The organism is Pseudoduganella umbonata (assembly GCF_014192225.1).
GTDB classification, from domain to species: Bacteria; Pseudomonadota; Gammaproteobacteria; order Burkholderiales; family Burkholderiaceae_D; genus Rugamonas; species Rugamonas umbonata.
The window spans coordinates 1-56,907 of record NZ_JACHXS010000010.1 but is presented as its reverse complement, the minus strand read 5'-3'; the positions used below and the strand labels follow the sequence as shown (position 1 = coordinate 56,907).

At 65.1% G+C, this 56,907-nt stretch carries 51 protein-coding genes, 3 tRNA genes and 1 riboswitch (1 of these 55 only partly in view); of the genes, 35 read left to right on the top strand and 19 right to left on the bottom strand.

The genetic code is table 11. From position 1 onward, the window contains the following. A protein-coding gene (locus FHS02_RS22725) for a rhodanese-like domain-containing protein (RefSeq protein WP_137315656.1) crosses the window boundary here: on the bottom strand, nt 1-392 show its 5' portion. It extends 10 nt beyond the left edge of the window; the window shows 392 of its 402 coding nt (coding positions 1-392); the start codon lies at nt 390-392; its stop codon lies beyond the left edge, outside the window. A 103-nt stretch (nt 393-495) separates the two neighbouring features. On the opposite strand from FHS02_RS22725, the gene gpmA reads away from it, so the two are divergent. From gpmA to FHS02_RS22645, 16 genes are all read left to right on the top strand, one after another. Then, on the top strand, nt 496-1,242 hold the full coding sequence (gpmA, locus tag FHS02_RS22720) for a 2,3-diphosphoglycerate-dependent phosphoglycerate mutase (RefSeq protein ID WP_137315657.1): 747 nt from the start codon (nt 496-498) through the stop codon (nt 1,240-1,242). Between the two features lie 6 nt (nt 1,243-1,248). Next, nucleotides 1,249-2,748: a peptidoglycan DD-metalloendopeptidase family protein gene (locus tag FHS02_RS22715; protein ID WP_371861428.1), complete on the top strand. Its 1,500-nt coding sequence runs from the start codon at nt 1,249-1,251 to the stop codon at nt 2,746-2,748. Between the two features lie 99 nt (nt 2,749-2,847). Then, a complete protein-coding gene (locus tag FHS02_RS22710) occupies nt 2,848-4,335 on the top strand; it encodes a S41 family peptidase (RefSeq protein WP_137315658.1) in 1,488 nt (495 codons plus the stop codon). Nucleotides 4,336-4,339: 4 nt separating this feature from the next. Then, a complete protein-coding gene (locus FHS02_RS22705; RefSeq protein ID WP_137315659.1) occupies nt 4,340-5,086 on the top strand; it encodes a HesA/MoeB/ThiF family protein in 747 nt (248 codons plus the stop codon). Nucleotides 5,087-5,323: 237 nt separating this feature from the next. Continuing rightward, entirely contained in the window at nt 5,324-5,767 is a 444-nt protein-coding gene (gene gspG, locus FHS02_RS22700; protein ID WP_130186645.1) for a type II secretion system major pseudopilin GspG, read from the top strand. A gap of 15 nt (nt 5,768-5,782) precedes the next feature. Beyond that, nucleotides 5,783-6,241 carry a type II secretion system minor pseudopilin GspH gene (gspH, locus tag FHS02_RS22695; RefSeq protein ID WP_137315660.1) on the top strand — a complete coding sequence of 153 codons (459 nt, stop codon included), beginning with the start codon at nt 5,783-5,785 and terminating at the stop codon, nt 6,239-6,241. Between the two features lies 1 nt (nt 6,242). Next, on the top strand, nt 6,243-6,620 hold the full coding sequence (gene gspI, locus FHS02_RS22690) for a type II secretion system minor pseudopilin GspI (protein WP_137315661.1): 378 nt from the start codon (nt 6,243-6,245) through the stop codon (nt 6,618-6,620). Further along, nucleotides 6,617-7,258, top strand: coding sequence for a PulJ/GspJ family protein (locus tag FHS02_RS22685; protein ID WP_137315662.1), 642 nt, complete (start codon nt 6,617-6,619; stop codon nt 7,256-7,258). Before gspI ends, FHS02_RS22685 begins: the two co-directional genes overlap by 4 nt. After that, nucleotides 7,255-8,181: a type II secretion system minor pseudopilin GspK gene (gspK, locus tag FHS02_RS22680; RefSeq protein WP_137315663.1), complete on the top strand. Its 927-nt coding sequence runs from the start codon at nt 7,255-7,257 to the stop codon at nt 8,179-8,181. The genes FHS02_RS22685 and gspK overlap by 4 nt, the downstream gene beginning before the upstream one ends. A gap of 14 nt (nt 8,182-8,195) precedes the next feature. Continuing rightward, nucleotides 8,196-9,425 (top strand): type II secretion system protein GspL, encoded by a 1,230-nt coding sequence (gene gspL / locus FHS02_RS22675; protein WP_137315664.1) that lies wholly within the window; start codon nt 8,196-8,198, stop codon nt 9,423-9,425. Further along, nucleotides 9,422-9,967 carry a type II secretion system protein M gene (locus FHS02_RS22670; RefSeq protein ID WP_229422306.1) on the top strand — a complete coding sequence of 182 codons (546 nt, stop codon included), beginning with the start codon at nt 9,422-9,424 and terminating at the stop codon, nt 9,965-9,967. Before gspL ends, FHS02_RS22670 begins: the two co-directional genes overlap by 4 nt. Continuing rightward, entirely contained in the window at nt 9,964-10,737 is a 774-nt protein-coding gene (gspN, locus tag FHS02_RS22665) for a type II secretion system protein N (protein ID WP_137315665.1), read from the top strand. Before FHS02_RS22670 ends, gspN begins: the two co-directional genes overlap by 4 nt. Beyond that, nucleotides 10,737-12,938, top strand: coding sequence for a type II secretion system secretin GspD (gene gspD, locus FHS02_RS22660; protein ID WP_137315666.1), 2,202 nt, complete (start codon nt 10,737-10,739; stop codon nt 12,936-12,938). The genes gspN and gspD overlap by 1 nt, the downstream gene beginning before the upstream one ends. A 27-nt stretch (nt 12,939-12,965) precedes the next feature. Then, nucleotides 12,966-14,384 carry a type II secretion system ATPase GspE gene (gspE, locus tag FHS02_RS22655; RefSeq protein ID WP_137315667.1) on the top strand — a complete coding sequence of 473 codons (1,419 nt, stop codon included), beginning with the start codon at nt 12,966-12,968 and terminating at the stop codon, nt 14,382-14,384. A gap of 17 nt (nt 14,385-14,401) precedes the next feature. Then, nucleotides 14,402-15,622: a type II secretion system inner membrane protein GspF gene (gene gspF / locus FHS02_RS22650; protein WP_137315668.1), complete on the top strand. Its 1,221-nt coding sequence runs from the start codon at nt 14,402-14,404 to the stop codon at nt 15,620-15,622. Nucleotides 15,623-15,653: 31 nt separating this feature from the next. Continuing rightward, nucleotides 15,654-16,256, top strand: a complete 603-nt coding sequence (locus tag FHS02_RS22645) for a type II secretion system protein N (RefSeq protein ID WP_137315669.1) — start codon at nt 15,654-15,656, stop codon at nt 16,254-16,256. A 120-nt stretch (nt 16,257-16,376) separates the two neighbouring features. On the opposite strand, the gene FHS02_RS22640 is transcribed toward FHS02_RS22645, so the two are convergent. The 9 genes from FHS02_RS22640 to FHS02_RS22600 form a co-directional block, all read right to left on the bottom strand. After that, entirely contained in the window at nt 16,377-16,580 is a 204-nt protein-coding gene (locus FHS02_RS22640; RefSeq protein ID WP_137315670.1) for a hypothetical protein, read from the bottom strand. Between the two features lie 17 nt (nt 16,581-16,597). Continuing rightward, nucleotides 16,598-17,935 (bottom strand): ATP-dependent protease ATPase subunit HslU, encoded by a 1,338-nt coding sequence (gene hslU, locus FHS02_RS22635; RefSeq protein WP_137315671.1) that lies wholly within the window; start codon nt 17,933-17,935, stop codon nt 16,598-16,600. Nucleotides 17,936-17,987: 52 nt separating this feature from the next. Beyond that, nucleotides 17,988-18,524 (bottom strand): ATP-dependent protease subunit HslV, encoded by a 537-nt coding sequence (hslV, locus tag FHS02_RS22630; RefSeq protein WP_137315672.1) that lies wholly within the window; start codon nt 18,522-18,524, stop codon nt 17,988-17,990. A gap of 74 nt (nt 18,525-18,598) precedes the next feature. Continuing rightward, on the bottom strand, nt 18,599-19,909 hold the full coding sequence (locus tag FHS02_RS22625; protein WP_137315673.1) for an STAS domain-containing protein: 1,311 nt from the start codon (nt 19,907-19,909) through the stop codon (nt 18,599-18,601). A 93-nt stretch (nt 19,910-20,002) separates the two neighbouring features. Continuing rightward, nucleotides 20,003-20,443 (bottom strand): RNA polymerase-binding protein DksA, encoded by a 441-nt coding sequence (gene dksA, locus FHS02_RS22620; protein WP_137315674.1) that lies wholly within the window; start codon nt 20,441-20,443, stop codon nt 20,003-20,005. Nucleotides 20,444-20,538: 95 nt separating this feature from the next. Next, nucleotides 20,539-21,594, bottom strand: coding sequence for a CobW family GTP-binding protein (locus FHS02_RS22615; RefSeq protein ID WP_137315675.1), 1,056 nt, complete (start codon nt 21,592-21,594; stop codon nt 20,539-20,541). A gap of 89 nt (nt 21,595-21,683) precedes the next feature. Next, a complete protein-coding gene (gene xerC / locus FHS02_RS22610; RefSeq protein ID WP_137315676.1) occupies nt 21,684-22,652 on the bottom strand; it encodes a tyrosine recombinase XerC in 969 nt (322 codons plus the stop codon). 2 nt (nt 22,653-22,654) lie between these two features. Beyond that, on the bottom strand, nt 22,655-23,326 hold the full coding sequence (locus tag FHS02_RS22605; protein ID WP_137315677.1) for a DUF484 family protein: 672 nt from the start codon (nt 23,324-23,326) through the stop codon (nt 22,655-22,657). Between the two features lie 120 nt (nt 23,327-23,446). After that, nucleotides 23,447-24,502 (bottom strand): porin, encoded by a 1,056-nt coding sequence (locus FHS02_RS22600; RefSeq protein WP_137315678.1) that lies wholly within the window; start codon nt 24,500-24,502, stop codon nt 23,447-23,449. A 516-nt stretch (nt 24,503-25,018) separates the two neighbouring features. On the opposite strand from FHS02_RS22600, the gene FHS02_RS22595 reads away from it, so the two are divergent. Then, the gene (locus tag FHS02_RS22595) at nt 25,019-26,419 is read left to right on the top strand and encodes an SEL1-like repeat protein (protein WP_307722164.1); all 1,401 of its coding nucleotides are present in this window, start codon (nt 25,019-25,021) and stop codon (nt 26,417-26,419) included. Between the two features lie 62 nt (nt 26,420-26,481). Here the strand turns inward: FHS02_RS22595 and dapF are convergent, their stop codons facing one another. Genes dapF through FHS02_RS22580 form a run of 3 tightly spaced genes read right to left on the bottom strand, consistent with a single transcriptional unit; the run spans nt 26,482 to nt 29,089 of the window. Continuing rightward, nucleotides 26,482-27,345 carry a diaminopimelate epimerase gene (gene dapF, locus FHS02_RS22590; protein WP_137315680.1) on the bottom strand — a complete coding sequence of 288 codons (864 nt, stop codon included), beginning with the start codon at nt 27,343-27,345 and terminating at the stop codon, nt 26,482-26,484. Next, a complete protein-coding gene (locus FHS02_RS22585; RefSeq protein ID WP_137315681.1) occupies nt 27,342-28,238 on the bottom strand; it encodes an LpxL/LpxP family acyltransferase in 897 nt (298 codons plus the stop codon). Before FHS02_RS22585 ends, dapF begins: the two co-directional genes overlap by 4 nt. After that, nucleotides 28,235-29,089, bottom strand: coding sequence for a lysophospholipid acyltransferase family protein (locus FHS02_RS22580; RefSeq protein WP_137315682.1), 855 nt, complete (start codon nt 29,087-29,089; stop codon nt 28,235-28,237). Before FHS02_RS22580 ends, FHS02_RS22585 begins: the two co-directional genes overlap by 4 nt. 221 nt (nt 29,090-29,310) lie before the next feature. Between FHS02_RS22580 and metK the strand changes: the two genes are divergently transcribed. The 4 genes from metK to metF all read left to right on the top strand — a co-directional run bounded on the left by metK (nt 29,311) and on the right by metF (nt 33,380). Beyond that, entirely contained in the window at nt 29,311-30,480 is a 1,170-nt protein-coding gene (metK, locus tag FHS02_RS22575) for a methionine adenosyltransferase (RefSeq protein ID WP_137315683.1), read from the top strand. Nucleotides 30,481-30,605: 125 nt separating this feature from the next. Continuing rightward, nucleotides 30,606-30,679: riboswitch (S-adenosyl-L-homocysteine riboswitch) on the top strand. A gap of 26 nt (nt 30,680-30,705) precedes the next feature. Continuing rightward, the gene (gene ahcY, locus FHS02_RS22570; RefSeq protein WP_137315684.1) at nt 30,706-32,121 is read left to right on the top strand and encodes an adenosylhomocysteinase; all 1,416 of its coding nucleotides are present in this window, start codon (nt 30,706-30,708) and stop codon (nt 32,119-32,121) included. Nucleotides 32,122-32,206: 85 nt separating this feature from the next. Next, a complete protein-coding gene (locus FHS02_RS22565; RefSeq protein ID WP_137315685.1) occupies nt 32,207-32,557 on the top strand; it encodes a phage holin family protein in 351 nt (116 codons plus the stop codon). Further along, nucleotides 32,550-33,380, top strand: coding sequence for a methylenetetrahydrofolate reductase [NAD(P)H] (gene metF / locus FHS02_RS22560; protein WP_137315686.1), 831 nt, complete (start codon nt 32,550-32,552; stop codon nt 33,378-33,380). The genes FHS02_RS22565 and metF overlap by 8 nt, the downstream gene beginning before the upstream one ends. 95 nt (nt 33,381-33,475) lie before the next feature. Here the strand turns inward: metF and FHS02_RS22555 are convergent, their stop codons facing one another. After that, the gene (locus FHS02_RS22555) at nt 33,476-34,081 is read right to left on the bottom strand and encodes a 5-formyltetrahydrofolate cyclo-ligase (RefSeq protein WP_137315687.1); all 606 of its coding nucleotides are present in this window, start codon (nt 34,079-34,081) and stop codon (nt 33,476-33,478) included. Nucleotides 34,082-34,103: 22 nt separating this feature from the next. Between FHS02_RS22555 and FHS02_RS22550 the strand changes: the two genes are divergently transcribed. The 4 genes from FHS02_RS22550 to FHS02_RS22535 are packed head-to-tail and all read left to right on the top strand — an operon-like array spanning nt 34,104 to nt 38,842. Next, the gene (locus tag FHS02_RS22550; RefSeq protein ID WP_229422308.1) at nt 34,104-36,107 is read left to right on the top strand and encodes a lytic transglycosylase domain-containing protein; all 2,004 of its coding nucleotides are present in this window, start codon (nt 34,104-34,106) and stop codon (nt 36,105-36,107) included. 40 nt (nt 36,108-36,147) lie between these two features. Beyond that, a complete protein-coding gene (locus tag FHS02_RS22545; protein WP_137315689.1) occupies nt 36,148-36,861 on the top strand; it encodes a glutathione S-transferase family protein in 714 nt (237 codons plus the stop codon). Continuing rightward, nucleotides 36,861-38,162, top strand: coding sequence for a multifunctional CCA addition/repair protein (locus FHS02_RS22540; RefSeq protein WP_137315690.1), 1,302 nt, complete (start codon nt 36,861-36,863; stop codon nt 38,160-38,162). The genes FHS02_RS22545 and FHS02_RS22540 overlap by 1 nt, the downstream gene beginning before the upstream one ends. Next, nucleotides 38,162-38,842 (top strand): GNAT family N-acetyltransferase, encoded by a 681-nt coding sequence (locus FHS02_RS22535; protein ID WP_137315691.1) that lies wholly within the window; start codon nt 38,162-38,164, stop codon nt 38,840-38,842. Before FHS02_RS22540 ends, FHS02_RS22535 begins: the two co-directional genes overlap by 1 nt. A 113-nt stretch (nt 38,843-38,955) precedes the next feature. On the opposite strand, the gene FHS02_RS22530 is transcribed toward FHS02_RS22535, so the two are convergent. Beyond that, entirely contained in the window at nt 38,956-39,483 is a 528-nt protein-coding gene (locus FHS02_RS22530; RefSeq protein WP_137315692.1) for an Lrp/AsnC family transcriptional regulator, read from the bottom strand. Nucleotides 39,484-39,608: 125 nt separating this feature from the next. Here FHS02_RS22530 and hppD point away from each other — a divergent pair, with 125 nt between their 5' ends. The 3 genes from hppD to FHS02_RS22515 all read left to right on the top strand — a co-directional run bounded on the left by hppD (nt 39,609) and on the right by FHS02_RS22515 (nt 46,510). Further along, the gene (hppD, locus tag FHS02_RS22525) at nt 39,609-40,751 is read left to right on the top strand and encodes a 4-hydroxyphenylpyruvate dioxygenase (protein ID WP_137315693.1); all 1,143 of its coding nucleotides are present in this window, start codon (nt 39,609-39,611) and stop codon (nt 40,749-40,751) included. Nucleotides 40,752-40,880: 129 nt separating this feature from the next. Beyond that, the gene (locus tag FHS02_RS22520; RefSeq protein ID WP_137315694.1) at nt 40,881-44,444 is read left to right on the top strand and encodes an indolepyruvate ferredoxin oxidoreductase family protein; all 3,564 of its coding nucleotides are present in this window, start codon (nt 40,881-40,883) and stop codon (nt 44,442-44,444) included. Between the two features lie 308 nt (nt 44,445-44,752). Continuing rightward, the gene (locus FHS02_RS22515) at nt 44,753-46,510 is read left to right on the top strand and encodes a M14 family metallopeptidase (RefSeq protein WP_137315695.1); all 1,758 of its coding nucleotides are present in this window, start codon (nt 44,753-44,755) and stop codon (nt 46,508-46,510) included. Between the two features lie 47 nt (nt 46,511-46,557). On the opposite strand, the gene ttcA is transcribed toward FHS02_RS22515, so the two are convergent. Genes ttcA through FHS02_RS22500 form a run of 3 tightly spaced genes read right to left on the bottom strand, consistent with a single transcriptional unit; the run spans nt 46,558 to nt 48,717 of the window. Next, on the bottom strand, nt 46,558-47,460 hold the full coding sequence (gene ttcA / locus FHS02_RS22510; RefSeq protein ID WP_137315696.1) for a tRNA 2-thiocytidine(32) synthetase TtcA: 903 nt from the start codon (nt 47,458-47,460) through the stop codon (nt 46,558-46,560). After that, the gene (locus FHS02_RS22505) at nt 47,457-47,855 is read right to left on the bottom strand and encodes a dihydroneopterin aldolase (RefSeq protein ID WP_137315697.1); all 399 of its coding nucleotides are present in this window, start codon (nt 47,853-47,855) and stop codon (nt 47,457-47,459) included. The genes ttcA and FHS02_RS22505 overlap by 4 nt, the downstream gene beginning before the upstream one ends. 28 nt (nt 47,856-47,883) lie before the next feature. Then, nucleotides 47,884-48,717: an SDR family oxidoreductase gene (locus FHS02_RS22500; RefSeq protein ID WP_137315698.1), complete on the bottom strand. Its 834-nt coding sequence runs from the start codon at nt 48,715-48,717 to the stop codon at nt 47,884-47,886. Nucleotides 48,718-48,766: 49 nt separating this feature from the next. Between FHS02_RS22500 and FHS02_RS22495 the strand changes: the two genes are divergently transcribed. From FHS02_RS22495 to FHS02_RS22485, 3 genes are all read left to right on the top strand, one after another. After that, nucleotides 48,767-49,915 carry a class I SAM-dependent methyltransferase gene (locus FHS02_RS22495; protein WP_137315699.1) on the top strand — a complete coding sequence of 383 codons (1,149 nt, stop codon included), beginning with the start codon at nt 48,767-48,769 and terminating at the stop codon, nt 49,913-49,915. Nucleotides 49,916-50,036: 121 nt separating this feature from the next. After that, nucleotides 50,037-50,990 (top strand): J domain-containing protein, encoded by a 954-nt coding sequence (locus FHS02_RS22490; RefSeq protein WP_137315700.1) that lies wholly within the window; start codon nt 50,037-50,039, stop codon nt 50,988-50,990. Between the two features lie 144 nt (nt 50,991-51,134). Continuing rightward, complete coding sequence (locus FHS02_RS22485; RefSeq protein WP_137315701.1) at nt 51,135-52,784, top strand: tetratricopeptide repeat-containing response regulator; 1,650 nt, start codon at nt 51,135-51,137, stop codon at nt 52,782-52,784. Between the two features lie 36 nt (nt 52,785-52,820). Here the strand turns inward: FHS02_RS22485 and FHS02_RS22480 are convergent, their stop codons facing one another. Continuing rightward, a complete protein-coding gene (locus FHS02_RS22480; RefSeq protein ID WP_229422309.1) occupies nt 52,821-56,051 on the bottom strand; it encodes an EAL domain-containing protein in 3,231 nt (1,076 codons plus the stop codon). Nucleotides 56,052-56,256: 205 nt separating this feature from the next. Here FHS02_RS22480 and FHS02_RS22475 point away from each other — a divergent pair. The 4 genes from FHS02_RS22475 to FHS02_RS22460 form a co-directional block, all read left to right on the top strand. Beyond that, nucleotides 56,257-56,342: transfer RNA gene (locus FHS02_RS22475), tRNA-Tyr, on the top strand. A 45-nt stretch (nt 56,343-56,387) separates the two neighbouring features. Then, a tRNA-Gly gene (locus tag FHS02_RS22470) sits at nt 56,388-56,461 on the top strand. 26 nt (nt 56,462-56,487) lie between these two features. Further along, a tRNA-Thr gene (locus FHS02_RS22465) sits at nt 56,488-56,562 on the top strand. A gap of 112 nt (nt 56,563-56,674) precedes the next feature. Continuing rightward, nucleotides 56,675-56,907: GTP-binding protein (locus FHS02_RS22460; protein WP_229430128.1), on the top strand; the 233-nt coding region annotated here is incomplete at its 3' end.

Below are 56,907 nucleotides of genomic sequence, written 5' to 3'. Positions count from 1 at the left end.
ATCGGCAACCCCTGGGTTTTCCACGCATCGATGCCGCCGTCAAGAACGACCACATCGGCGAATCCCGCCTTTTCCAGAATCTTTGCGGCGCCATAGGCGCGCGTCCCTTTTTGGCAGACGACCACGGCCGTCCTGTTCTTCAGCTTGTCCAGCTCGCCACTGCGCTTGGCTAGTTCGCCCAGCGGAATATTCCTCGCGTCCGGCAGGTGGCCTTCACCGAAAGCGGCAGCGTCGCGTACGTCCACAATGGTGGCTTTGGCCCGGTTTATCAACAGCGTCACCTGCTGCGGGCTGGCCTTTTTGCCCCGTTGTGTCAGCGCTGGCCACAGCAGCGCGCCGCCGGACAGCACGGCAATGCCAACGAGAAAGATATGGTCGATGATGAATTTCACTTAGCTTCCATTGGTTGAAGTCAATCCGCGCATTATAAAATAGAAGACGAACAACGGCCCCGGCCGACGATTTCCCATCCTACCCTCCTGAGAAGATTGCTCTATGTACAAAATTGTTTTCATGCGTCATGGCGAGTCCACGTGGAATCTCGAGAACCGCTTTACTGGCTGGACCGATGTGGACCTGACCGAAAAGGGCGTAAAGGAAGCGAAGGCCGCCGGTGAAGTGCTCAAGCGCGAAGGCTACACGTTCGACCTGTGCTACACCTCGGTGCTCAAGCGCGCGATCCGCACGCTGTGGCTGACGCTCGATGAAATGGACCTGATGTACCTGCCGGTGAAAAACGACTGGCGCCTGAACGAGCGTCATTACGGCGCGCTGCAGGGCCTGGACAAGGGCGAGACCGCCGCCAAGTTCGGCGACAAGCAGGTGCTGGTCTGGCGCCGCAGCTACGATATCCCGCCGCCGTCGCTGGAAGAGGGCGATGACCGCGCCTCGTTCAACGATCCGCGCTATGCCGGCCTGCCGAAAGAGCAGATTCCGCTGACCGAGTGCCTGAAGGATACGGTGGCCCGCGTGCTGCCCGCATGGAACGAGGAAATCGCGCCGCAGATCAAGGCCGGCAAGCAGATCCTGATCTCGGCCCACGGCAACAGCCTGCGCGCCCTGATCAAGATGCTGGACAATATCAGCGACGAGGAAATCGTCGGCCTGAACATCCCGAACGGCCAGCCGCTCGTGTATGAGCTCGATGCCGACCTGAAGCCCATCCGCCATTACTACCTGGGCGATGCGGACGCGATCGCCGCCGCGCAGGCCGCGGTGGCCAACCAGGGCAAGGCCAAGTAACGCTCGATGCCAGTCAACCGTTCGCGGCGCGCCGGCGCCTGGCTTGCCACGCTGGGCATGGCCGCGGCGCTGGCATTCGGCGGGGGCGATGCCCTCGCCGCAGCCAAACAAACCAACCGCAGCAAGCAGAAGGCCGCCGCCGAAGCCGAGCGTGCAGCGCTGCAGCAGAAACTCAATGCCCTGAAGCGCGACATCGGCCAGACCGAAAGCGCGCGCGAGGACGCGGCCGACACGCTGGCCGAATCCGAACAGGCAATCTCGAACGCCAATCGCCAGTTGCGCGAGCTGGCCGACGAAACCGCCACCACCACGGCGAAGATCACCGAGCTGTCCGCCGAGCGCGAGCGGCTGGCCGCCACCATCGCCAGCCAGAAGGGGCAGCTGGCGAAGCTGCTGCGCGAGCAGTACGTGGCCGGTAACGAAGACCGCATCAAGCTGCTGCTTTCCGGCGACAACCCGAACCGCATCAACCGCGACCTGCAACTGATGTCCTACGTGTCCCAGGCGCAGGCGCGCCTGATCGAGTCGCTGCGCACCAACCTGGCAGCCGTGGAAACCAACCAGGCCGAAGCGCAGAACGCGCGCGACGAGCTGGTTGAAATCGCCGAAGAAGAAAGCCAGCAGAAAGCCTTGCTGGAACAGCAGAAGGCAAGGCACGCGGCACTGGTGGCGAACCTGTCGCAAAAGCTCGATACGCAGCGCAAGGAAGTCGGCCGCATCGAGCGCGACGAGCAGCGCATGGGCGCGCTGGTGGTCCGCCTCAACAAGCTGATCGAGGAACAGGCACGCGCCGCCGCTGCCGAAAAGGCCCGCCAGGAACGGCTGGCCGCGCAACGCGCCGCGAAGGCCAAGGCGGAAGCCGAAGCGCGGGCGCTGGCGGCGGCCAAGGCGAAGGCCGAACGCGAGCGGCTGGCACGCGAGCGCCGGGAACAGAAATCCACGGAGAAGCCGGAACCGAGGATCGCCCAGAAGCCCGAACCCAAGCCCGACACCAGGCCCGAGGCGAAACCGGAACCGAAGATCGTCCAGCGTGAACCGGCGAAACCGGAGCCGCGCGAGGAACCTCCGGCCCGGCCGGCCGACGTGGCGCTGGCCCCGGCCGCGCCCGCCGGCGCGTTCGCCAGCCTGAAAGGGCAGATGCGTGCGCCGGTGTCCGGCCGCGTGGCTGCGCGCTTCGGCAGCAAGCGCGGCGACGGCCCTAGCTGGAAAGGCGTCTTCATCCTGGCCGGAGAGGGAACCGAAATCCGCAGCGTGGCCCAGGGTCGCGTCGTGTTCGCCGACTGGCTGCGCGGCTTCGGCAACCTGATCATCGTCGACCATGGCGGCCAGTACATGAGCATCTATGGCAACAACCAGTCGCTGCTCAAGCGCGTCGGCGACGTGGTGAAGGGAGGCGATGTCATCGCCGCGGCCGGCAACAGCGGTGGCAACGAGGAATCAGGTTTATACTTCGAGCTGCGTCATCAGGGCCGGGCGTTCGATCCCGCCGGGTGGGTGAAGTTCTGACGACATGACCGGTGCCTGGCATCTTTCGGGGATAACGCCCGGGAATGTGCCCGGCACCAGCGCCTCTCCGCAACTCTGTAGTACCTCAGTGGAACATCAATGGGCAACAAACTCAAGAGTATCGGCCTGATCGGCCTGGGCATGGTGGCCGGCATGGCCGCCACCATGAATTTTTCCGCGCTCGCGCAGCGGATCGATGCCCCGCTGCCACTGGAAGAATTGCGCCAGCTGTCGGACGTATTCGGCCTGATCAAGAGTGACTACGTCGAGAATGTGGACGACAAGAAACTGCTGCAGGAAGCGATCGCCGGCATGGTGTCGTCGCTCGATCCGCACTCGGTGTACCTGGACGAGAAGGCGTTTCGCGAAATGCGCGAATCGGTGCAGGGCAAGTTCGTCGGCATCGGCATCGAAGTGTCCACCGAGGATGGCTACGTGAAGGTGGTCTCGCCGATCGAGGATACGCCGGCCTTCAAGGCCGGCATCCGTTCCGGCGACCTGATCACCCGCATCGACAACGTGCCGCTGAAAGGCCTGTCGCTGGACGAGTCGATCAAGAAGATGCGCGGCGAGCCCCGCACCAAGGTCGTGCTGACGATTTCCCGCAAGGGCGAGGACAAGCCCTTGATCGTACCGGTCGTGCGCGAGGAAATCCGCGTGCAGAGCGTCAAGGCGAAGCTGGTGGAACCCGGCTACGTATGGCTGCGCATCTCGCAGTTCCAGGAGCCCACCGTCGAGGAGATGGTCAAGAAGCTGGGCGCGCTGTACGAGAAAAATCCCGATATCAAGGGCATCGTGCTGGACCTGCGCAACGACCCGGGCGGCGTGGTCCCCGGCGCGATCGGCGTGTCGGCGGCCTTCCTGCCGAAGGATTCGGTGGTTGTTTCCACCAATGGCCAGCTGGCCGATTCGAAGCAGACTTTCTATGCGCGGCCCGAATACTATGCCGGCCGGCATCCGGGCGACCCGCTGGCGAAGCTGCCGGCGGCCGTGAAGACCGTGCCGATAGTGGTGCTCGTCAATGCCGGTTCCGCATCGGCCTCCGAAATCGTGGCCGGCGCGCTGCAGGACTACAAGCGCGCCACCGTGATGGGCAGCACCACGTTCGGCAAGGGCTCGGTGCAGACCTTGCGCCAGCTGACGGCCGACACGGCCGTCAAGCTGACGACCGCGCGCTACTACACGCCGAAAGGCCGGGCGATCCAGGCCAAGGGCATCGAGCCGGACGTGCACGTCGACGAAACGGCCGAAGGCGATGGCCTGAACAGCCTGCGGCTGCGCGAGGCGGACCTGCAGAAGCACCTGTCCGGCGACGACAAGGACACCCGCCCCGTGCGCCACGACGAGCTGGAAGAAGAGCAGCGCATCCTGGCGCTGGCGAAAAAGCAGAAGCCGGTCGAATTCGGCAGCAAGGAAGATTTCCAGCTGGCCCAGGCGCTGAACCATTTCAAGGGCTTGCCGGTGCAACTGGCCAAGGCCGACACGGCGGAAGAAAAGGGAGCCAAGGAAATCCTGGTCAAACCCGAGACAAAGACGGACGTCGTCAAGCCGGAAGACAAGAAAGCGCCGCCATCGCAGGTGAAGTAAATCCATGAATGACGAACAGCTGCTGCGTTACTCGCGGCATATCCTCCTCGACGAGATCGGCATCGAGGGGCAGCAAAAGCTGCTTGCCGCGCGCGTGCTGGTCATAGGCGCCGGGGGGCTCGGTTCGCCCGCCGCGCTGTACCTCGCATCGGCCGGAGTCGGGCACCTGACGATCGTCGACGACGACGATGTCGACCTGACCAACCTGCAACGCCAGATCGCCCACACCACGGCCCGCATCGGCCAGCCCAAGGCCCTGTCGGCGCAGGAGGCGATCGGCGCGATCAATCCGGACGTGCGGGTGACGGCGCTGATCGAGCGCGTGGACGAGGCACGCCTCGCCGAACTGGCCGCCGCCAGCGACGTCGTCCTCGACTGCACCGACAACTTCAGGACGCGCCATGCCGTCAACCGCGCCTGCGTGGCGGCGCGCGTGCCGCTCGTGTCCGGTGCCGTCATCCGCTTCGACGGCCAGGTCAGCGTGTTCGATCCGCGCAGTGCGGATGCGCCATGCTATTCGTGCCTGTTCCCGCAGGACCAGGCGTTCGAGGACGTGGCCTGTTCGACGATGGGCGTGTTCGCGCCGCTGGTCGGGGTGGTCGGCGCCACGCAGGCGGCCGAGGCGCTGAAGATCGTGATGGGTATCGGCACCTCGCTGGCCGGGCGGCTGCTGATGCTCGACGGCCTGCGCATGGAGTGGACCAGCATCGGCGTGGGCCGTGCCGCCGGCTGCCCGGTCTGCAGCCTCTAACACACGGCGTGCGCGCCGCGCACGGCGCGCACGGCGCTGAAAACCGGTGACAGGCTCCCGTTCTTTTGAAACATTTCCTGGAAATGGGAGCCTGTCACCGGTTTCCAGAAAATCAGCGCCTGTCACCGGTTTTCGGCTGGCTTCCGGTAACTTCTCTTTACCTCCTTTTTCACCGTCGTGTAGCAATTCGGGCTTATACTTCAGCACTTTCGCTTTTTCACCATGTCCTGAAGCTTCATGAAAAAAGGTCTCCATCTCACGCGCCGCGCGCGTGGTTTCACCCTGATTGAAATCATGGTCGTCGTCGTCATCATGGGCGTGCTGGCTGCGCTCGTGGTGCCGAAACTGCTGTCGCGCACCGGCGAATCCAAGGTCGCGGCGGCCAAGGTCGACATCGCCACCATCATGCAGTCGCTGAAGTTGTACAAGCTCGACAATACTCGCTATCCGACCACCGAACAGGGCCTGCAGGCACTGCTGGTGAAGCCCACGTCCGGCCCGGCCGCCAATGGCTGGAAGGAAGGCGGCTACCTGGAAAAGATGCCGAAGGATCCGTGGGGCTTCCAGTACCAGTACCTGTCGCCGGGCATCAAGGGCGAGGTGGATGTGTTCTCGACCGGCGCCGACGGCCAGCCGGGCGGTACCGGCGAGGATGCCGACATCGGCTCCTGGGAAAACTGAGCCTGATCCCATAGCATGCGCCAGCGCGGCTTCACCCTGATCGAGCTGCTGGTGGTGCTGGTCATCATCGGCCTGACGCTGGGGCTGGTGATGGCGAACATGGCGCCCAGCGGGCGCCAGGCCATGCAGCAGGAAGCGCAGCGCGTGGCCCTGCTGCTGCAACTGGCGCGCGACGAAGCGATCGTGCGCAACCGGCCGATCGCGTTCGAGGCGAGCGCCCAGGGCTACCGCTTCCTGGTGCGCGAAGGCCGCGAATGGAAGACGCTGCCACAAGACGACATGCTGCGCGAACGCGCCTTCAAGAGCACGCCGATGACCCTGCTGCTCGATCCCCCGACCAATCTCCCCGGCGCGCCGATGCGCATCGTGTTCGGCCGCGAACCGGTCGACAAGCCGTTCGTGCTGACGCTGGCCTATGGCGACGTGCGCACCGCGGTGCGGGCCGACGGCATCGGCCACTTCACGGTGGAATGACATGAAGCGAACGGTGGAAGGAACGCAGGCGGGCTTCACGCTGCTCGAGGTGCTGGTGGCGCTGTTCATCGTCGGCACCGCGCTGGTCGCGGCATTGCAGGCGATCGGCAGCCTGACCCGCAACAGCGAAGGCTTGCGCACGACGATGATGGCCACCTGGTCGGCCGAGAACCGCCTGGTGCAGATCCGCCTGGCGGGAGCTTTTCCATCGGTGGGCAAGACGTCGTTCGCCTGCCCGCAGGGCAACCTGCAACTGCAGTGCGAGGAAGAGGTGATCATGTCGCCCAACCCGCTGCTGCGGCGCGTCGAGGTCTCCGTGTACGACACCGCCAATCCGCAGCGCCGCATCATCAAGCTGGTGCAGCTGGTGCTGAAATGATGCGGCGCGCGCGCCGTGCCGGCGGCTTTACGCTGATCGAACTGCTGGTGGCGATCACCGTGCTGGCGATCGTGGCCGTGCTGGGCTGGCGCGGGCTGGACAGCATCCTGCGCTCGCGCGTGGTGCTGACGCAGCAGATGGAACACACGCGCGGCATCCAGCTCGCCTTCGCGCAGTTGCAGAACGACCTGGAACAGCTGGCCAAGAGCGATGTGATCGGGCAGCGGCAGAACCTGGTGGCGGACAACCTGCGCCTCATCTTCGTGCGCACCCATGCGCCGGACCACGGGGCCACGCAGCTGGTGGTGGTCAGCTACCGCCTGCGCGACGGCGTGCTGGCGCGGCGCGAATCGGCCGCCACGCGCGACCTCGTGCAGCTCGACGCGCTGTGGCAGGCCGCGGTATCCGATGCCGACCCGGTGCCCGGCGTGGGCCTGCATGCGGGCGTGGCGGGCATGGGCGTGCGCCTGTGGACCAACGGCGCCTGGACACAGCCGCAGAATAACGCCGGGGCCACGACGGCTACCGGCACGACGGCGACGCCCGGGGCGATCGCGCCGACCGGCCTGGAAATGTCGCTGCAACTGATCAACGAACCGAATCCGATGGTGAAGGTCTTGCTGCTGGGGGCGACATGATGCATCTGCCGCGAACCCTGCGTCGCCAGCGCGGCGTCGCCGTCGTCACCGCGCTGCTGCTGACGACCTTGGCGGTGACGATCGTCGCCAGCCTGTTCTGGCAGCAGCAGGTGCAGGTGCGCTCGGTGGAAAACCAGCGGCTGCACCTGCAGACGCGCTGGATCCTGCGCGGTGCGCTGGACTGGGCGCGGCTGATCCTGCGGCAGGACGGCATCGACAGCCGGGGGGGCGCCACGCGCGCCGATGGCGTGTGGGCCACGCCGCTGGCCGAAACGCGACTGGACCAGTACGTGGAGCGCGAGCGGGTCGAAGGCGAGGACTACGATGCGACCTTGCAGGGCCGGATTTATGATGCACAGTCGCGTTACAATCTGACGAATCTGGCCGACGCCACTGCCACCAGCGGCGAAGTCAGGGCATTCGCCCAGTTGTTGACGCTATTGCAGCTCGATGCCGGCCTGGCGCAGTCCGCGGCGCAGTATGCGGCGAAGGCACAGGCGGCGGCGGGGCAAGCCGGTACAGGCAGTGCGCCCATGGCATTCCAGCGTGTGGAAGACCTGCTGGCGGTCGGCTTCCCGCAGGCGGCCGTTGAACGCTTGCGCGACTATGTGGTGGTTCTACCGGAAGCAACCGCGGTGAACGTGAATACGGCACCGGCCGAGGTGCTGGCGGCGACTGTGGAAGGCATGCCGCTGTCGGAGGCGCAGTCGCTGGTGGCGTCGCGCAAGCGGACAGCGTTGAAGGTCGAGGATGTCAAGAACGGTCGGAACCCTTTGACGAAGCTCGACGAGCGCAGCGACTACTTCCTCGTGCTGAGCCAGGTACGCCTGGACCGCGCAGCACTGGAATCATGGTCCCTGATTCACCGCATGGGCCAGTCCCGGGCTTATCAGACCTCTGTCATGTGGATTCGGGAAATCTAAGGAAACAATTCGTTTTGACGACTCTCTACATAAATTATCCGGCCCGCGCAGCGGCGGCCGACACCGGCGCCGCGTGCACCTACGCGCAGGTGGGCGATGGCGGCAATCTGATGCAGCAGGGAGCCGGCGCGCTGGCCAGGCTGGGCGACCTGGTGGCGGCCAGCGGCAAGGTCGTGCTGCTGCTGGCGGCCGCCGACGTGACGCTGCTGCGCGTGGCGGTGCCGCCGCTGTCCGGCAGCCGCCTGAAGGCCGCCATCCCGAACCTCGTCGAGGAGCAATTGCTGGGCGACCCGGACGACTGCGTGTTCGCCCTCGGACCCACGCAGCCGGGCAGCAGCGAACGCACGGTGGCCGTGGTGCAGCGCGCCTGGCTGGACGTGCTGGTCAAGGCACTGGTGCAGCAGGGCGCGCGCGCGGTGTCCGCATTGCCCGCGCAACTGTGCCTGCCGCTGGCGCCCGGCGGCGTGTCGGCATCGCTGGCCAGCGACGAAGGCGGTATCGAACTGACGTTGCGCACCGGCCCGTACGAAGGCCTTGGCCTGGCATTGCCGGCGCAGCCGGACGGCGCGCTGCAGGTGCTGCGCGCACTGGCCGGCGAAGCGCCCGTCACGCTGTACGTACCGGCAGCCCAGCGCGCGCATTATGAAGCGCTGCTGGCGTCGGTGTCCGGTATTACTCTGGAAGAGGATCACTGGGCACACCGGATCGCCGCCGGAAAGGCCGTGCAGCTGGACCTGGCGGCCGGCCTCGGCGCGGCAAGCGGCGCCCGCGCGCAGGCATGGAAGCGCTGGCGCTGGCCGCTGCGGCTGGCGCTGCTGGCGCTGCTGGTCAATATCGTCGGCCTGAACGTCGAGTGGCTGCGCATGAAGCGCGAGGCCGAAGCGCTGCGCCTGTCGATGGTGCAGATCTTCCGCGGCGCCTACCCGAATGAAAAGGTGGTGCTGGATCCGGCCGCGCAACTGCGCGCCAACCTTGCCCGGGCCAAGGCCGGCGGCGGCGAAACGGCCAGGGACGATTTCACGGCGCTGGCCGCCGCCTTCGGCGAGGCGCTGGGAGCGCTGCCACGGCGCGACGTCGTGGCCGGTCTGGAGTATCGCGAGCGCGCGCTGGTCGTGCGCCTGAAGCCGAACAGCGTCGATGGCGCGGCCCTGGCAAAGGTGCAGGCGCAACTGGCGCCACGGGGGCTGGCGTTGACGGAAACGGGCGCGGGCACCTGGGAATTGCGCACGGGAGGCAAATCATGAGCGAAACAATGAATGGGAAGGCAGGCAACCGGCTCGCCGGCCTGCGCGCATCGGCCGACGGCTTCTGGAGCGCGCGCACCGAACAGGAGCGCCGCTTCCTGGCGGTGGGCGGCATCGTCGTCGGCCTGGCGCTGGCCTACGCGGTGCTGGTCGATCCGGCACTGACGGGCCGCGAACAGCTGGCCAAGGCATTGCCGCAACTGCGCCAGGAAACGGCGGAGATGCAGGCGCTGGCCGCGCAGGCGGCGCAGCTGGGCACGCAGCCCGCCGCGCAGGTGCAGCCGCTGTCGCGCGATATGCTGAACGCGGCACTGGCCGCCCGCGGCCTGAACCCGCAGAACCTGGCCGTGACGGGCGACTACGTGAAAGTGGATTTCAAGGGCGTGCCGTTCGCCGGCCTCGTCACGTGGCTCGACGCCGCGCGGCGCGACGAGCGGCTGGCGGTGCAGGAAGCGAAGATCGGCACGCAGGGCGGCAAGGAGGATAGCGCCGGCCTGGTCGACGCCACGCTGACCTTGCGCCAGGAAGCGGGCAGCCGATGAAGCGTTTCATCTTGTGGCTGCTGGCAATCGCCGTCACGGCCGTGCTGACGCTGCTCGTGTTCTTCCCCGCCACGTGGGTGGCCGTGCTGGTGGAACGGCAGACCGGCGGGCGCCTGACGCTGGGCGACGCGCAAGGCACGCTATGGCGCGGCTCCGCCTTCGTCGGCGGTGCCGCCAGCGGCAACAGCGCCGTCACGCCGCTGCTGCCGGGGCGCTTTGCCTGGAAGCTGTCGCCGCTGTCGCTGCTGGGCAGCGTGCGCATGGAACTGGAAAATCCGGAAGCGCTGACGCAACCCGTCACCTTCACGGGCAGCTGGCGCGCCTGGCAACTGAGCCCGGCGGCGCTGATGCTGCCGGCGGACGGCCTGTCCGGCCTGGGCGCGCCGCTGAACACGCTGGCGCTGTCGGGCCGGCTGCAACTGGCGTGGACCTCGCTGGCGCTCGCGCTGGAGAACAAGAATATCCTGGTCAATGGCGTGACCACGCTGCAGATGCAGGACGTGTCGTCGCGCCTGGCGCCGATCCGGCCGCTGGGCAGCTACCAGCTGGCGCTGGACTGGAAAGGCCAGCAGGCGGCCGTCGGGCTGACCTCCACGAAAGGGCCGCTGCTGCTGTCCGGCACCGGCCAGCTGCGCAACGGCCGGCTGCAATTCTCCGGCCAGGCCGAAGCGGCCGCCGGCTACGAAGACACCCTTGGCAACCTGCTCAACCTGCTGGGCCAACGCCGCAACATCGGCGGTAAAAACATCATCGCACTCGAGTTCAGATAATGAAAACTGCAAGCAAATATCAACTTCCCGCGCTGCGGCGCCTGTCCGCCGGCGCGCTGCTGTGCTGCGTGCTGTCGTCTTCCGTGGGGCCGGCCTGGGCCGCGCCGCAGGATGAAGCCGCGCTGAACTTCGTCGGTGCCGATATCGAGTCCGTCATCAAGGCGGTGGGCCACTACACCAACATCACGTTCCTGATCGATCCGCGGGTCAAGGGCACGATCACGCTGGTGTCGGAAAAATCGATCAGCAAGTCGCAGGCCTTCGCGCTGCTGACCTCCGCGCTGCGGCTGCAAGGCTATGCGATCGTCAGCGGCGACGGCTATGCCAAGGTGGTGCCGGAAGCGGAAGCCAAGCTGCAGGCCACGCCCACCATCGTCAAAGGGCAGGCCGCGCCGAAGGGCGACCAGGTCGCCACCCAGGTGTTCCAGCTCAATCATGAGTCGGCGTCGAACCTCGTCAGCGTGCTGCGCCCGCTCATCTCCGTCAACAACACGATCAACGCGAACCCCGGCAACAACACGCTGGTGATCACCGACTATGCCGACAACCTGAAGCGCCTGTCGAAGATCATCTCGGCGATGGATACCCCCGCCAGCGCGGACATGGACGTAATCCCGGTGCGCTACGCGATCGCCAGCGACATCGCGTCGATGATCAACAAGCTGATGGAGCCGGGCAAGGGCGGCGACGGCGGCGGGCAGGTCTCGGTGCTGGCCGATCCGCGCACCAACTCGCTGGTGCTGCGCGCGCCGTCCGTGGCCCGTGCCAACCTGGCGCGCTCGCTGATCGCCAAGCTGGACTTGCCCACTTCGCAGTCGGGCAACGTGCACGTGGTGTACCTGAAGAATGCCGATGCCACGCAGCTGGCCGAAACGCTGCGCGCCGTGATGTCCGGCGAGACGCCGTCCAGCACCGGCACGTCCGGCAATGCGCTGAACAACCAGGCCACGATGCAGACGGGCGCCAACAACACGATCGGCCAGACGGGCACCTCGTCGCAGACTGCCGGCCCGACGAATCCGCTCCTGTCCGGCAACCGCACGGGTACGCAGGGCACGGCAGGCAACAGTACGGCCGGCTTCATCCAGGCCGACGCGTCGACCAACACGCTGATCATCACCGCACCCGAAGCGATCTACCGCAACCTGCGCGCCGTGATCGACCAGCTCGACGTGCGCCGCGCCCAGGTCTACATCGAGGCGCTGATCGTCGAGGTGTCGGTCGACAAGGCCTCCGAATTCGGCGTGCAGTGGGTCGGCGCCACCGGCGACAGCAACAGCACCTACCGGCTCGGCGGCCTGCAGTCGTTCTCCAGCGGCGGCAACAACCTGGTCAACGTGTACAACGGCGCCAGTGCGCCCAGCAACGGCCTGACGATCGGTATCTTCAAGCAGCTGGCGGACGGCAAGTTCGGCCTGGGCGCGGTGGCCCACACGCTGGAATCGACCGGCAACGGCAACATCCTGTCGACCCCGAACATGATCACGCTGGACAACGAAGTGGCCACCATCCGCGTCGGCCAGAACGTGCCGATCCTGACCGGCCAGTTCACCACCACTTCCGGCACCAACACCAACCCGTTCCAGACCATCGACCGCAAGGACGTGGGCCTGACGCTGAAGGTGAAGCCGCAGATTTCCGAGGGCGGCACGATCAAGCTGGCGATCTACAACGAATCGTCGTCGGTGGACCAGTCGTCGCTCACGGCGACGGCCGGCATCACGCTGAACACCCGCGTGATCGAGAACAACGTGATCGCCGATGACGGCCAGATCATCGTGCTGGGCGGCCTGATCGAGGATACCGCGTCGGACGGCGTGGAAAAGGTGCGCGGCCTGGGCGACATTCCCGTGCTGGGCAACCTGTTCAAGTACAACACGCGGGCGCGCAAGAAAACCAACCTGATGGTGTTCCTGCGCCCGGTGGTGATCCGCAACAAGGAGCAGAGCATGAGCCTGGCCGCGGACCGCTACGACTACATGCGCGCCTCCGGCGCCGACTTCAAGCCGAGCGACACGATCCTGCTGCGCCAGCTGGGCCAGCCGCAGCTGCCGGTGCTGAACAACGGCGTGCCGGTCGGTTCGCCGACGGTGGCCGCGCCGGTGCCGGCGGCGCCCGTGCCGGCCGGGGCGCCTGGAGCGGCCCAGCCACTGCAGCAACCGACGCAACAACCGACGCAACCGCCGACGCCGCAACAGTGATGGTGGCGCACTTGAACAGGCAGCATCATGGATAATCTTCTTCCCTACGCATTCGCCCGCGATTTCCTCGTGCTGGCGAAAAGCGGCGAGCGCGATGGCACGGTCGAGGTGCTGGTGTCGAACGCCACCGCGCCATCGGCGATCGCCGAGGTGTCGCGCCGCTTTGGCCGCATCCAGCTGAAACCACTGCCGCGCGCGCAGCTCGAAGAGGCGATCGCGGCCGCTTATGCCGGCACCGGCGGCGATGTCTCGCAGGTGGCCGACGAATTCGATGCCGACCTGGATCTCACCCGGCTGCTGCAGGACGTGCCGGCCATCGAAGACCTGCTGGAATCGTCGGACGATGCGCCGGTGATCCGCATGATCAATGCGCTGCTGACGCAGGCGCTGCGCGACGGCGCATCGGACATCCACGTCGAGCCGTTCGAGCAGATTTCCGTCGTGCGCTTCCGTGTCGACGGCGCGCTGCGCGACATCGTCAAGCCGAGAAAGGCGATCCATGGTTCGCTGATCTCGCGCATCAAGATCATGGCGCAGCTGGACATCGCCGAGAAGCGCCTGCCGCAGGATGGCCGCATCACGCTGCGGGTGGGCGGCAAGCCCGTCGACGTGCGCGTTTCCACGCTGCCGACCGGACACGGCGAACGGGCCGTGCTGCGCTTGCTGGACAAGGAAGCCGGCCGCCTCGACCTGCAGCACCTGGGCATGAGCGAGCCGATGCTCGCCGAGTTCAACGGCCTGCTGGCACAGCCGCACGGCATCGTGCTGGTGACCGGTCCGACGGGTTCCGGTAAAACCACGACGCTGTATGCCGCGCTGTCGCTGCTGAACTCGACGACGACGAATATCCTCACCGTCGAGGACCCGATCGAATACGACCTGGCCGGCGTGGGCCAGACACAGGTCAACGCGCGCATCGACATGACGTTCGCGAAGGCGCTGCGGGCGATCCTGCGCCAGGATCCGGACGTGATCATGATCGGCGAGATCCGCGACCTGGAAACGGCGCAGATCGCCGTACAGGCATCGCTGACGGGCCACCTGGTGCTGGCTACGCTGCACACCAACGATTCGGCATCGGCCGTGACGCGCCTGCTGGACATGGGTATCGAGCCGTTCCTGCTGTCGTCGTCGCTGCTGGGCGTGCTGGCGCAGCGGCTGGTGCGCAAGCTGTGCGGGGAATGCAAGACGTTCGACGGTGCCCAGTGGCACGCGGTCGGCTGCGAGGCCTGCGGACAGACGGGCTACCAGGGCCGTGTCGGCATCTACGAGCTGCTGCAGACGACCGACCGGATCCGCGCGCAGATCCACGACCGCGCCTCCGAAGCGGCGATCAAGGACACCGCGCTGGCGGACGGCATGACGACGATGCGCGACGACGGCGAGCGCTGGCTTGCCAACGGCACCACGACGCTGGCCGAGCTGCTGCGCGTGGCCAAGGATTGAGAGTGGGAGTCAACTGAATGGCGGCATTCCGTTATGAAGCGGTCGACGCGGGCGGCGCCACGAAACGAGGCGTCGTCAACGCGGACAGCGCGCGCGCCGCGCGTGCCGACCTGCGTGCCAAGGGACTCGTACCGATCAAGGTGGATACCATCACGGCGCAGGTGGATGCGAGCGGTACCGCCACGCGGCGCGGCCTGGGCGAAAAGCTGTCGACGACCGAGCTGGCGCTCTTCACGCGCCAGCTGGCCAGCCTGCTCGAAGCCGGCCTGCCGCTGGAGCAGTCCTTCACCGCGCTGCTGGAACAGGCCGAGCGTCCCTATGTGCGCGACCTGATCGCATCGATCCGCTCCGAAGTGATCGGCGGTGCCGCGCTGTCGGACGTATTGAAACGCCACCCGCGCGACTTCGCCGAGATCTATCGCGCGCTGGTCGCGTCGGGCGAGCAGATCGGCCAGTTGTCGCGCGTGCTGTCGCGGCTGGCCGACTACATCGAACGGCGCAATGCGCTGGTGCAGAAAGTGCGGCTGGCGTTCACGTATCCGGCCATCGTCACGGTGGTGGCGTTCGCGATCGTGATCTTCCTGCTCACCTACGTGGTGCCGCAGATCGTGTCGGTCTTCTCGAATACCAAGCAGAAGCTGCCGCTGCTCACGGTGATCATGCTGGCGGTATCGGACTTCGTGCGCAACTACGGGCTGATCGTGCTGGTATTGCTGATCGGCGCCTGGTTCGCGTGGCGCCGCGCGCTGCAGAACATCGCGCTGAAGACGCGCTGGCACACGTGGCTGCTGACCGCGCCGCTGTACGGCAAGTTCGAGCGCAGCCTGAACACGTCGCGCTTTGCCAGCACGCTGGCGATCACCACCGGTTCCGGCGTGCCGATCCTGCGCGCGCTGGAAACCAGCCGCGATACGCTGTCGAACGTGGCCATGCGCCAGCTGGTGGAAGAGGCCAGCGATGCGGTGCGCGAGGGCGTGAGCCTGGCGCGGGCGCTGTCGGCACAGAAGCACTTCCCGCCGATGCTGATCCACATGATCCGCGCCGGCGAGATCACCGGCGAGCTGCCCGCCATGCTGGAACGCGCCGCCGCCGCGCAGGAAGCGGACCTGGAGCGGCGCACGCTGACCATCGCCGGGCTGCTGGAGCCGGCGCTGATCCTGGCCATGGGCGTGGTCGTACTGCTGATTGTGCTGGCCGTGCTGATGCCGATCATCGAGATCAACCAGCTGGTGCGCTGATGGCCGCCGCGAGATATTTACCGGAGTTCGAATGAACCGTTTGCCGCATCACCTCCCCGCCATTGCCACCCTGGCAGCCGTGGTGGCGCTGACCGCGTCCACCGCCTACTGGAGCCTGCAATTGTTCAAGCCGCAGCAGCGGCAGATCGCCGTGGTGCCGGTGCAGGAAACGCCGCCGCCGCCGGTCGATGCGGCGCTGGGGCTGTTCGGCGGCCAGGCCACGGTCGCTACCGCCAGCACATACGAATTGCGCGGCGTGGTGGCTGCCCGCGGCGGCCGCGGCAGCGTGGCCATCATCGCCACCAGTGGCGATACGCCGAAGGCCTACCCGGTCGGCAAGGAGGTGGCGCCGGGTGTCACGGTCCAGGACGTCCAGCCGCGCTATGTGACGCTGCTGGACGGCGGCGTGCAAAAACGCCTCGACCTGCTGCCGGACGCCGGCGTGTCGTCGACCACCGCCGCGCCGTTGCCGCCCGTGAACCGCGCCGCGCCGCCACCACCGGCCTCGATGCCCACGCCACAGCCTTCCGTGTCGCCGCTGGTCACGCCACCGGCCGGCACGCCCGTCGGGCCAGCAGGCCAGCCTGCGCCGGTCTACACAGCGCCCGTGCAGCGGCCGACGACCGACCAGTAAAAAAATTGCCTGGAAAATGGGGTACGTCCCCATTTTCCAGGCAATAAAAAAACCGGTGTCTGACACCATTTCCTGTGGAAGTAGTGTCAGACACCGGTGTGCCTCGACGGTCCGTGGCGATTACTCGTCCGGATCCGGCTTCAGCCTGGCTTTCGCGATGGCGACCTTGGCGGCCTGGCGTTCGGCGGACTTGCTGCGTTCGTGCGGTCCGGCCGCGCGCGCCTTCGCCAGCCCCGCGAACGGGTTGCGCGGCTTGGAGAACGACTGCGACGGCTCGATGCGCAGGCGCATCTTTTGCCGGGTTGCCAGGGCCTTGTTTGCCATGATCGACGGTGCTTGGATTACAGGACGTACCTGGAAAGATCTTCGTTGACGGACAGCGCTTCCAGCCGCTGGTTCACATAGTCTGCATCGATGACGATGTGCTTGTCGCCCGCATCGCTGGCCGAGAACGAAATTTCTTCCAGCAGCTTTTCCATCACCGTGTACAGCCGGCGCGCGCCGATGTTCTCGGTGCGTTCGTTGACCTGGAACGAAATCTCGGCCAGCCGCGTGATGCCGCCCGGGGCGAATTCCAGCGTCACGCCTTCGGTGGCCAGCAGCGCGGCATACTGCAGCGTCAGGCACGCATCAGTGCTGGTCAGGATGCGTTCGAAATCGGCGATCGCCAGCGATTCCAGTTCCACGCGGATCGGGAAACGGCCCTGCAGTTCCGGGATCAGGTCCGACGGCTTGGCGAGGTGGAACGCGCCGGACGCGATGAACAGGATGTGATCCGTCTTGATCATGCCGTACTTGGTGTTCACCGTGGTGCCTTCGACCAGCGGCAGCAGGTCGCGCTGCACGCCGGCGCGCGACACGTCGGCGCCGCCGACTTCGGAGCGCGAGGCGATCTTGTCGATCTCGTCCAGGAACACGATGCCGTTCTGCTCCACGTTGTGGATCGCCTTCTGCTTCATCTCGTCTTCATTGACGAGCTTGGCGGCCTCTTCGTCGACCAGCAGTTTCAGCGCTTCGCGGATCTTGATCTTGCGGGACTTCTTGCGGTTGCCGCCCACGCCGGCGAACATCGACTTGATCTGCTCGGTCATCTCCTCCATGCCGGGCGGCGCCATGATCTCCATCTGCGGTGCCTGGTCGGCCAGTTCGATCTCGATTTCCTTGTCGTCGAGCTCGCCCTGGCGCAGGCGCTTGCGGAAGGTGTGGCGCGTGGAATCCTTTTCCGGCGCTTCCGCCGCGGTATTGTCACGGAAACCGAAGTCGCGCGGCGGCGGCACCAGGATATCGAGCACGCGGTCTTCGGCGGCATCCTCGGCGCGCGCACGCACCTTGGTCATTTCGGCCTGGCGCGTCTGCTTGATGCCGATATCGATCAGGTCGCGGATGATGGTTTCCACGTCGCGGCCCACATAGCCCACTTCGGTGAACTTGGTGGCCTCCACCTTGATGAAGGGCGCATCGGCCAGCTTGGCCAGCCGGCGTGCGATCTCGGTCTTGCCGACACCGGTCGGGCCGATCATCAGGATGTTCTTCGGCGTGATTTCATGGCGCAGCGGTTCCTCGACCTGCTGCCGGCGCCAGCGGTTGCGCAGCGCGATGGCCACGGCCTTCTTTGCCTTGCCCTGTCCGACGACGTGCTTGTCCAGTTCGCCGACGATTTCCTGCGGGGTCATGTTCATATGTGTTCCTGCTGTCATTGCGTGGTTGTCGATGTTGGCCTGATATTGGCCATCAATCCAGCGTTTCGATAATGTGCGACAAGTTCGTATAAATGCACAGTTCCCCCGCGATGGTCAGCGATTTTTTAACGATCTCGGCAGGGTTGAGCTCGGTATTCTCGAACAGCGCCTTGGCTGCCGACTGCGCGTACACACCGCCCGAGCCGATCGCGCCGATGCCGTCTTCCGGCTCCAGCACGTCGCCGTTGCCGGTAATGATCAGCGTCGATTGCGCGTCGGCGACCAGCAGCATGGCTTCCAGCCGGCGCAGCACGCGGTCGGTGCGCCAGTCCTTCGCCATCTCGACGGAGGCGCGCAGCAGGTTGCCCTGGTGTTTTTCCAGCTTCGCTTCGAAGCGGTCCAGCAGCGTGAAGGCATCGGCGGTGCCGCCGGCAAAGCCGCACAGGACCTTGCCCTGATACAGCTTGCGTACCTTGCGGGCCGAGCCCTTCATGACGATATTGCCCAGCGTTACCTGGCCATCGCCACCCAGTGCGACCTGGTTGCCGCGCCGGACGGAGAGGATGGTGGTGCCGTGAAATTGTTCCATAATTGCCTCAAGTGATGACGCCAGCCGCGAAAATGGGGTTGGATCAAAAAATTGCAAGGCGGATAAAAAACCAGTCAGTACCGGTGCGGCATCAGCCGTGCCACGCCACCATATCCCAGCAGCCGCGCCAGCGCCGCGATCATGTGGTTCAGCTCGCGAAACTCGATGCGCCGCTCCGGCCCGGCCAGCTGCTGCAGCAGCGCCAGCAGGTGGCCGGCCGCCACGTAGTCGATCCGCGCCAGCCGGGAACAATCGAATACCAGCGCAGGGCAATCGTCGGCATGGGCCCGGATGGCGGACCAGACTTCTTCGGCGTTGCCTTCGAGCGTGCGCGGCAGCAGGTAGCGGTCGGCGGCCGGCCCGGCGACCTGCCGAGGGGTGCTTGCCACCTTACCCGGCGGCGTGAACGGTGGCGGCGACACCTCGAACGTCACGCAGTAATCCATGCCCGCTTCGTCGAACTCTTTCTCGCGGTTCAGCAGGCGCAGCAGTTCAAGCATCAGCAGCCACGGTGCCGCGCTGTCGTCGCGCCGGCCGACGTCGACGATGGCGCGCACCTGCAGCAGCAGCTCGTCCACGCCGCCAAGGATCAGTTCGCGGCCGCGCTGCAGTTCGCGCAATGTGTCGTACAGCAGCGCGCAGCCGGCAGGTTCGACCGCGGTAACGCGGGAGAAATCCAGGCGCAGCACGGCGGCGCCTTCGGCAGCGGCACGCAGGTGGGCAATTTGCGCGCTGGTGGCGGCGTCGAGCACGCCGGCGAGCGTTGCGGACGGGGTGACACCGCTGCTGGCGGCGGCGTTGTCCGCCAGGGCCGGATTCCACGGCGGCGGCGATGTCTCGAAGGTACTGGCATAGTCGATCGACAGGCTGTCGAACGCTTCCTGCCGGCCGAGCACGCAGTACAGGTCGAACAGCATCCACCAGGCGGTGCGGTCGCCGGCCGGATCCCCGCGAACCGCGTCGGCCAGCAGGCGGCATGCGTCATCCGTTTCACCGTTGGCATACAGGATCGCCGCTTCCTCGACCGCCGGTGCGCTTTCGGCGGCAGCCGCCTCGACCGGAATATCGTCGTCTTCCAGCAGCTCGGTCACCGCGTCGTCGAGCGTGTGAGCGGCAGCATTGGCAGGGGCCGCGCTGCGCCGTTGCGGTCGGCGAAAGGCCGGCTCGTCGAACATGTCGGCAGCCATGGCGGCCTCGATCGCATCGATCTTCAGCACGGTGGCACGGGCAATATCGCGCTGCAGGTCCAGCTGCAGCTTTTGCTGCGCACTCAATGGCGACGCGTCGTCGCGGCGCTGCAGTTCGCTGTTGGCGGCCAGGCGCGCATAGGCCTCGTCCTCGTCGACGATCGGCTTGTCTTTGCGGAAGAGGGAAAAGAGTCCCATCGCGCTAGTGTAGCCCAGAGGAAAACATGAGCACGACACGGCAGGAAATAAAAAAGCATGCCGCGGCATGCTTTTTTATGGAAGGGTAACGGATCAGTCGCCGTACAGTTTCTGTTTCAGCTCACGCCTCTGCTGGGCTTCCAGCGACAGCGTGGCGGTCGGGCGGGCGATCAGGCGTGGAATGCCGATCGGCTCGCCCGTTTCTTCGCACCAGCCGTATTCGCCATTGTCGATCGCCACGATCGATTGCTGCACTTTCTTCAGCAGTTTGCGCTCGCGGTCGCGGGTGCGCAATTCCAGCGCATGCTCTTCCTCGATGGTGGCGCGGTCGGCCGGATCGGGTACCAGCACCGTTTCACGCAGGTGCTCGGTGGTTTCGCCGGCGTTTTTCAGCAGTTCTTTTTCCAGGGCTTGCAGCTTGGCCTTGAAGAAAGCCTGTTGCGCCGGATTCATGTAGTCCTTGTCGCTCATCGCGAGGATTTCTTCTTCGGTGAGGATAGGCGCTTCCGCGGGGGTCTTATTTGTTTTGGTCATGACTTCGCTTACCTTCGATACGACAGAGTTTTCAAATTCCAGCCGGGAGGCCGCATGGCCTGGACCGGACGCGGCCCCACAAAAACCGGGTTAGTTTATACCAGACATTGTTCCAAACCGCGAATAAAGATGTCTTTTGGCAGATTTTTGCCGATAAACACCATCTTGCTGCCGCGCACATCGTTCTCGCCCCATTTTGCCCCGAGGTCGCTGCCCATCAGCTGGTGCACGCCCTGGAAGACGACCTTGCGCTCGGCGCCCTGCATCCACAATACGCCTTTGTAGCGCAACATGCGAGGGCCATAAACGTTCACCAGGCCGCCCAGGAATTCGTCCAGTTTCGCCGAATCGAACGCTCGATCGCTTTTGAAGGCAAAGGCGGAAATGTCATCCGTATGGTGGGCGTGCCGGTGGCTCGGATGATCGCAATGGGCGCCATGTTCGTGGTCGTGATCATGGTGGTGCTCATGATCGTGCTCGTGTTCGTGCTCTTCCGCCGCCAGGAAGTCGGGATCGATTTCCAGCTTTTCGTTCAGGTTGAACCCCTTCAGGTCCAGTACCTCGGTGATCGGCGCATTGCCGAAATCCGAACGGCCGATCGGCGCACGCGGGTTGATGCGCTTCAGGCGCGCCGTCAGTTCCTCGATCGCGGCGGCGTCGACCAGGTCGGTCTTCGACAGCAGGATCTTGTCCGCAAACCCTACCTGGCGCTGTGCTTCCTCGTTGGCATCGAGCTGTTGCATCGCGTGGCGGGCATCGACCACGGTCACGATCGCATCGAGCAGGTAGTGGCTGCCCACTTCCTCGTCCATGAAAAAGGTTTGCGCGACGGGGCCGGGATTGGCCAGGCCGGTCGTCTCGATGACGACGCGGTCGAACGCGATTTCGCCGGCGGCGCGTTTCTTCGCCAGGTCCGACAGGCCGATAATCAGGTCGCCCCGCACCGTGCAGCAGATGCAACCGTTGTTCATCTCGACGATCTGTTCGCGGCTCTCCTGTACCAGGATTTCATTGTCGATGTTTTCCTGGCCAAATTCATTCTCGATCACGGCGATGCGCATGCCGTGCTGTTCGCGCAGGATGCGATTCAACAGCGTGGTTTTCCCGGCGCCGAGAAAGCCGGTCAGGATGGTGGTCGGAATCAGTGCCATGTCAGTTGCCAGAAAGGGTTGCCAAAATCAGAATCGGTCGATTATGCCGGAATTCCAATTATGCTGTCCAATCGCACAATTGGGTCCGGTCAGGCGCTGCCTTTACCGGTTTTGGCGCGCGGATGGGTCCTGTCATACACCTCGGCCAGGTGCTGGAAATCGAGTGCCGTATAGACCTGGGTGGACGTGATGCTGGCATGCCCCAGCATTTCCTGCACGGCCCGCAGGTCGCCGGAAGACTGCAGCACGTGGGAGGCAAACGAATGCCGCAGCATGTGCGGGTGCACGTGCACCGGCGCGCCGGTGGCGATCGCATGCCGCTTGAGCCGCATTTGCACGACCCGGGGCGACATCCTGCTGCCGCGCTCGCTCACGAACAGTGCGCCACTGCCGTCGGCCGGGGCAGGGCGTACGGCCAGCCAGGCGTCGATGGCCGCCAGCGCGGCCTTGCCGACCGGTACGCGGCGCATCTTGTTGCCCTTGCCGGTGACGACGACCTCGGCATTGTCCCGCTCGAGCCAGCCAGCCGATGCGCCCGCCGTCCCGCCTGCCTTGTGGAAGTGCAGATCGAGTCCGCACAGTTCGGATACCCGCAGGCCGCTGGAATAGAGCAGTTCAAACATCGCGCTGTTGCACAATTCGGCAGGCGTCGGCGCGGCAGCCTGGCGTACCGGCGTTGCGACCAGTTGCACGGCGTTGTCGACCGACAGCGCTTTCGGCAGCAACTTCGGCCGCTTCGGTGCCCGTACCCCTTCGACGGGATTGGCAGCCAGGCTGGTGTGTTCAGCCAGCCAGCCGAAAAAGCTGCGCCAGCCGGACAGCTTGCGGGCAATCGAGCGCGGCTGCTGGCCGCCGGCGTGCAGTTTCGCGGTGAAGCGGCGGATGTCGGCGTGGGTGATCGCTGTCCAGTCCTGCCCGCCGGACAGGCCGGCCAACGCGGCCAGTTCGGCCAGGTCGCGGCCATAGGCATCGATGGTACGTGCCGACAGCTTGCGTTGCGTGGCCAGGTGCCGCAACCATTCCGCGCCCCAGCCGGCATCGCCGCGCGGATCGCTCATGGTCAGGCCAGCAGCGGTGCCAGCGCGACGCTGGCTGTTTCGCCGATATGCACCAGGAAATCGGTGGCCATCAGCGATGTGAAGCGTTCCGCATCGGGCGAGCCCATGATCAGCAGGCCGAACGCGGGGCCGGTGGCGCCCGGCTGGCGCAGTGCCACGATGACGGCGGACTTGATCAAGCCGGCATCGTCGAGCCAGCGCACCGCTTCGAAATCGTTGTTGCTGCCGCAGTAAGGCGTGCGCAAGCCGTTGGCGAACAGGCGGGCATCGTCGGACACGCCGGCGGCGAACCATTTGTCCGTGTATTCGGGCGCGACACCGAACAGGCGCAGCGTGGCCGCCGGGACATTGAATTGCGCCTTCAGGCCTTCGGTGACGGCACGCGGCATGGCGGCCACGTCGCGCTCGCGCAGCAGCGACTGGTTCCAGCCGTGGAAACGGTTCGCGATGGCCTGGTTTTCCTGCGCATTGCGGTTCAGTTCGGAAAGGCGCAGTTCCAGCGCCTTGTAGCGCTCGCGCATGACTTCCATCTGGCGCTCCTGCAACGACACGGCACGGCCGGTCAGCGGACTGGACAGACGTATGTCACCCAGCAGGCTCGCATGTTCTTCAAAGAAATGGGGATGGTCTGCCAGGTATTGCGCGACAGCCGAGGAATCCAGGAGAGCGGTCATTGTTGTCACTTTTAATAAAGCAAGCAACATTCTACCCGACGGGCTGCCAAAAAAAGAACGCTCCGGAAAACCGCCCCGGAGCGCTGCTCCCTCGCACTTTGCTAAACCGAGACTGAACGACTAGAAATTGTGATGCACGCCCAGCGCGTAATGCTTGCGCGTGTCGTCGTTGGTGGCCGTCGCGACGAACGGGGCCTTTTTCACCGACAGGTCGACATACAGGTACGTACGCGGCGAGATGCTGTACTCATAGCCGACGGACGCCTGCTTGGTCTTGATCACGCCATCCGGATCCTTCTGGCCGTAGCCGACGATGAACTTGTTCACGCCGACCGTGTAGTTGGCGCCGACCACCCAGGCGTTGATATTCTCGTTGAACCACTGCGTGTGGCCCTGGTCCTGCCGCTGGTAGGACGCCATCAGTTTCAGGTCGGGGATCGGTTTGTACGATGCCGCCACCGACCACAGTTCCGTTTCGATGGCATTGCGTTCGGCGCCCAGCATGGCGGCGAACGGGCCATTGGTGTAGGTGGCGCTGACCGAGTACGGGTTGGCCGACGCCATCGCATTGGCCGCATATTGCGGTGCGGCGGCGGTGCCCTTGCCGATGACGACCGGGCCATTGTTGGCCTCTTTGGTGGCCACCGACACGTTGACCTGGAAGCCGCTCCACACCGGCGAGTTGTAGAACACGGCATTCGAGAAGCGGTTCAGCGAATTGCCGGTAACGCTCAGCGGGTCGCTGGTATAACCGGCGACGTGCAGGTCGGTCTGGTAGCCGGCCACGTTGGGCAGGCCGGACCATGGTTCGAATGCCACCGATGATTCCTGGTAGGCGGTCAGGCCGCGGCCGATGCGCACGGTGCCGAACGCGCCCTGCAGGCCGACGCGGCTCTGGCCCTGGAACAGCGGGCGCACATTGTTCTCCAGGGCACCTGTATCGGGATCGTAGCGAATCTCCAGCTGGAACAGGGCCTTCAGGCCATTGCCGAGATCTTCGACACCCCGGAAACCAAGCTTGTTGTTATCGCGCCGGGTCACCTGCGTGGCATCGTTGGCGACGTGCGTGGTGCGCTGAATGCCTGCGTCGATCGTCCCATAGATGGTCACGGACGACTGGGCTGCGGCGCCGCCGAAAGCGGCCGTCAGGGCCAGGGCAACCAAGGATTTCTTCATTTGTCGTTCCCTCTGTTCTGAATTGATGGGTTCAAGAAGCCAGCGGTGAATGCTCGTGAAACTGGACAGGTGCACAGTAGATCGTCTTGCCGTCCAGTTCCGCCGATTGGTCGATTGGCGGCACGAGTCTTGGTTGAAAGCGCCAAAACTTCGGATTCTTGTTGTATTTATAAAACGGTAGTTTTACGGTGTCATTTGTTAACCCGCGTCATGGAATCCTTTCATTGGTAAGGTATCTACGGGTAGCGTAGCCGGACCCCCGGTTGACCTCGTTTGCGCAACATCAAGCGAACATCAAGCGAAGTCAACCTGAAGTCAACTTTGTATGAGGCGTGCAACAGTTCGCTGGCTAAACTGTTCAGTTGCGCCGTTGTTTTACAACGAAAAAAAAGCGCCGCAGGCGAATGCCGGGATTGCCGGCCGCCGCGACAAGGCAGCTTTCTGGAGACCGACATGGCCAATCGTGAAGAGCTGGCAGTGATCCGGGGTGCGCGGTCGGGAGACCCTGGATGCCAATTGAAACTGGGAAAGCTTTACCTGGCCGGCGGTGCCGGCTTGCCGTGCAGTCCGCCCACTGCGCTGCACTGGCTGTCGCGCGCGGCAGCCGCCGGTATCGACGAAGCATGGATGCTGATCGGCCGCCACATCCCCTGGCAATATGCCAGCCACCATCGCGCCACATTGCTCGACTGGTATGCCCGCGCCAGCGATGCCGGCATCGTCCAGGCCGCCCTGACCCTGGGCCAGCTCGTGTTGCAGGAGCCGGCCGTCACCCATCCCGGCCTGTGCCAGCGGGCGCGGCGCGCGCTCGATGCGGCGGCGCGCGCCGGTTCGTCCGAAGCCGGCGTGCTGCTGGCGAAGTTGCGCCTGGCTGTCGCGGATCCGGCCCCGGGACCCGTGGTATTGCCGGGGCGCGGCGCCATCAAACCGCCGCCTGGCGAACCATCGATTCCCCTTGCCGCGGCGCTGCCGCTGGCACGCGCACTGCTCGCGCAGGCACCGGCCGATGGTGCCGCCTGGACGGGATCGGCCGCGGAAGCACGCCTGCTGTCACGCTGCGCGGAAGCATTGGCGCGGGAAGACGGTCCTGGTGACGAGGTGCAAAGGATGCGTGAGCTGGCCGCCACCGCAGGCGATCGCCACGCGCAACTGGCGCTGGGCCTGCAACTGGCGCGCATCGACGCGGAGGGCATGCGGCTGCCGAGCGGCTGCCCGGCCAGCTTCAAGCGGGCGGTACGCTGGCTCACGCTGGCCGGCGAGCAAGGCCTGGCCGAAGCGTGGTTCGCACTGTCGCGTATCTATGTGAAACCGGAATTCTCGCAACGCTGCGTGGGCGAGGCGCAAACCTGCCTGGAGCGGGCCGCCGTGCTGGGGCATGGCGCGGCGCAGCTCGAGTGCGGCTTGCAGGCATGGCGCATGCGGCGCAGCAACGACTGCAACGACGTGAAGGCCGCGTACTGGTTGCAAAAGGCGGCGGCACAACATTGCGCGCAGGCTGCCGAGGTGCTGATGCGGATCGCACCGGCGCCGGAGAAAACCGGCTGGGCCCTGGCGCTCTTGCCATTGGTGACGCGGGAACTGGCCAGCAGCCAGCCCCTGCTGGCGGCGCGGATCGAACTGGCCGCGCTGTTCGGGCTGACACGCGCCGAAGCGCTCTTGCTGGACGTGAAGGCAGCCGACCACGGCCATTGCCTCGTCGTCGATATCCGTGCCAGCTATGGCCGCGGGCGGCGCCGTCTGGTGCTGGTGGAAACCGCACGCCAGCGCCAGGCACTGGATCGCATCACGCGGCAATTCGAACAGGTCGACGCTGGCCTGGAGGGGAATTACCGGCAGCGGCTGTACCGCTTCAAGACGTGGCTGCAACTGGTTGAAGCAGGGAGCGAAGGCGGCGACCGCGCGCGCCTGGCCGCCTAGCCTCCCACTCGATCATCGCTGGATCATCGCTGGATCATCGGCTGGATCAGCGGCCAGCGCGTTCAGACCGTGATTTCGCCTTCGAACACGGTCACGGCGGGGCCGGTCAGGTAAACCGGTTCGCCTTCGCCAGCCCAGGCGATCGACAGTTCGCCGCCGCGCGCATCCACCCGCACCGGCGAATCGAGCAGGCCGCGGCGGATGCCCGCCACGACGGCCGCGCAGGCGCCGGTGCCGCAGGCCAGCGTTTCTCCGGCACCGCGCTCGAATACGCGCAGCCGGACATGCCGGCGGCTCACCAGTTGCATGAAGCCGGCGTTGACACGTTTCGGAAAGTGGGCGTGATGTTCGATCAGCGGACCGGTCAGCTCAACGGGCGCAGTATCCGCGTCCGGCACCACCTGCACCGCATGAGGGTTGCCCATCGACAGCACCGACACCAGCACGGTTTCCTTCTCGCCAGCCAGTTCCAGCACCAGCGGCCACAGCGTATCGTTGCCTTCCGGCCGGCCTTCCAGTCCTTCCGTATCGAACGGCACGAGGGCCGGATCGAACACCGGCGCGCCCATGTCCACCGTGACGCTGCCATCTTCTTCCAGGCGCGGGGCAATGATGCCGGACATCGTTTCGACGGCGATGCTGCGGCGTTCCGTCAAGCCTTTTTCGGCCACGAATTTTGCAAAGGCACGCGCGCCGTTGCCGCACTGTTCCACCTCGCCGCCGTCGTTGTTGAAGATGCGGTAGCGGAAGTCGCAGCTGGGGTTGGTCGATTTTTCCACGACCAGCAACTGGTCGGCACCCACGCCGAAGCGGCGGTCCGCCAGCGCTTTCCACTGCGCGGTCGTGAAGTCGATCTGCTGGTTGATGGCATCGATCACGACGAAGTCGTTGCCGGCGCCATGCATCTTGGTGAATTTGAGTTTCATCGCTTGTTTGAATAGAAGGACGGTTCGCCGTTCGGGCGGGTCTTGTAGCGCTTGTGAGTCCAGAAATATTCCGCCGGCGCTTCGCGCACCCGTTCCTCGATGAACTGGTTCATGCGGCGCGTGGCGGCAACCATGTCGGTTCCAGGATAATTGTCCCACACCGGATAGAACTTGACGCGCCAACCTTGATAATTCGGCAGGAAAGTCGCGATCACCGGCATCACCTGCGCGCCCGTGGTGGCGGCAATGCGGGCGGTGGCCGTCAGCGTTGCCGCCGGCACGCCGAAGAAGGGCACGAACTCGGCATCCTTTTCGCCGAAATCCATGTCCGGCAGCATGAAATAGGGCAGCCGGTCGCGCAGCGCGCGCAGGATCGGCTTGATGCCGTCCTGCCGCGTGAACAGCTTGACGGGCTTGAAGCGGGCGCGGCCTGCGCGCAGCACGGCATCGAACGTGGCGTTCTTCTGCGTGACGTACATCGACGAGGCGGAAGCTTCCATCGCGATCGACGCTCCGCCGACATCCAGGCACACGAAGTGCGGGCACAGCAGGATCGTCGGCTTTTCCGTCATCGCGGCCACCGGAATCTGGCCCGGCGGCATGCCTTCGCTCGTCTCGATGCGGATCAGGCGCCGCAAGCGCTGCTCGGATGCCCACCACAGCACCGCCCGCTCGAACACGCTGCGCGAATAGGCCTGGAAATGGCGGCGTGCCAGGTCGCGGCGCTGGTCTTCCGACAATTCCGGCATCGCCAGGCGCAGGTTGACCAGCGCGATCTCGCGGCGCGGGCCCATGACGATGAACAGCAGGCTGCCCACCGCCGTGCCGAAGCGGCCCAGCACCGGCAGCGGCAGCCAGTGCAGCAGCCACATGAAACCAAGCAGGATCTTCATGCGGCCTCCGCCGTGTTCGGTGCCGCCACGCCAGGCGGCACCTTGTAGCGGTTGTAGCTCCAGTAGTACTGGGCCGGGCAGCCGGCGATCAGCTGTTCCATCGCGGCATTGATCGCCCGCGCCTGTTGCGCGTTGTCGCCTTCCAGCGTGCCGGGGAACGGCACGAAGTGAATCAGGAAACCGCGCCCGCGCGGCAGCCGCTCGGCATAGGTCAGCACCACCGGCGCATCGCCGCCCAGCCTGGCCATCTTGGCCGGCAGCGTCATCGTGTAGGCGGGCCGGCCGAAGAACTCGGCCCACACGCCTTCGCCTTCCTGCGGCACCTGGTCCGGCAGGATGCCGACAGGCTTGCCCGACTTCAGGAACTTGGCCAGCATCCGCACGCCGGACAGGTTGGCCGGCGCCAGCAGCATCTGTCCGCGTGCACGCGCCACCTCCACCAGCGGCTTCATTGCCGCCTGCTTCGGCGGGCGGTACATCACCATGATCGGGGTATCGTGCGACACGCGTTGCGCGGTGATTTCAAAGCAGCCCAGGTGAGGCGTCAGGAACACGATGCCACGACCGGCGCGCAGGTGTTCTTCGACCAGCCCGTAGTTCTTGAGGAATACGCGGCGCGCAATGCGCTCTTCGGATGCCAGCCACACGAACGGCAGCTCGGCCACCGCCTTGCCGGCCTCGGCAACGGCCTGGCGCAGGTGTCCGGCATAGCCCGCACGGCCCATGTTGTCGCGCATGCGGCGGCGATACGAAGGTGACAACCCATAAACGAGCCAGCCCATGGCAGCGCCAATGCCATGCAGGACCGGCAATGGAAAGATGGAGAAAAAACGGAAAGTTCTTAACAGCATGTACAGGTTATTGACGGGTGGGGACAACAGTTCATGTAGCCGGTGCCCAAAATTTTTTGAAGAAGCGTAAAATACCACGTCAGCAGGAACCGCCGAGTTAACAGACAACTTGCGAGGCGGGATAAAAATATCGCTAAAGCGTCGCAAGCCATATGGGTTGTTGCGACAGTTTTTTTAATGCGAGTCTCAACGTCGAGTCTCGACAACCATAGGAACTTGCGATGCCTTCCATCGATTACCTCTTCACGTCCGAATCCGTTTCCGAAGGCCACCCCGACAAGGTCGCCGACCAGATTTCCGACGCGATTCTCGACGCGATCCTGGCCCAGGATCCGACCGCCCGCGTGGCCGCCGAAACGCTGTGCAATACCGGCCTCGTCGTGCTGGCCGGTGAGATCACTACCCACGCCAATGTGGATTATATTCAGGTCGCCCGGGAAACCATCAAAAGCATCGGCTACGACAATACCGAATACGGCATCGACTACAAGGGTTGCGCCGTGCTGGTGGCTTACGACAAGCAGTCGCCGGACATCGCCCAGGGTGTCGACGAAGGCGCCGGCATCGACCTGGACCAGGGCGCCGGCGACCAGGGCCTGATGTTCGGCTACGCCTGCGACGAAACGCCGGAACTGATGCCGGCCGCGATCTATTACTCGCACCGCCTGGTCGAACGCCAGTCGCAGCTGCGCAAGGATGGCCGCCTGCCGTGGCTGCGTCCGGATGCCAAGTCGCAGGTCACGCTGCGCTATGTGGATGGCCGCCCGGTGGCGGTGGATACCGTCGTGCTGTCGACCCAGCACGCACCGGAAATGCAGCACAAGCAGATCGAGGAAGCGGTCATCGAAGAGATCATCCGTCCGGTGCTGCCGAAGGAGTGGCTGAAGGATACGAAATTCCTGGTCAACCCGACCGGCCGTTTCGTCATCGGCGGCCCGCAGGGCGACTGCGGCCTGACCGGCCGCAAGATCATCGTCGACACGTACGGTGGCGCGGCCCCGCACGGCGGCGGCGCGTTCTCCGGCAAGGATCCGTCGAAGGTCGACCGCTCGGCCGCCTACGCCGCCCGCTATGTGGCGAAGAACGTCGTGGCCGCCGGCCTGGCGCGCCAGTGCCAGGTGCAGGTGTCGTACGCCATCGGCGTCGCCCGCCCGATCAATATCACGGTTTATACCGAAGGCACCGGTGTCATTCCGGACGAGAAGATCGCCGAACTGGTGCATGAGCACTTCGACCTGCGTCCGAAAGGCATCGTCCAGATGCTGGACCTGCTGCGCCCGATCTACCGCAAGACCGCCGCCTACGGCCACTTCGGCCGCGAAGAGCCGGAATTCAGCTGGGAACGCACCGACAAGGCCGCTGCCCTGCGCGCCGCCGCCGGCCTCGCGTAACAGCCGAATAAAAGTCGGGACAGACGCTGTTTTTGAGGCAATCTTGCCGGGAAAATGGTGTCTGTCCCCATTTTTCGGGTAACAAAACCGGATCGCTTATCCGGTTTTTTGTTATAGAATGCCTGTTCTCCGAGGAGCGTTGCGACGGATCAATCGAATCCGCCAGGCTCGGACACTTCTGCAACCGCGCTCACGTCAACTTTTTTCAACATGAAAGGAGGCGTGATGAACGCCGCACTCAAAGATTCCCAGGACTACATCATTGCCGACATCGGCCTGGCCGCTTGGGGCGAGAAAGAAATCAAGATCGCCGAAACGGAAATGCCTGGCCTGATGGCGATCCAGGAAGAATTCTCCGCTGCACAGCCCCTGAAGGGCGCCCGCATCACCGGTTCGCTGCACATGACGATCCAGACCGCCGTGCTGATCCGTACGCTGGAAGCGCTGGGCGCGCAGGTGCGCTGGGCTTCGTGCAACATCTACTCGACCCAGGACCACGCCGCTGCTGCCATCGCCGCCAAGGGCACGCCGGTATTCGCCGTCAAGGGCGAAACGCTGGACGAATACTGGGAATACACCCACCGCATCTTCGAATGGCCGGGCGATGGCGTGTACTCGAACATGATCCTCGACGATGGCGGCGATGCGACGCTGCTGCTGCACCTGGGCGCACGCGCCGAAAAGGATGCGTCGGTACTGGACAACCCGGGCTCGGAAGAAGAGATCTGCCTGTTCAACTCGATCAAGGCCCACCTGGCAAAGGATGCCACGTGGTATTCGAAGCGCTTGCCGCACATCCTCGGCGTGACGGAAGAAACGACGACCGGCGTGCACCGCCTGTACCAGATGCACAAGGAAGGCAAGCTGGCCTTCCCGGCAATCAATGTGAATGATTCCGTCACCAAGTCGAAGTTCGACAACCTGTACGGTTGCCGCGAATCGCTGGTGGACGGCATCAAGCGCGCCACCGACGTGATGATCGCCGGCAAGATCGCCGTCATCGCCGGCTATGGCGACGTGGGCAAGGGCTCGGCGCAAGCCATGCGCGCGCTGTCGGCCCAGGTGTGGGTGACCGAGATCGATCCGATCTGCGCACTGCAGGCCGCGATGGAAGGCTACCGCGTGGTGACGATGGATTACGCCGCCGAACATGGCGACATCTTTGTCACCTGCACCGGCAACTACCACATCCTCACCGAACAGCACATGCTGAAGATGAAGGACCAGGCGATCGTCTGCAACATCGGCCACTTCGACAACGAGATCGACGTTGCCGCGCTGAAGAAGTATCAGTGGGAAAACATCAAGCCGCAGGTCGATCACGTGATCTTCCCTGATGGCAAACGCATCATCCTGCTGGCCGAAGGCCGCCTGGTGAACCTGGGCTGCGGTACCGGCCACCCGTCGTACGTGATGAGCTCGTCGTTCGCGAACCAGACCATCGCGCAGATCGAACTGTTCCTGCACAAGGACAAGTACCCGGTCGGCGTCTACACGCTGCCGAAGCACCTGGACGAAAAAGTCGCCCGCCTGCAGCTGAAGAAGCTGAATGCGCAGCTGACCGAGTTGACGGCAGAGCAGGCCGCCTACATCAACGTCAAGGTCGAAGGCCCGTACAAGCCGGAACACTACCGCTATTGATGGGTACGAAGGCCGGCGGAAGCCGGCCTTTTTTTGCAACGCTTGCACTGTACTTCGCTGTTTTCCGCTTGAGGCTTTAAACACAATGCGTCTGGTCCTGACCTGGTTCATCAATGCCGTGGCGCTGTTCGCAGTGCCTTACCTGATGCATTCCGTCGACGTCACGAGCGTCGGCGCAGCCCTGATCGCGGCGCTCATCCTCGGGCTGGTGAACACGCTGATCCGTCCACTGCTGCTCCTTCTCACCTTACCCGTGACCGTCCTGTCGCTGGGCCTGTTCATCTTCATCGTCAACGGCTTCACGTTCTGGCTGGTGGCGCAATTCGTGGAAGGCTTCAACGTGACGAGTTTCTGGGCGGCGGTCGGCGGCGCACTGCTGTACAGCGTGATCTCCTGGGCCCTCTCTTCCCTGTTGTTGAAAGACGCCGATGGCTGACCATAATTTTAGTATCGAATTTTTCCCGCCGAAGACGGCGGAAGGCGCGGAAAAGCTGCGCGCCACGCGCGCCAAGCTGTCCGAACTGCATCCCAAGTATTTTTCCGTCACGTTCGGTGCCGGCGGCACCACCCAGCGCGGCACGCTGGAAACCGTGCTCGACATCATGTCCGCCGGCGAGCAAGCCGCGCCGCACCTGTCGTGCGTGGGCGGTACGCGCGAATCGATCCGCGCCATCCTGAACGAATACAAGTCGCACGGCATCAAGCGGGTCGTGGCACTGCGCGGCGACCTGCCCAGCGGCTATGGCGCGGCCGGCGAATTCCGCTATGCCAACGAACTGGTGGAATTCATCCGCGCCGAAACGGGCGACTGGTTCCATATCGAAGTGGCCGCCTATCCGGAAGTCCACCCGCAGGCAAAATCGCCGCAGACCGACCTCGATGCCTTCGTGCGCAAGGTGAAGGCGGGTGCCGATTCGGCCATCACGCAGTATTTCTACAACGCCGACGCGTACTTCCAGTTCGTCGACGCGGCGCAGAAAGCCGGCGTCACCGTGCCGGTCGTGGCCGGCATCATGCCGATCACGAACTACACGCAGCTGATGCGCTTCTCGGACATGTGCGGCGCCGAGATTCCCCGCTGGGTGCGCCTGAAGCTGGCCAGCTTCGGCGACGATACCGCGTCGATCAAGGCCTTCGGCCTGGACGTGGTCACGGCCCTGTGCGAGCGCCTGCTTGCCGGCGGCGCCCCGGGCCTGCACTTCTACAGCATGAACCAGGTGGCCCCGACGACGGCCCTGTGGCAGCGGCTGGTCAAGTAAATTGAAGCAACACCGGCAAAACCGGTGACAGGCACCTATTTCCGTGAAATGTTCCAGAAAAACAGGTGCCTGTCACCGGTGGTGGTTTTTTATGCTCACCCTTGCTCGGTGATGATTCGGTCCAGCGCGATGTCGTGCCCGTCGCTGCCGAACTCGGCGGCGAGGCAGGAGTAGGCGATGCCGACCGTCGCCGGCCGGGGTTCCTTTTCCAGCGTGCGGTCGTAGAAACCGCCGCCGTATCCCAGCCGGTAGCCTTGTCCATTGAAGCCCAGGCAGGGCACCAGCAGCGCCGGCGGATACGGCTCGATGCGCAGCGCGGCCGGTATCGCGATACCCATCGCATCCTTGACCAACGGTTCGCCGATCTGCCAGGCGGCGAAGTCCAGTGGCGCGTCGCGCTTCAGTACCACCGGCAGCAGCAGCCGCACGCCCAGGCGTGCCAGCTCGGCATAGGCGGAGTGCAGGTCGGGCTCGTCGCGCAGCGGCCAGTAGACGCCCAGTGCATCCACTTTTGCCGTGTGCCACCACTGCACGATGTGCCGGCAGATGTCGGCATCCCACCGGGCACGGGTTTCTGCCGGCAAGTTGCGCCGTTCAGCCAGCAATTGCTTGCGCAACGCAGCCTTTTCCGCCGCGGCCGTCTGTACGCTCGCGGGTGGTAGCCCTTCAGTCAGGCGTGTTATTCTAAGGTCGCTGGTCATGTCACTTTTTGAGAGTCGTATCTTGATTTCCCCGTCGAAATGGATAGCCGGCGTACTGCTCGCGATCGCCTGCGCCACCCCGCTCCTCGCCATCCCGCAAGACCTGGGCGACAGCCGCAAGGACGATGATGCGTTCCTGCTGCTGCGCGATTCCGTGCGCCGCAACGACGCGACAAAGGCCGAGTTCTACGCGGCACGGCTCGCCGACTACGCCATTCCGTCCTACGTCGACTATTATCGGCTCAAATCCCATTTCGTTGCCGCCACCTCGGGCGAGATCCTGGCCTTCCTGCAGCGCTATCAAGGCACGGCGATCGCCGACCGCCTGCGCAACGACTGGCTGCTGGAACTGGGCCGCAAGCGCGAATGGGCCATGTTCGACCAGCAGTTCCCGCTGTTCGTGCTGAAGGACGATACCCAGGTCAAATGCTACGGCTTGCTGTCGCGCCTGTCGAAAGGCGAGAACGTGGCCGCCGATGCCCGCGCGCTGCTGATCTATCCGCCGTATTACGGCGAGGGATGCAGCGCGCTGATCGCGTCGCTGGCGCAGACCGGCCAGTTCACCCAGGAAGACCTGTGGGCGCAGGTGCGCCTGGCCGGCGAAACGAAGGCCACCGGTGCGGCGCGCCGCACCATCATGCTGCTGAACGGTTCCGACGACAAGATCGCCCAGGCGATCGACGTGCCCGCCGTGGTACTGGCAAAGGGTGTCGGCAGCTCGAAGGCCGACCGTGAAGTATTCCTGGTCGCGCTGGGCCGCGCCGCCCGCACCAGCGTCAAGCTGTCCGTGCTGGCGCTGAGGAAAGCACTGCCGAGGCTGACGCCGCAGGAGCAGGCGATCGGCTGGGCCAATATCGCACTGCCGGCGTCGTACGTGGTGGATCCGGAAACTTCCGATTACTGGCGCCTTGCCGCCGGGGCGCCGCTGTCGATCGACCAGCACCAGTGGCGCATCCGCTATGCGCTGCGCGACGGTAACTGGCAACTGGTGCGCGACTACCTCGCGGCCATGCCGCCGCAACTGCGCCAGGATCCCACCTGGGTGTACTGGCAGGCCCGCACCTCCGTCGCGCTGGCCGGCGGCCAGATGACACCCGAGGCGCAGTTCCTGTACCAGAGCATCGCCGATCGCGAGGATTACTATGGCTTGCTGGCCGCCGAAGAGCTGGGCCGCACGGTCAGCATCCCGGCCCCGGGCGCACCGGTGACGGCGCAGGAAATCGCCGCGATCGCCGCCAACCCGGGCATCCGCCGCGCGCTGAAGTTCTTCGACATGCGGCTGCGCTTCGAAGGCCTGCGCGAGTGGAACTGGGAAGTGCGGCACCTGTCGGACCGCGAACTGATCGCCGCCGCCGAATATGCGCGCCAGCACCATATCCTCGACCGGATGGTGTACACCTCGGAGCGCACCCGCGCACTGGCCGACTACACGCACCGCTATCCGGCGCCGCACGATGAAATCATGCGCCCCACCACCTCCACCCTCGGTCTCGACCGCGCGTGGGTCTACGGCCTGATCCGGCAGGAATCGCGCTTCGTGATGAATGCGCAGTCGAGCGCGGGCGCATCGGGCCTGATGCAGGTGATGCCCTCCACCGGGCGCTGGGTGGCCAACAAGATCGGCCTGACGAATTTCGTGCAGGACATGCTGACCGACGTGCGCACCAACATCCTGCTGGGTGCCAACTACATGAACATGGTGCTCGGCAGCATGGACGGTTCGCAGGTACTGGCCACCGCCGCCTACAATGCGGGCCCCGGCCGGCTGCGCTCCTGGCGTTCGGCGCTGACGAAGCCGATGGATGCCACCATCTTCATCGAATCGATTCCCTACTCGGAAACGCGCGGCTACGTGAAGAACGTGATGACCAATGCGACCTACTATGCGGCGCTGTTCGAAGGCCGGCCGCAATCGATGAAGGCGCGGCTGGGCGTCGTCACGCCGAAGGGCTACAGCGAGAAGGACATGCGCGAGCCCGATCCGCGCGGCCAGGAATCGCAGCAGAACAGTTTCTCGAGCCGCTGATCCGGCGCGCTCCCTTACTTTTCCCGCATTTTCCACCCTCATGCAAACGATCGAACTCGACCCCACACTGACCCAGACCCTGGCCGCCGCGCGCCAGCCCGGCCTCACGCTCGTCATCGGCAACAAGAACCTGTCCTCCTGGTCGATGCGGCCGTGGGTGGCAATGACCGCTTTCGGCATCCCGTTCACCGAGGTGCGCGTCAAGCTGGACCGCCCGGAAACTTCCGGCGACATTGCCCGCTACACGCACAGCGGCCGGGTGCCCGTGCTGCTGGCCGGCGACATGACGATCTGGGACAGCCTGGCGATCTGCGAATACCTGGCCGAGCAGTTCCCGGACAAGCACCTGTGGCCGCAGGACGTGGCGGCGCGCGCCACCGCACGCTCGATCTGCGCCGAGATGCACTCCAGCTTCGCGAGCCTGCGCAGCACGATGCCGATGAATATCGGCGCCAGCCTGCGCGGCCAGGGCCGCACGCCGGACACGCAGGCGGATATCGGCCGGGTCAGCGAAATCTGGGAAGAGTGCCTGTGCCGCTTCGGCCACAACGAATTCCTGTTCGGCGAATTCTCCCTGGCGGACGCATTCTTCGCCCCGGTCGTCACGCGCTTCAATACCTATGGCGTGGCATTGCCGCCGGCACTGTCGGCCTACTGCGAGCGGGTCACGCGGCACCCGGCCGTGGCGCGCTGGATCGAGGAAGCCCGCGCCGAAGGAGCCCAGGCCGACGAAGCCGGGGGCGCGGCGGCCTGATGAAAACCTATGTCGTTGGCGGTGCCGTCCGCGATGAGCTGCTGGGACTGCCCGTCAAGGACCATGACCATGTGGTCGTCGGCGCCACGCCGGAGCAGATGGTGCGGCAGGGTTTTCGCGCCGTCGGCAAGGATTTCCCCGTGTTCCTGCATCCCGACACGCACGAGGAATACGCGCTGGCCCGCACCGAACGCAAGACCGCGCCCGGCTACAAGGGTTTCGTGTTCCACACGGCGCCCGATGTCACGCTGGAACAGGATCTGGTGCGCCGCGACCTGACGATCAACGCGATCGCCCGTGCCGGGGACGGCACGCTGACCGACCCGTTCGACGGCCGCGGCGATATCGCCCGCCGCGTGTTCCGCCACGTGTCGGACGCGTTTGCCGAGGATCCGGTGCGCATCCTGCGCGTGGCCCGCTTTGCCGCGCGCTTTACCGATTTCACGGTGGCGCCGGAAACCAATGCGCTGATGCGCCGCATGGTCGACGAGGGCGAAGTCGATGCGCTGGTGCCCGAGCGCGTCTGGCAGGAACTGTCGCGCGGCTTGATGGAACAGCGGCCGTCGCGCATGCTGCAGGTGCTGCGGGACTGCGGCGCGCTGGCGCGCATCGTGCCGGAACTGGATTGCCTGTGGGGTGTGCCGCAGCCCGAGAAATGGCATCCGGAGATCGATACCGGCATTCACCTGGAGCAGGTCGTCGATTACTCGGCGGGGCAAGGCTACGACTTGCCCGTACGCTTTGCCGCGCTGCTGCACGACCTGGGCAAAGGCGCCACGCCATCCGCGAAATGGCCGGCCCATCACGGCCATGAAGGCCTCGGCGCCGCCCTGGTGAAGGACGTGTGCGCGCGCCTGAAGGTGCCGACCGAGTGCCGCGACCTGGCGGTGCTGGCAGCCCGCGAGCACGGCAACGTGTCGCGTGCGCTGGAACTGCGCTGCAACACGATCGTCAAGCTGTTCGAACGCAGCGACGCGTTCCGCAAGCCGGCCCGTTTCGTCCAGCTGCTGCAGGTGTCGGAATGCGATGCGCGCGGACGGGAAGGGGTGAACGCTTCCTTCCGCGATGCGCCGTTCCCTCAGCGCGACTACCTGGAACGGGCACTGGCCGCCGCGCGCGGCGTCAACGCCGGGGAAATCGCCCAGGCGTGCACCGAACAGCCCGAACGCATTCCGGAGCTGGTGCGCGAAGCCCGCGTGCGCGCGGTGCGCGAGGCGCTGGCCCGGCCTGACGAGCCCGAGGAAGCAGACAACATGGATACGAGCGAAGCCGACAAACGCGGCAGCGCCGGAGCACGCTGATGCCGCGGCTGAACCTGTTCCGCAACCCGCTGCACAAGTGGCTGGGCCGTCCCGAGCCCCGACCGACGATTCCCGTCAAGGAATTGCGCGAACGGGACCGGCGCCGCATGCTGAAGCATTTCCTGCAGATCGAAGGGCGCGACCGGCTGCTGCGCTTCGGCTCGCCCATCACGGACGAGCAGGTCACGAAGTATGTGGACAGCATCGACTTCGACCGCGACATCGTGTTCGGCGTGTACAACCGCGTATTCCGGCTGGTTGCGGTCGGGCACCTGGGATTCGCGGAACGGCAGCCGGAAAAGGACGGCGTCACGGAAAAAGACCGCGTGGCCGAATTCGGCGTGTCGGTACTGAAATCGGCGCGCGGACTGGGCATCGGCTCGAAGCTGTTCGAACGGGCCGCGATCGTCTGCCGCAACCACGATGTCGACACGCTGACCATGCACTGCCTGTCGTCGAACCAGATCATGATCCACATCGCCAAGAAGGCGGGCATGGAAATCCACCGCGACTATGGCGAGGCGGATGCCTACCTGAAACTGGGCCCGGCCGATCCGGCCAGCGTGCTGCAGGAAGCGATGCAGGAACAGCTGGCCACCATCGATTACGCGCTGAAGGCCAACGTGCGGCGTGCCGCCAAGCTGTGGGACATGCTGCCGGGGCGCGGCAAGAAGGAGTGACGCCGCCGGCAGGGGGGGCGTTACATCGGCCTGCCCCTTGTACCAGCCTACTGTTATACCAGCCTGCTTTAGACCAGCCTGCTTTAGACCAGCCTGCTTTAGACCAGCCTGCCTTAGACCAGCGGCAGCGCCGTCGTATCCTTTATTCTCTGCAGGGCAAAGCTGGACTTCACGTCCAGCACGGCCGGATGCCGCAACAGGGTGGCCATCATGAAGCGCGAGAAGTGGTCCATGTCTTCCACGTGCACGCGCAGCAGGTAGTCCATTTCGCCCGTCATCGCATAGCACGCCACCACTTCCGGCCACCCTTCCACGGCCACGGCGAAATCCTCGCGCGGCGACACAGTACCCGGCAGCGCGCCCAGCGCCCTGGCCGTGCTGTGCGCCACCGCGGCGGCATCGCTGTGCTTTTCCAGACGCACATTGACATAGGCCAGCAGGCCCAGGCCGATCTTGTCCGGATCGAGCAGCGCCACGTACTGGCGGATCACGCCTTCCTCTTCCAGCCGCTTGATACGGCGCAGGCACGGCGAAGGCGACAGGCTGACCTGCTCGGCCACGTCCTGGTTCGACAGGCGGCCGTCCTCCTGGAGGATGGACAGGATTTTACGGTCTGTCTTGTCCAGCGCGATCTTGGTCATAATCTCCTCTTGGCATGCTTGGTAACGCAATATTATTGCTCAAAACCAGACTGCCCGGCATATCTTTGCAATTTAATTCTCCAGGTCGAAGCCTATACTTTTGGCTATTCGATAAGGAGACGCAGATGCAATTTACGCCCTGGGACAACCCGATGGGAACGGATGGATTCGAATTCGTCGAGTTCGCCGCACCCGATCCGAAAGCACTCGGCAAGCTGTTCGAGAACATGGGTTTCACCGCCATTGCCCGCCATCGCACCAAGGATGTCACGCTATACCGCCAGGGCGACATCAACTTCATCATCAACGCCGAAGAGCACTCATTCGCGCAGCGCTTTGCCCGCCAGCACGGCCCTTCCGTGTGCGCCATCGCGATCCGCGTGGACGATGCGGCCTACGTCTACAACAAGGCGCTGGAAATGGGCGCGTGGGGTTTCGACAACAAGACCGGCCCGATGGAACTGAACATCCCCGCGATCAAGGGCGTCGGCGATTCGCTGCTGTACCTCGTCGACCGCTGGCGCGGCAAGAATACCGCGAAGGGCCAGGCGCCCGGCAGCATCGGCGACATCAGCATCTATGACGCGGACTTCGTGGCGATCCCGGGTGTGGACCCGAATCCGGTCGGCAATGGCCTCACGTATATCGACCACCTCACGCACAACGTGTACCGTGGCCGGATGGCCGAATGGGCCGGCTTCTACGAGCGCCTGTTCAATTTCCGCGAGATCCGCTACTTCGACATCGCCGGCAAGCACACGGGACTGAAGTCGAAGGCGATGACTTCGCCGTGCGGCAAGATCCGCATTCCGATCAACGAATCGTCGGACGACAAGTCGCAGATCGCCGAGTACCTGAACGAATACCACGGCGAAGGCATCCAGCACATCGCGCTCGGTACCGACGACATCTACCGCTCGATCCAGGGAATGCGCGACAGCGGAATCGCTTTCCAGGATACGATCGAAACGTATTACGAACTGGTCAACCGGCGGCTGCCGAACCACGGCGAGAACCTCGACGAGCTGCGCCGCCTGCGCATCCTGGTCGACGGGCAGGTCAGCAGTGGCGAGGGCGACACCCCGCAGCGCGAGCTGCTGCTGCAGATCTTCACGCAAAACGTGATCGGCCCGATCTTCTTCGAGATCATCCAGCGCAAGGGCGACCAGGGCTTTGGCGAGGGCAACTTCCGCGCGCTGTTCGAATCGATCGAGCTCGACCAGATTCGCCGTGGCGTGCTGGAGGTCAAGCCGGAGCCCGTGGCATAAGCATGCCGGTGGCCGTCCTTGCGAGGGACGGCCACCGTGATTGACCGGACGACGGTTTGCAAAGCCGGCAGCACCCCACAAGAGGGCGCGCCGGCTTGAAGTTTTTCAAAAGAATACTGGAGACAACCCATGAACGCACCTCACAAGGGTACGGAGCTAGGCAAAGAGGACATCACCCTCGACGACAAGTGGACGCTGGAACGCGGCCGCGCATTCCTTACCGGCACCCAGGCCCTGATCCGCCTGCCGATGCTGCAGCGCGAACGCGACCTGAAGGCCGGCCTGAATACCGCCGGCTACATCACCGGCTACCGCGGTTCGCCCGTCACGTCGATCGACCAGACGGCGATCAAGGCCAAAAAATACCTGGAAGCGCATCACGTCAAGTTCCATCCGGGCATGAACGAAGACCTCGCGGCCACGGCTGTCTGGGGCACGCAGCAGACCAACCTGTTCCAGGACGCCAAGTACGACGGCGTGTTCAGCATGTGGTATGGCAAGGGCCCCGGCGTGGACCGCTGCGGCGACGTGTTCAAGCATGCCAACAATGCCGGCTCGTCGCAGCATGGCGGCGTGCTGGTGCTGGCCGGCGACGACCACGCGGCGAAATCCTCGTCCACCGCGCACCAGTCGGACCATATCCTGGCCGCGTGCGGCATCCCCGTGCTGTACCCGTCGTCGGTGCAGGAATACCTCGACTACGGCCTGCACGGCTGGGCAATGAGCCGCTACACGGGCTTGTGGGTGGCGATGAAGTGCGTGACCGACATCATCGAATCGGGAGCCGTGATCGACTTCGACCCGGACCGCGTGCAGATCGCCATGCCGGACGACTTCGAGCTGCCGCCGGGCGGCCTGAACATCCGCTGGCCCGATGCGGTGCTGGACCAGGAAGTGCGGATGAACAGCTACAAGTGGTACGCGGCGCTGGCGTACTGCCGCGCCAATAAACTGAACAAGATCATCTGGGACAGCCCGCGGCCGAAGATCGGCATCATCACCGCCGGCAAATCGTATCTCGACACGCGCCAGGCGCTGGCCGACCTGGGCATCGACGAACAGGCCGCCGCCGACATCGGCATCCGCCTGTACAAGGTCGGCATGACGTGGCCGCTGGAAGCCGATGGCGTGCATGAATTCGCGCGCGGGCTGGACGAGATCCTGGTGGTGGAAGAAAAGCGCCAGATCCTCGAATACGCGCTGAAGGAAGAACTGTACAACCTGCCGGATGGGCAGCGCCCGCGCGTGGTGGGCAAGTTCGACGACACGGGCGAATGGTCGAACCAGCACCGCAGCGGCCACGGCGACTGGCTGCTGCCGGCCACGTATGAACTGAACCCGGCGCAGATCGCCCGCGCCATCGCCAGCCGCATTTCGCACTACTGCGCCGGCCACCCGGTGGCAAAACGCGTGCAGGAACGCATCGCCTTCCTGGAAGCGAAAGAGCTGGTGCTCAAGAATGTGCCGGCGAAGGCAAATCCGCAGACCGACCGCACGCCGTATTTCTGTTCCGGCTGCCCGCACAACACCTCGACCAAGGTGCCGGAAGGCTCGCGCGCGCTGGCCGGTATCGGCTGCCACTACATGGTGCTGTGGATGGACCGCGAAACGTCCACCTTCACGCACATGGGCGCGGAAGGCGTCACGTGGGTGGGCCAGGCGCCGTTCACCAACGAGAAGCACGTATTCACCAACCTGGGTGATGGCACCTACTTCCACTCGGGGATACTGGCGATCCGCGCCGCCGTGGCGGCCAAGGTCAACATCACCTACAAGATCCTGTTCAACGATGCGGTGGCCATGACGGGCGGCCAGGCCTTCGATGGTCCGCTCGATCCGGGCATGATCTCGCGGCAGATCGCCGCCGAAGGCGTCACGCCGATCATCGTCGTCACCGACGATCCCGACAAATACCCGGACGATTACGCGTGGGCGCCCGGCGTCACGGTGCGCCACCGTTCCGAGCTGATGGACGTGCAGAAGGAGTTGCGCGACAAGCCCGGCGTGTCGGCGATGATCTACGACCAGACCTGTGCATCCGAGAAGCGGCGCCGCCGCAAGCGCAACGAATACCCGGACCCGGCCAAGCGGGTGGTCATCAACGAAGCCGTCTGCGAAGGCTGCGGCGACTGCTCGGTGCAGTCGAACTGCCTGTCCGTGGAACCGCTGGAAACGGAGCTGGGGCGCAAGCGCCAGATCAACCAGTCATCCTGCAACAAGGATTACTCCTGCGTGTCCGGATTCTGCCCGTCGTTCGTGACGGTGGAAGGCGGCCAGCTGAAGAAACCGAAGAAGGCCGCGGCCGGCGGCGAAGTGCCGTCGTTGCCGGCGCCCGTGCTGCCGTCTACCGCGCAGCCATACGGCATCCTCGTCACCGGCATCGGCGGCACCGGCGTCGTCACCGTCGGCCAGATCCTGGCCGTGGCGGCGCACGTGGAAAACAAGGGTGCCGTGGTGCTGGACATGAGCGGCCTGGCGCAAAAGGGCGGGCCGGTGATGTCGCACGTGCGGCTGGCCGACCATCAAGCGGATTTGCATTCGACGCGCGTGGGAACCGGCAGCGCCGATCTGGTGATCGGCTGCGACCAGATCGTGACCGCCAGCCGCGATGCGCTGAGCCGGATGGGCGAGGGCCGTACCTGGGCCGCGATCAATGCCACCGGCGCCACCACCGCCGCGTTCGTGAAGAACCCGGACTGGCAATTCCCCGGCGCCAGCTCGCAAGCGGAAATCCTGCGCGCCTGCGGTGAAGACCGCGTCGACTTCCTCGATGCCGGCCGCATCGCCACCGCGCTGATGGGCGATGCGATCGCGACCAACATGTTCATGCTGGGCTACTGCTTCCAGAAGGGCCATGTGCCGCTGTCGGAAGCGGCACTGATGAAGGCGATCGAACTGAATGCCGTATCGGTGGCGTTCAACAAGGCCGCGTTCAACTGGGGCCGCTATGCCGCGCACGACCTGGCCGCCGTGACGAAGATGGCGGTACCGCCGCAGGTAATCGAGTTCAAGCGTTCGCAAACGCTCGACGAGCTGGTCACCCGCCGCATGGAATTGCTGACGGCTTACCAGAACCCGGCGTATGCCCGCCAGTACAAGGACTTCGTCGACCAGGTGCGAGCGGCGGAAAACCGGCTGGAGTCGAAGAAGCTCACCGAGACCGTGGCCCGCTACCTGTACAAGCTGATGGCGTACAAGGACGAATACGAGGTCGCCCGCCTGCACACGGATCCGGCGTTCCGCCAGAAGATCGAAGGCATGTTCGAAGGCGATTATGCGGTGAAGTACCACCTGGCGCCGCCGCTGCTGGCGAAGAAGGACAAGGATGGCCACCTCGTGAAGCAGCAGTTCGGTCCGTGGATGCGCCAGGCCTTCGGCGTGCTGGCGAAGCTGAAAGGCCTGCGTGGCACGCCGCTCGACGTGTTCGGCTATACCGCGGAACGCAGGATGGAGCGGGCACTGATCGGCGAGTACCGCGCAACCGTCACTGCACTGCTGCCGAAGCTGGCGAAGGAGAACCTGGAGACGGCGGTGGCGATCGCCCGTATCCCGGAAGACATTCGCGGCTATGGGCACGTGAAGGAACGCCACCTGAAGGCGGCGAAGCAGAAGGAGGCCTCGCTGCTCGCGGCGTATCACAACCCATCGCATGCCACTTCGCACGCGCCCGTGGTCGCGCCGCACGCGGCCTGACGGTCAGCTGCCGCGGGGAGACCTTCCTCGCGGCTATCTTTATGCAACCAGTGCCGCCAGGTGACGCCGCACGGTCGGGCAGCGCATAAGCAATCTCGAAAGGCTTCGTTCAAAAAAGGCAACCCCGTCCGTATGATTCGGTTCCCACAAGGACCAATCACGCCGACAATGACGACCAAAAATCCGATTGCCATAATGAAGTTGTTGTAAGTCTATAATGCTCCGGCCGTGGCGGGACCCGGTACGCGATCCGTGCCGCGTTCCGCCTTTTTTTATCGGTCGACCCGACCCTTACCGGAGCCCTGTAGATGATTCGCACCGCACTGTCGCTTGCCTTGCTCGCCACCGTTCCGCTGGCCCATGCCGCCCCCGATCTCACCACCGTGTCGGAACGCTCCGGCTTCCAGGCCACCGGGCGCTACAACGAGGTCATCAAACTGTGCGCGGCCTTCCAGAAGGCCTATCCGAAGGCGGTGCGCTGCATCGAATTCGGCCGTACGCCGGAAGGGCGGCCGATGCTGGCGCTGGCCGTGTCGAAGAGCGGCGCGCTGACGGCGCAGGCGGCAAAGGCGAAGAACCTGCCCGTGCTGCTCGTGCAGGGCGGCATCCATGCCGGCGAGATCGATGGCAAGGATGCCGGCTTCCTGGCGCTGCGCCATGCACTCGACGGCAAGATCGCCGGCGCTGCGCTGGACAGGCAGGTGCTGCTGTTCGTGCCGGTGTTCAATGTGGATGGCCACGAGCGTTTCGGTCCGAACAACCGCCCGAACCAGCGCGGACCGGTGGAGATGGGCTGGCGCGTCACCGCGCAGAACTACAACCTGAACCGCGATTACCTGAAGGCCGACGCGCCCGAGATGCAGTCGATGCTGGCGCTCGTGAACCAGTGGGACCCGCTGGCCTACATCGACCTGCACGTGACCGATGGCGCCAAGTTCGAGCCGGACGTGTCGATCCAGGTCGAACCCGTGCATGGCGGCGATGCGGCATTGCGCGAAGCGGGCACCGCACTGCGCGACAACGTGATCGCCGACCTGCGGCAGCAGGGTTCCGATCCGAAGCATTTCTATATTTCGTTCGCGAAGACGGACGAGCCGCAGTCGGGCTTCGTCGATGAAATGTCCGGAGCGCGCTTTTCCACCGGTTACTTCTACCTGCGCAACCGCTTCGGCATGCTCGTCGAAACACATTCGTGGAAGGATTACCCGACGCGCGTGAAGATCACCTACAACACCATCGTGTCGGTGATGGACCAGGTGGGCAAGCATGGCGCCGAATGGCGCAGGACGGCGCTGGCCGCCGATGCGCGCGCGGCGGCGATGGCGGGCACGGATTTCCCGCTCAGCTACAAGACCACCGACAGGACGCAGACGATCGACTTCCGCGGCTATGAATACAAGCGCGTGCCATCCGACGTCTCCGGCGGCACCTGGACGCAGTACGATGAAACCCGGCCGCAACTGTGGAAGGTGCCGCTGCGCGACGAGATCGTGCCGGACTTCATGGTGAAGGCGCCGGCCGGCGGCTACCTCGTACCGGCCGCGCAGGCTGCCGCCGTCGGCACCAAGCTGAAGCAGCACGGCGTGGCCTTCAAGGTGCTGGCCGCCGCACCGGGCAAAGTGAACGTGGAAGCGTTCCGCGCCACGAAGACGAAACTGACCCCCCAATCGTTCGAAGGCCACCAGATGCTGGCGGTGGAAGGCGCCTGGGATACCGAGGCGCGCGACGTGGGTGCCGGGGCACTGTTCGTGCCGATCGCACAGCCGAAGGCGCGCCTGGTGATGACGATGCTGGAACCGCAGGGCGCCGATTCGCTGCTCGCCTGGGGCATGTTCAATACCGCGTTCGAGCGCAAGGAATACATGGAAGAGTACGTGGCCGAGGAAGTGGCGCGCGAACAGCTGAAGGACCCGGCCGTGGCGGCCGCGTTCAAGGAAAGGCTGGACAACGATCCAGCCTTCGCGAAGAGCTCGCGCGCACGGCTCGAGTTCTTCGCCCAGCGGCATGCCTCATGGGACGAGCGGTTCAACCTGTATCCGGTGTACCGCACGGACGGTAAGTTCTGAAGCAATGTTGCTCTAAAAATGGGGACGTACCCCATTTTTAGAGCAACTTATTTCGGCTGCAGCGGGATGATCCCGGGCACCGTGGCCGGCGTCGAGCATGGCTCTTCGTCGAACGCGATATCGCCCAGCGGATTGGCCACGCCATCCGTCTTCAGGTCGGTGAAGCCGAACAGGTTGCGGTCCATCAGGTGCGACGGCACCACGGTGGACAGCGCCGAGAACACGCTTTCCACGCGGCCGGGGGTTTTCTTTTCCCAGTCGCGCAGCATCGCCTTGATCTGCTTGCGCTGCAGGTTCTCCTGCGAGCCGCACAGGTCGCACGGGATGATCGGGAAGCCCTTCACGGCGGCATAGCGTTCCGTGTCTTCTTCCTTCACGTAGGCCAGCGGGCGGATCACCATGTGCTTGCCGTCGTCGGACACCAGCTTGGCCGGCATGCCCTTGAGCTTGCCGCCGAAGAACATGTTGAGGAAGAAGGTTTCCAGAATGTCGTCGCGGTGATGGCCCAGCGCGATCTTGTTGCAGCCCAGCTCATCGGCAACGCGGTACAGGATGCCGCGGCGCAGCCGCGAGCACAGCGAGCAGGTGGTCTTGCCTTCCGGGATCAGGCGCGTGACGATCGAGTACGTGTCCTGGTTCTCGATGTGGAACGGCACTCCCAGATCCGTCAGGTAGCGGGGCAGTACGTCGGCCGGGAAGTTCGGCTGTTTCTGGTCGAGGTTTACGGCCACGATGTCGAAGTGGATCGGCGCACGCTCGCGCAGCGTCAGCAGGATGTCGAGCAGTGCGTAGCTGTCCTTGCCGCCGGACAGGCAGACCATCACCTTGTCGCCTTCCTCGATCATGTTGAAGTCGCCGATCGCCTGGCCCACCAGGCGGCACAGGCGCTTGTGCAGCTTGTTGTTTTCGTAGGCGACCTTCTCGGCGCTTTTATCGATCACGGCGTTCATGCTTCATCCTTGATGTGGAAGACTTCGACACCCACGCCTTCGCAGTCCGGGTAGACATCCGGCTTCATCGTCGACAGGCGCACCGCGCGTACGCGCGGATGCGCCAGCAGGGCCTGCACCAGGTCGTCGCACAGCGTCTCCTGCAGGTGCACGTGGCCCTTGGCCATGCGCGCGGCGATGGTGTCGCGCATGAAGTCGTAATCGACCACTTCATGCAGTTCGTCCGCCTGCGGCGTGGACACGGCCAGCGGGATATACAGGTCGACATTGAACAGCACGCGCTGCTCGCCCTTCTTCTCGAACTCGTGCACGCCGATATTGATCAGCACTTCGTAATTGCGCAGGAACAGCCGGCGGCAGTCCTGCAGGCGGGGGTGGGTGAGGGCGGACAGCATGATGGGAGTATTGAAGAATGTAAAAAAGTTATTTGGCGAGGAACATCACGTCGCGCGGCAAGGGCAGCAGGTGCTGGCCGCCATCGACCAGCAGCGTGGTGCCCGTGACCGCGCGCGCGGTTGCCGCGTACAGCACGGCGGCGGCGATGTCTTCGGGAGTACTGGAACGGCCCAGTGGCGTTTGCGTGTGGGCCTTGGCGAAACCTGCTTCGCTCTGGTCGCCCGATACCATCGTGATGCCCGGTGCAACGCCGACCACCCGCACCTTCGGCGCCAGGGCCTGGGCCAGCACCGTGGTCGCGGTATGCAGTGCGGCCTTCGACAGCGTGTACGACAGGAAATCGGGATTGAGATTGTACAGCTTCTGGTCCAGCAGGTTGACGACGACGCCCTGGGCGCCGTCGGCCACCTGCGCATGCAATGCCTGCGCCAGCAGCAGCGGCGCGGCCACGTTGGCGCGCATGTGCGCATCCAGCTTTGTCATGGAGAAGTCGGTCGCGCTGTCGTAATCGAACAGCGAGGCGTTGTTGACCACGCAGGTGACGGGGCCCAGCGCATCGGCCGCGGCGGGCAGCAGCCGCCGCACGGACGCCTCGTCGGACAGTTCGCCGTGTACCAGCGCCGTACGGCGGCCCAGCGCGGCGATGTGCGCCGCCACTTCTTCCGCCTCGGCGCGGGACGCACGGTAATGGATGGCCACGTCCCAGCCGGCGTGCGCCAGCGCCAGGGCAATGGCGCGGCCGAGCCGGCGACCGGCGCCCGTCACGAGCGCCACCGGCGCGCCATGGTTGTTTGCCGACGCCTGGCCCGCCGCGGCCTGACCCGCAGTTTCATCGCCTGTTGCTTGGTCTGTTGTGCTCATGTCCGATCGTCAAGTTGGGGCGCCCGGCCCGATTCGCTACAATGCGGGGATGTCTCTTCCCGCACCTTCTCCGGACGCGCTGGCCGCGTCGCAAGCCCTGCAGCAGCAGATCGCCGCCGATGTGGCGCGCCACGATGGCGTGCTGTCTTTTGCCCGTTTCATGGAAACGGCACTGTACGCACCTCGTCTCGGCTATTACACCGGTGGCGCGGCCAAGCTGGGCAAGGATGGCGATTTTACAACCGCGCCGGAGATGTCGCCGCTGTTCGGTGCCGCGCTGGCGCACGTTGCAGCCGACATTATCGCCCAAAGCGCACCCAACATCCTCGAATTCGGCGCCGGCACCGGCAAGCTGGCGCGCGATGTGCTGACCGAGCTGGCCGCCATGGGTGTCGGCGTTGAGCGTTACGCGATCGTCGAGCTGTCCGGCGAATTGCGCGCGCGGCAACAGGAAGCGCTGCGCGATTTTCCCCAGGTCGTGTGGCTGGACGGATTTCCCGACGCATTCGACGGCGTAGTGCTCGGCAATGAGGTGCTCGACGCGATGCCCGTGCACCTGGTGGTGAAAACGGCCACCGGCTGGCGCGAGCAATGCGTGACGGTGACGGAAGGCCGGTTCGACTACGTTGCCGCCGACGCGGCACCCGGGCTGCTGGAGCAGGTGGCCCGGCAGATACCGGATCACGACACGCTGCCGGAAGGCTATGTCACGGAACTGCACGGTACCGCCTGCGGCTTCATGGGCACGCTGGGCGCCTTGCTGGCCAAGGGGCGGGGCGCCGCGATCCTGCTCGATTACGGCTTTCCGGCCCACGAGTTCTATCATCCGGACCGGTCGGCCGGCACGCTGATGTGCCACTATCGCCACCATGCCCACCCCGATCCGTTCTTCCTGCCCGGCTTGCAGGACATTACCGCGCACGTGGATTTCACCGCCACGGCGCTGGCGGCGCAGGATGCGGGAGCCGACGTGCTGGCTTACATGAGCCAGGCGGCATTCCTGCTCGGCGCCGGCATCGGCGACCTGCTGCTGCGCACCGATCCGGCCGACACGAAGGCTTACCTGCCGCAGTCGAACGCGGTGCACAAGCTGCTGTCGCCGGCGGAAATGGGCGAGCTGTTCAAGGTACTGGTGGTGGGCAAGGGTGTCGCGCTGTCGCCGGTGCTGATGGCAAGCGACCGCGCCTACCGCCTGTAGGCGGAGCAGGCCGCCGCGCGCATCATTCCCCTGTTACTGTATAAAAATTGTTATAAGTTCGGCTATTATGGTTGACCCGGCGCGAAACCCGTCGTGACGCGCGGCTGAGAATACTGGAACGATGGGAAAGATCCATACACACTATGACAACCTGAAAGTGGCCCGCGGTGCGCCACCGGAAGTCGTACGTGCCGCCTACAAGGCATTAAGCCAGAAATACCATCCCGACAAGAATCCCGGCGACGAGCGCGCGGCCCGCATCATGGCGATCGTCAACTCCGCCTATGGCGCGCTGGCCGATCCGCAGCGGCGCAAGGAACACGACGACTGGATTGCCCAGGAAGAATACGAGATCGAACTGGTGGAAAGCACGCGCCAGGACGATGCCCAGCGCGGTGGCGATGGGCCGATCGGCGCATGGTCCGATGCGGTGCAGCCGGTGCGCCGCCGCAAGCGCCTGCTGACCAGCTGGCGCTGGTGGCTGACCGCCGTGACCTGCCTGGGCGCAGGCTGGGTCGGCGGCGTGCTGACGGTCACCGAGCCCCGGCAGGTGTCGACCGTGCTGGCGGCTGCCTGGGGCGGCAAGCCGTCGGGCGAGGTAACCGCCACGGCCAGTCCGTATCCACGCGCCACGCACACCCCGGCCGTGAACGATGGCTGGGAAAGCGTGCCGCGCCCCTATTCGCCGGACAGCGACATGCAGGCGCCGCCGATCAAGGTGGTGGCGCTGTCGCAGGTGATCCTGCCCGGCTATGCGGGCGATTGCGAGAACGAAACGCCGGCGCTGGTGGCGCCGAACGGCGAGCCTTGGCCCACGCGGTCGGGCTACGTGGATGGTTTCCCGCTGATGAACAAGGGGCAGGACATGCAGTTGACGCTGGACAATGGCGACAATGCCTTCCCCGTGTTCATCAGGGTCTTCGACCTGGACCGCCGCTCGAATGTACGCTACGTGTTCGTGCAGGCCCAGGAAAAATTCGTCGTCGACCAGCTGGCCACCGGCAAGTACGAGATCCGCTACCAGAACATCGACCTGGCCGGCAAGAACGGCTGCGTACGCAAGCAGCGCGGGTAACGGTCACGCAACGGTTTTCCGGGCAGCGTCGTTGCGCGCGACGCGCGACAGGGCTGACGCATACCATGGAAACTGCAACAATGGCCGTGCGGACATCCGTTTGCACGGCCACCCTCGTTTGACCACCGGAGCCTTCACCACATCATGGCGCAACTGAACGGCCTAGCCGCACTGCTCATCGAGCCGCATTCCGGCATGCGGGCGAACCTGCAGAACATGCTGACCACGCTGGGCCTTGGCCGGGTGGACGTGGCGACCAATGCGCAAGGTGCGCTGCGCGTGCTGGCGGCGCGGCAGTTCGACCTGATCCTGTGCGAATACGAGCTCGAAGGCGGGCAGGATGGCCAGCAGTTGCTGGAAGACCTGCGCCAGCAGGAACTGATCGCGCCGGCCACGCTGTTCTTCATGGTCACAGCGGAAGGGCAGAGCAGCAAGGTCACCAGCGTGGCCGAACTGATGCCGGACGATTACATCCTGAAACCGTTCAAGGCCGACACGCTGCTGGCCCGCATCGAGCGGGCGCTGGACCGTCGCGCCGCACTGCTGCCGGTACAGGGTTTGCTGGACGCGGGCGACTATCGCGCGGCGATTGCCGCCTGCGCCGGGCAGGAAACCGCTGTGCCGCGCTACAGGGTGGATTTCATGCGGCTGCGCGCGGAAACCCACCTGCTGCTGGGGGAGCCGGAGCAGGCCGAACACGTGTATGCCGTGGTGTGGCAGGAGCGCCAGGCGCCGTGGGCACGGCTTGGGCAAGCCAAGACGCTGGCACTGCGCGGCCGCATCGACGAAGCGCGCGACATGCTGGCCGAGCTGCTGGGCCATAACGAGCGCTATCTCGCCGCCTACGACTGGCTGGCGCGGGTGCACGAAGAAGCGGGCCAGCTGGCCGAGGCGCAGGCCGTGCTGGCCGATGCCGCCACGCTGTCGCCGCACGCGGTCGGACGCCTGCGCCGGCTGGGCGAGGTGGCGCTGGAGGCGGGCGACGCCGATTCGGCCGAGCGGGCGCTCAAGCAGGTGCTGCAGCGTGCACGGTTTTCCGAGTTCCGCGATCCGGAAGATCACGCCAGGCTGGCCCAGTCGCTGCTCAGGAAGGGCGACACGGCGCAGGCCGAACTGGTAATCCGCGACATGGAGCGCTCGCTGGCGCACCGCGAGAACACACCGGCGTGCGCCGCGATCGCCACGGCGATGCTGCTGGAGGCCACCGGCGATACCGCGCGCCTTGGTGCCGCACTCGACAGCGCTTTGGCCGGCGCGCGGCTGGCGCCCCATCTGTCGGCCGGCATGAAGCTGGAACTGGCGCGCACCTGCCTCGCGGCGGGGCGCGAGCAGCAGGCGGCGGACGTGATGCGCGACGTGATGGCCAGCGCGGGCGGCGGCGCGCCGATGGCGAAGGCGATGCGCCTGCTGGAACAGTCGGGCAAGGGCGACATGGCAAACCGGCTGGCCCGCGAAAGCCGGCACGCGGTGGCGGAAATGGTGTCGCTGGGGGCGGCGCAGGCGAAAGCGGGCGATCTGCGCGGCGCTGTCGATACCATGCTCGACGCCGTGCAAAAGCTGCCGGACAACCCGCAGGTCGTGTTCAACGCCGCGGTCGCGGTGCTGAAGTACCTGGAACGCACGGGATGGGACGAAAAGCTGGGTACCAAGGGCATCGAACTGGTGGCGCATCTGCGCCGCCTGGACCCGGCCAACGCCCGGCTGGCCGCGCTCGGCGGCCTGCAGGAAGAATTGCTGAAGAAATACAACGTACGCCCCGGCCGCCGCACGGTCACCATTCGCCAGCGGGCATAGCCTGCGGCGCGCTGGCGCCTGCGGTTGCCGCGCCGCTCAGGCGATGGCCCGTACCGGCCCGTCGAGCGTGGCGCCCGTGCTGCGCTCGAACTCCGCAGCCGGCATCGGCCGCGCGAACAGGTAGCCCTGCGCTTCGTCGCAATGATGGGCGCGCAGGAAGTCCGCCTGCGCGATTGTCTCCACGCCTTCGGCAATCACGTCCAGCCCCAACGCATGCGCAAGGCCGATCGTGGCGCTGACGATCGCCGCATCGTTCGGGTCGGACTCGATATCCTTGACGAAGCCGCGGTCGATCTTGATGCGGTCCAGCTCGAACAGTTTCAGGTACGACAGCGACGAGTAGCCGGTGCCGAAATCGTCGATCGCCACGCGGATGCCGCGCGTCCGCAAGCCCTGCAGCAGGGCGCGGCTGCGCTCCGGATCCTGCATCGCCGCCGATTCCGTGATCTCCAGCTCGAGCAGCGCGGGATCGACACCCGCCTCCGCCAGCATCCGGTCGAGCTGTGCCAGCAGGCCGTGGCCCTGGCACTGCCGGGCAGAGAGGTTCACCGCCAGGCGCAGGTGACCCAAGCCGATGGTTTGCCAGTGGGCGAGCAGGTCGATGGCACGTTGCAGTACCCATTCGCCCAGCGGCAGGATCAGGCCGGATTCCTCGGCGATGGGTATGAAACGGTCCGGTCCCACGGTACCCAGTTCGGGATGGTGCCAGCGCAGCAGCGCTTCGGCACCGATCACTGCGCCGCTCGCCAGGTCGATCTGCGGCTGCAGGTACAGTTCGAACTCCTGCTGCTCCAGGGCCTGCCACAGGCGGCTTTCCAGCAGCAGCCGTTCGTGGGTGGCGGCGTTCATGTCGCGCGAGAAAAACTGGAAATTGCCGCGACCGCGGCTCTTCGCCGCATACATCGCCGTATCGGCGTGCTGCAGCAGCGTGTTGGCATCCTCGCCGTCGACCGGATACATCGCGATGCCGACGCTGGTGCCGCTGTGCACGGCCTGGCCCTGCAGCGGATACGGCCGCGCCAGCATGTCGACGATGCGTGCCGCCATGTGGCCCGCTTCGTCCGACGTAACGTGACCTGTGACGACGATGAATTCGTCACCGCCGAGCCGGGCAATCGTGTCCACCTCGCCCGACACCTCGCGCAGGCGTTGCGCCACCGCCAGCAGCAGCTGGTCGCCCGTCTGGTGCCCGTGGGTGTCGTTGATCTTCTTGAAGTGGTCCAGGTCGAGGAACATCACGGCCACCGTGTGCCGTTGCCGGCGTGCGCGCACCAGTGCCGCTGCCAGGCGCAGGTTCAGCGACAGCCGGTTTTCCAGGCCCGTCAGCGGATCGTGGTGGGCCAGCCGGTGAATGCGGTCCTGGGCGCGGCGCTGTTCCGTCAGGTCATGCAGGATGGCCACGAACAGGTGTCCGCCCGGCACTTCCACTTCACTGACCGACACCGCCAGCGGGAAGGCTGCGCCATCGCTGCGCCAGCCGGTGGCTTCGTGTTCGCGCGTGTTGCCGGCCGCGATGCGGCGCAGCAGGTCGGCCGGCGTGTCGCCTTCGCCGACCGGCAGCAGCCGGGCCAGCGGCAGTCCGGCCATCGATTCCGGCGCATGACCGAACAGCCGGCCGGCGGCCACGTTGGCGCTGGTCAGCATGCCGTCGGTGGAGATCGTCAGGATCGCATCCGCCGCTTTTTCCAGGATCGCCTGCAGCCGCGCTTCCCGCTCCTGCAGCCGGGCCGTGCTGGCCTCCACCTGGGCGCGTACCGACGCCTGTTCGCCGCTGGTCAGCAGCAGCAGGCCGCCCAGCAGGCTGGTCAGGACCAGGCCCGCGGCCAGCACGGACCAGCTTTGCCAGCCGCGCTGGCTGGTCATGTACTCCGCCGTGGGCGTCAGCGTCAACCGGTACTGGCGGCCGCCAAAGCTCAGCAATTGTTCGAACGCGGCCTCGCTCGCAGCCCCTGCGAGCGCCGGCGACAGCGCCGCACCGGTGGCCTCGTCACGCAGACTGGCCAGCAGGTGAGGGAAGCCGACCTGACGCATCACGCTGTCCAGGTAGGTGCTTGGTTCGAGCGCGATCAGCATGACGGCGCCTGGCGCCGCGCTGCCGCCGGAAGGAACAGCCTGCAACAACGCAACGCCCTGGTTTCGGCCAGGCTGGATCAGGGTTATCGGGGCGCTGGCGGTCGGTTCGCCGCTCGCCAGTGCTTGCGCCACGGCGGCGGCGCGCACCGGTTCGGACAGCATGTCGAGGCCCAGGTAGATGCGGTTGCCGCGCGGCTCGGCATAAGTGGCGACGACGTAGCGGTCGCGCTGCGGCGCGGGGTGCAACATGCCTTCACTGTCCGCGGCGCGGATGGCAAAGGTGGAATCGACCGTTTTACGGGCCCAGGTTTCAAACGCATCGCGCTCGGCCCCGGCCACCGGCTTCAGCCAGCCCATCGTCAGTATTTCTGGGTGGCGGGCCTGGTAGCCGCGGGCGATATTGCGGAAAATTTCCGGACCGATATGCTGGCTTTTGTCACTGATGGCATTTGCTATCGCGAACAGGTACCGCTCGTGCTCCGACAGCTTGGCCTGCAGCAGATCCGAGGCCTGCTGCGCCTTCAACTGTACCTGCTGCATCTGCTGGTGCGCCTCCCAGCGGCGGACTTGCATGAAGATCGCCACGAACAGTACCACCAGCACCAGTATCGGCCCGCCAACGGTCCAGCGCCGCTGCGACCAGAGCGCGCGTGGCTTGCCAAAGGCGGTCCAGGCCAGCGGCGCGCCCAGCAGGATGCCCAGCGCGTCGCCTATCCACCAGGTGAACCAGTTGGCAAGCAGGGCGTCGCCGGGCATGACACCCAGCAGCGCAAGCGCGCACAGCGACAGGGTGCTGCTGATCAGGGCCAGCGCCGGCGGCAACGCCAGGAAGCGCAGTACATCGCGGCCGGCGCCGATGGCCGGGTGCACCCAGCGGGCGAACGCATGCATCCCAGCGTAAGCCTGCAGCGTGGCGGCGGCCGTGGCCGCCAGGGCGGCAGCCGCCAGCGTGCCCGAGGGCACGGCGGACGCGTTCGGCAACGAGTGCAGGTTCAACAGCAATACGCCCAGTGCGACGCCGGGCAGCAGGCGCGGCCCGCCGCTGACGAGCGCGGCCAGCGCCAGGCCGGCGGGAAGAAACAGGGGGGTCGAAAAACCGGGCATCAGGGACAGCTCGAGGCCGATGATACCGATGGCGGCATAGGCAGCCGCCAGCAGCAGGTTGGCCGGCAGGCGGTGCTGAAGGTGATTCAAGACAGGGTGCTCCAGGGTGGGCCGGCATACGGCTGACTTGCAGATTCTATAGCAAAGCATGCAACGTAAAAACAACACTTGCATTTCCCACGGGGTAGCCGCTACAATCTCGCCCCGAAGCAGGCAGTTAGCTGCTCGATACGAAGTGTTTGTGTCGAAGCGTTGACAGTTTTGATTTTATGCTTCATACTCTGCGGTTCCTCGCGGAGGGGTGGCCGAGTGGTTAAAGGCAGCAGACTGTAAATCTGCCCTCTTATGAGTACACTGGTTCGAATCCAGTCCCCTCCACCAAGTTTTCGCAAGGAAGCTGAGTGCAATGTAGTGAAACGGAACCTCGCGGGTGTAGCTCAATGGTAGAGCTGAAGCCTTCCAAGCTTAAGACGAGGGTTCGATTCCCTTCACCCGCTCCAGTCTTCGTTGCAATGTAGTAAAAAAAGCCCTTTTAGCTCAGTGGTAGAGCACTCCCTTGGTAAGGGAGAGGCCACGTGTTCAATCCACGTAAAGGGCACCAGAATTCGCTGCCCGGTGATCACCGGGCGGTAGCATCAGACAGCAGTATCAGTACCCAATCTGACAGTCGGGCGCGTGCCCAGCAATATCTTAAAAATTGTTAGGAGTCTAAAATGGCAAAAGGTAAGTTTGAGCGGACTAAGCCGCACGTGAACGTTGGCACCATCGGTCACGTCGACCATGGCAAGACCACCCTGACCGCTGCAATCGCAACCGTGCTGTCGAAGAAGTTCGGCGGCGAAGCCAAGGCTTACGACCAGATCGACGCTGCTCCGGAAGAAAAAGCACGCGGCATCACGATCAACACCGCGCACGTCGAGTACGAAACCGCTGCCCGTCACTACGC

Bases quoted from the DNA above. Each gene is read 5' to 3' on its own strand.
- ttcA (WP_137315696.1), bottom strand. From the start codon at position 47,460: ATGAACGCCGTGATCGATAAAAGCGCCGAGAAGGTCGCCTACGAAAAC.
- FHS02_RS22685 (WP_137315662.1), top strand. From the start codon at position 6,617: ATGATGCGGCGCGCGCGCCGTGCCGGCGGCTTTACGCTGATCGAACTG.
- gspF (WP_137315668.1), top strand. From the start codon at position 14,402: ATGGCGGCATTCCGTTATGAAGCGGTCGACGCGGGCGGCGCCACGAAA.
- FHS02_RS22515 (WP_137315695.1), top strand. From the start codon at position 44,753: ATGATTCGCACCGCACTGTCGCTTGCCTTGCTCGCCACCGTTCCGCTG.
- FHS02_RS22520 (WP_137315694.1), top strand. From the start codon at position 40,881: ATGAACGCACCTCACAAGGGTACGGAGCTAGGCAAAGAGGACATCACC.
- FHS02_RS22605 (WP_137315677.1), bottom strand. From the start codon at position 23,326: ATGACCGCTCTCCTGGATTCCTCGGCTGTCGCGCAATACCTGGCAGAC.
- FHS02_RS22645 (WP_137315669.1), top strand. From the start codon at position 15,654: ATGAACCGTTTGCCGCATCACCTCCCCGCCATTGCCACCCTGGCAGCC.
- FHS02_RS22640 (WP_137315670.1), bottom strand. From the start codon at position 16,580: ATGGCAAACAAGGCCCTGGCAACCCGGCAAAAGATGCGCCTGCGCATC.
- FHS02_RS22705 (WP_137315659.1), top strand. From the start codon at position 4,340: ATGAATGACGAACAGCTGCTGCGTTACTCGCGGCATATCCTCCTCGAC.
- FHS02_RS22485 (WP_137315701.1), top strand. From the start codon at position 51,135: ATGGCGCAACTGAACGGCCTAGCCGCACTGCTCATCGAGCCGCATTCC.
- metK (WP_137315683.1), top strand. From the start codon at position 29,311: ATGCCTTCCATCGATTACCTCTTCACGTCCGAATCCGTTTCCGAAGGC.
- dksA (WP_137315674.1), bottom strand. From the start codon at position 20,443: ATGACCAAAACAAATAAGACCCCCGCGGAAGCGCCTATCCTCACCGAA.
- FHS02_RS22715 (WP_371861428.1), top strand. From the start codon at position 1,249: ATGCCAGTCAACCGTTCGCGGCGCGCCGGCGCCTGGCTTGCCACGCTG.
- FHS02_RS22580 (WP_137315682.1), bottom strand. From the start codon at position 29,089: ATGCTGTTAAGAACTTTCCGTTTTTTCTCCATCTTTCCATTGCCGGTC.
- ahcY (WP_137315684.1), top strand. From the start codon at position 30,706: ATGAACGCCGCACTCAAAGATTCCCAGGACTACATCATTGCCGACATC.
- FHS02_RS22540 (WP_137315690.1), top strand. From the start codon at position 36,861: ATGAAAACCTATGTCGTTGGCGGTGCCGTCCGCGATGAGCTGCTGGGA.
- FHS02_RS22555 (WP_137315687.1), bottom strand. From the start codon at position 34,081: ATGACCAGCGACCTTAGAATAACACGCCTGACTGAAGGGCTACCACCC.
- FHS02_RS22615 (WP_137315675.1), bottom strand. From the start codon at position 21,594: ATGGCACTGATTCCGACCACCATCCTGACCGGCTTTCTCGGCGCCGGG.
- FHS02_RS22500 (WP_137315698.1), bottom strand. From the start codon at position 48,717: ATGAGCACAACAGACCAAGCAACAGGCGATGAAACTGCGGGTCAGGCC.
- FHS02_RS22530 (WP_137315692.1), bottom strand. From the start codon at position 39,483: ATGACCAAGATCGCGCTGGACAAGACAGACCGTAAAATCCTGTCCATC.
- dapF (WP_137315680.1), bottom strand. From the start codon at position 27,345: ATGAAACTCAAATTCACCAAGATGCATGGCGCCGGCAACGACTTCGTC.
- xerC (WP_137315676.1), bottom strand. From the start codon at position 22,652: ATGAGCGATCCGCGCGGCGATGCCGGCTGGGGCGCGGAATGGTTGCGG.
- FHS02_RS22710 (WP_137315658.1), top strand. From the start codon at position 2,848: ATGGGCAACAAACTCAAGAGTATCGGCCTGATCGGCCTGGGCATGGTG.
- hslU (WP_137315671.1), bottom strand. From the start codon at position 17,935: ATGAACATGACCCCGCAGGAAATCGTCGGCGAACTGGACAAGCACGTC.
- FHS02_RS22535 (WP_137315691.1), top strand. From the start codon at position 38,162: ATGCCGCGGCTGAACCTGTTCCGCAACCCGCTGCACAAGTGGCTGGGC.
- FHS02_RS22495 (WP_137315699.1), top strand. From the start codon at position 48,767: ATGTCTCTTCCCGCACCTTCTCCGGACGCGCTGGCCGCGTCGCAAGCC.
- hppD (WP_137315693.1), top strand. From the start codon at position 39,609: ATGCAATTTACGCCCTGGGACAACCCGATGGGAACGGATGGATTCGAA.
- gpmA (WP_137315657.1), top strand. From the start codon at position 496: ATGTACAAAATTGTTTTCATGCGTCATGGCGAGTCCACGTGGAATCTC.
- FHS02_RS22600 (WP_137315678.1), bottom strand. From the start codon at position 24,502: ATGAAGAAATCCTTGGTTGCCCTGGCCCTGACGGCCGCTTTCGGCGGC.
- hslV (WP_137315672.1), bottom strand. From the start codon at position 18,524: ATGGAACAATTTCACGGCACCACCATCCTCTCCGTCCGGCGCGGCAAC.
- gspD (WP_137315666.1), top strand. From the start codon at position 10,737: ATGAAAACTGCAAGCAAATATCAACTTCCCGCGCTGCGGCGCCTGTCC.
- FHS02_RS22490 (WP_137315700.1), top strand. From the start codon at position 50,037: ATGGGAAAGATCCATACACACTATGACAACCTGAAAGTGGCCCGCGGT.
- FHS02_RS22545 (WP_137315689.1), top strand. From the start codon at position 36,148: ATGCAAACGATCGAACTCGACCCCACACTGACCCAGACCCTGGCCGCC.
- FHS02_RS22505 (WP_137315697.1), bottom strand. From the start codon at position 47,855: ATGCTGTCCGCCCTCACCCACCCCCGCCTGCAGGACTGCCGCCGGCTG.
- gspG (WP_130186645.1), top strand. From the start codon at position 5,324: ATGAAAAAAGGTCTCCATCTCACGCGCCGCGCGCGTGGTTTCACCCTG.
- FHS02_RS22625 (WP_137315673.1), bottom strand. From the start codon at position 19,909: ATGGGACTCTTTTCCCTCTTCCGCAAAGACAAGCCGATCGTCGACGAG.
- gspH (WP_137315660.1), top strand. From the start codon at position 5,783: ATGCGCCAGCGCGGCTTCACCCTGATCGAGCTGCTGGTGGTGCTGGTC.
- gspN (WP_137315665.1), top strand. From the start codon at position 9,964: ATGAAGCGTTTCATCTTGTGGCTGCTGGCAATCGCCGTCACGGCCGTG.
- FHS02_RS22565 (WP_137315685.1), top strand. From the start codon at position 32,207: ATGCGTCTGGTCCTGACCTGGTTCATCAATGCCGTGGCGCTGTTCGCA.
- FHS02_RS22670 (WP_229422306.1), top strand. From the start codon at position 9,422: ATGAGCGAAACAATGAATGGGAAGGCAGGCAACCGGCTCGCCGGCCTG.
- gspE (WP_137315667.1), top strand. From the start codon at position 12,966: ATGGATAATCTTCTTCCCTACGCATTCGCCCGCGATTTCCTCGTGCTG.
- FHS02_RS22585 (WP_137315681.1), bottom strand. From the start codon at position 28,238: ATGAAGATCCTGCTTGGTTTCATGTGGCTGCTGCACTGGCTGCCGCTG.
- gspK (WP_137315663.1), top strand. From the start codon at position 7,255: ATGATGCATCTGCCGCGAACCCTGCGTCGCCAGCGCGGCGTCGCCGTC.
- metF (WP_137315686.1), top strand. From the start codon at position 32,550: ATGGCTGACCATAATTTTAGTATCGAATTTTTCCCGCCGAAGACGGCG.
- gspI (WP_137315661.1), top strand. From the start codon at position 6,243: ATGAAGCGAACGGTGGAAGGAACGCAGGCGGGCTTCACGCTGCTCGAG.